This is a genomic window from Pedobacter sp. CG_S7, assembly GCF_040544395.1.
GTDB lineage: Bacteria > Bacteroidota > Bacteroidia > Sphingobacteriales > Sphingobacteriaceae > Pedobacter.
Map to the genome: position 1 here is coordinate 57672 of NZ_JBEONS010000007.1, position 57671 is coordinate 115342.

Here is a 57671-nt window from a genome sequence, read left to right on the forward strand (position 1 = left end):
TTCCCAAAGAGAATAAATTAGAGTTTAATGGCAACTTCTCTAAATTAGGAATGGAAATGGGGCCAACTATACTTACTATTATTAAAGATGGAGGAGCAGAAAATGCACTTTTATTGATCGACATCCCTATTGCACAAAAGCAAATTGCTACTAAAATGTCTAAAGAAGATATTGACAAACAAGCGGGTGGTATAAAATACAGTGATTTTAAGGCTACCGGTGAGAAACTAATGGTTTCTGGTTACAATACGGAGAAATACACTTATAAAGACGATAAAGGCAATGCTTACGAACTTTGGGCCACAAAAGATATTACATTGACACCAGGTGCAAGCAATTCAGAATTTAAGGATGTAAAGGGAACTCCCATTAAGTTTACTTTAAGTCAGAATAGTGTTAAAACCATTTTAACGATCAAAAGCATAACAGAAAAAAATGTAGGTCCTTTTACATTAGATGTGCCTAGTGGTTATGATTTATTAACCATGGCAGAATTAGAAGCCTTAAGAGGCGGAGGTTAGTTATAAATGTTAAAAAGTCTTTTATTTTTTATACGATTTTACCTGTTCTGGTTAATTTTCTTCGCTACCGACAGGGCTCTATTTTTGATTTTATATTACCAAAAATTAAATAACAGCCCTAATTCAACAATACTGGCTACCTTTCACAATGCCATTCCAATAGACTTGTCAATGCTGGGCTACCTTAGTGTAGCCCCATTGTTTTATTATCTTTTTTGGTTTTTTAGTGGCAGGGAAAGTGTTAATATCAAATGGCTGACAATATATAACACCATTTTAATTGTAGCCTTCAGTCTTATTTCTGCAATAAATTTTAACATCTACCGCGAATGGGGAACCAAGTTAAATGCAAAAGCCCTAGGTTTTGCTTTCACCTCTCCTGCTGAATCCCTGGCTTCTGGAGCTTCATCACCGCTGCTGCCAACAATTTTCATCCCTGCTTTTTTAATCATCACCAGTCTGCTGTTGCAAAGACTGCTCCTTCCAAAGAAGCTAAATTTTGTGCCTTTTCCACTTTGGGGCAAAATGATCATTGGCATTTTACTCATAGGCCTTAATTTCCTGTGCATCAGAGGTGGTATTGGCGTTTCAACAATGAATCAAAGTTCGGCCTATTTTTCGGAAGAATTGATTTTAAACCATGCCGCAGTAAATACAGAATGGAATTTATTTGAAAGTGCCCTTTCTTCAGGCAGTGCTAACAAAAACAAATATTTGTACTATAGCAAGGCACAGGCAGATGAAACAGTAAAAGACCTCTATGCCAAAGAAAAAGATACGACAGAGCAGATCCTCACTACCAAACGACCCAATGTAGTTTTAATTATCATGGAAAGCTTTACCGCTGATCTCACAAAGTCGATTGGTAATGCAGATGGTATTACGCCACAATTTGACAGTCTTGCCAAGAAGGGCGTATTGTTTAGTAAAATCTATTCTACGGGCAACAGAACTGATAAAGGTCTAATTGGCACGCTTGCGGGCTACCCTAGTCTTGCTGCTGGTAACCTGGTCAAATTCACAAATAAAATGCAAAAGCTTCCCGCCATTTCACAAGAATTTTTAAAAAATGGTTATGCTACATCATTTTATTACGGCGGCCAATCTGAATTTGACAATTACAAAGCCTTTATCCTCACCCATGGTTTCCAGAAGTTGATTGACAAAAGCAATTTTAAAGACAGTGAAATGAATTCTAAATGGGGAGCTTATGACGGGGTATTGTTTAACAGGCAATTATCAGAGCTTAATAAATTAAAACAACCCTTTTTCTCCTCCACCCTCACCCTAACCAACCATGAACCTTTTGAGGTTCCAGGCAATTATAAATTTGGTTCAGTAAGTAATGTAGAAAGTTTCAAAAGCACCGCATTTTATACCGACTCCTGCATCAATGATTTCCTGATCAGGGCAAAAAGTCAAGACTGGTATAAGAATACATTGTTTATTTTCATTGCCGATCATGGACATATTTTACCTAAATTGACCAATGAAGTCTACATGCCTGCACGTTACCATGTGCCTTTATTGTTTTATGGAGAGGTTATTAAACCGGAATACAGAGGCAAAGTATTTGACCGTATCGGCAGTCAGATTGACCTCGCCGCTACCCTTCTAACGCAATTAGATATGGATGCCAGCCAATACACCTGGAGTAAAAATATGTTAAACCCTTACACAAAGGCTTTTGCTTTTTTTAGTTGGGACAATGGTTTAGGTTTTATCACCGAGAAGCAAGCTGTCGCATTCGACAATACTGGAAAAAGAATATTGTATGAAGGTAATAAAGCAAATACCCAACAAACGGAAACCACCCTACAACAAGGTAAATCATACCTGCAAAAAGTATATCAACAATTTATAGAATTACAGCCATGAAATTAAAACACATTGCTTTTTTAGCCCTATTTCTCCTTAGTTTCAGCAGCCTAAAAGCACAAAATAAGGGTGCCATCAATTGGGCAAAAGATGGTCATGCCTACTATCAAATTACTGAAGGGGGCATTTTTTCTGTGACACTGCCTAAGCAAGAGCTAAAAATGATTATTTCGGCCATTGCAATGGACAGCAAAGGACTGAAAGCCAACGACATTAATTCTTTTCAGCTTTCTGAAGACGGTAATAAAGCATTACTTTTCACCAATAGTAAAAAGGTTTGGCGTTACCATACCCGTGGCGATTATTATGTATTTGATTTAACGACAAATAAGGTAAGCCAAGTTGGAAAAGACAAACCTGCTTCCTCCCTGATGTTCGCAAAGTTTTCTCCAGATGGAAATAAAGTCGCTTTTGTTAGTCAGCATAACATCTATGTAGAAGACCTGGCAACAAATACATCAAAAGCGCTGACAACAGATGGCACAGACCGTTTAATCAATGGTACTTTCGACTGGGTCTACGAGGAAGAGTTTGACTGCAGAGATGGCTTTAGGTGGAGTCCTGATGGACTAACCATTGCCTACTGGCAATTAGATGCCCGTAAGATTAAAAACTTTCTGATGATCAATAACACAGATTCGATTTATCCTTATACCATTCCAGTAGAATACCCAAAAGTGGGCCAAGATCCCTCTGCTTGTAAAATAGGCATTGTGAATATCAATACAGCAAAAACAACCTGGATGCCCATACCAGGAGATCAGGTTCAAAATTATATCCCCAGAATGGATTGGATACCAAACAGCAATTCCATATTATTACAACAACTTAACCGCGAACAAAATGTGAGTAACCTTTTTGTAGTTCAAACACAGACGGCAGAAGTAAAAAACATTCACAGTGAAACAGAAAAAGCATGGATAGATGCTGCTGAACCCTGGGAGTGGCTAAATAACAACAAGGCGTTTATTTGGCTTAGCGAAAAAGACGGTTGGAAGCATTATTACAGCATCAGTATTGATGGAAAAAAGCAAAGTTTAATTACTAAAGGCAATTACGATGTGATTAAAAGCAGCATGGTTGATGAAAAAAATAACACGATCTACTTTATTGCATCACCCGATAACGCTACTCAAAAATACCTTTATAAAACTAAATTAGATGGCAAAGGAAAGCTGGAAATGGTTACCCCTTCGGTTTTTCCGGGTACGCATAGTTATAACATTTCTCCTGATGGTTTATATGCTCTTCATAGCTATCAAAGTGCAAACATCAGACCATTAACGGAATGGATGAATATGAATACTGGAAACCCACTATCTATGGAAGGAAGCATTACCAACCAATTGGCCAAAGTAGCAATAGCAAAAAACAAGGTAGAGTTTTTCAAAATCAAGACAGAAGATGGTATAGAAATGGATGGATGGATGAAAAAACCGGACAATTTTGACCAGACTAAAAAATATCCTGTGTTGTTTTATGTTTATGGCGAACCGGCATCTCAAACCGTTACCGACACCTATGGTGTAGCGAATAACTATCTCTATACAGGTGATATGGCTAAGGATGGATATATTTATATTTCCTTAGAAAACAGAGGTGCTCCTGCACCAAAAGGTAGAGAATGGCGCAAAAGCATTTATAAAAACATTGGCAGACTCAACATCAGAGATCAGGCTATGGCGGCTAAAAAAATATTGGAATGGTCTTTTGTCGACAAAAACAGAATTGCCGTTTGGGGTTGGAGTGGTGGCGGTTCATCAACACTAAACCTTCTTTTCCAATACCCTGAAATTTATAAAACAGGTATTGCTGTTGCCGCAGTGGCAAACCAGCTTACCTACGATAATATTTATCAGGAACGGTATATGGGTTCTCCTTTAAAAACCAAGGAAGCATACCAGTTGGGGTCCCCAATTAATTATGCCCAAAACTTAAAAGGAAACTTACTATATGTACATGGTACCGGAGATGACAATGTACATTACCAAAACGCAGAAATGCTGATCAATGAGCTGGTTAAAAACAGGAAGGTTTTTCAATTGATGGCCTACCCTAACCGGACGCACAGCATTAATGAGGGCGATGGAACCAGCGAACACCTGGCCTTAACCTTCACTAAATTCTTAAAGGAAAATTGCCCTCCCGGAGGGCAATAAATAAAAAAAGCAGCCTTAAACGGCTGCTTTTTTATGCTATAATATTAACTCATCGGAACTTCCATCAACAGCACTTCTGCCCCTGCAGATGCCTTAATATTGATCTTATCCGTATCCCAAATACCAAAGCCATCTCTGTGCTCCAACGCCTGGTCGTTCACAGTTACATTTCCTTTAAGCACGAAGAAATATACCCCATTTCCTTTTAATTTCATTTCGTAATCAAGTTCTGTATCCTGATCAAATTTACCCAAATGAAACCATGCATTCTGATGAATCCAAACCCCTTCAGCTTTAGGATCAGGTGATAAAATCTGTAACAACTGATTTACCTTTCCTTTTTCTTCGATATTAACCTGGTCGTACCTTGGCGTTACATTTTGCTGATTGGGTATGATCCAAATCTGGAGAAATTTAACAGGTTTATTTTTATCTTTATTAAATTCTTTGTGTGTAATTCCGGTACCTGCACTCATCGCTTGTATTTCACCAGGTTTAATGACTGTCATATTTCCCATGCTGTCTTCATGTTGCAATTCACCTTCCAATGCAATAGAAATAATCTCCATATTTTGATGAGGATGTTCCCCAAATCCCATTCCACCAGACACTTGGTCATCATTCAAAACCCTCAATGCACCAAACTGTACTCTTTCTGGATTAAAATAATTAGCGAAACTAAAAGTATGGAAAGATTTTAGCCAGCCATGGTCTGCATGACCACGTGTTCCGGCTTTGTGTAAGATTGTTTGTGTCATCATATTTTATTTATACACAAAAATAAGACATCTATACTTGCGCCGCATTGACCTGTGTTAATTAAAATAGGCTTACGCGAACTTTTAGAAGGTATTTTATGTTTATAAAACAGGCGTAACAAAAAGGCAAAGGTCATTAACCGAATGTCAAGAAAAAAAATTTCGATTTAAGATTTTTAAGTTAAAATGAGCATAGAGAAAAGTAAAGGCTATAAAATGGTGATGAAATGGCTGAAATCAAATAAGAAAAAGCCTTTTCAATTTCAAAAAGATGCCTGGCAATATTATGCAGAAGGTTACAGCGGACTCGTAAATGCCCCTACTGGTTTTGGGAAAACCTATTCTTTATTCCTGGCGGCTGTTATAGAAGAACTGAATAACAAATCAATTACTGAAAAAGGTATTGAAAAGCAAGGCAGCAAGACTAAAACAGGTTTAAAATTATTATGGATTACACCCCTCCGTTCTCTTGCAAAAGATCTTGGCCGTGCCATGCGGGAAGTTTGTCTGGAACTGGAACTAGATTGGCAAATTGGCATTCGCAATGGCGATACCCCACCAAATGAAAAACTGAAGCAGAAAAAACAAATGCCTGAGGTAATGATCATTACACCGGAAAGTCTTCATTTATTATTGGCACAAAAAGGAAATTCCGCTAATTTCGATTATCTACAGGCTATCGTTGCCGATGAATGGCATGAGTTATTAGGCAGTAAGCGAGGCGTACAAACAGAGCTAGCCATCAGCAGAATTAAAGGGATTTTGAACGAAAGACATCCGGAAAGGCTTTTAAGAATATGGGGTATTTCTGCAACTATAGGTAATATGCAACAGGCAATGGATGTTTTAGTGCCCTATAAGGAACTTCTAAAAATAATCATCAAAGCAGATATAAAGAAGAAAATTGACATCAGGTCTATCCTGCCAGACCACATTGATATGTTGCCCTGGGCTGGTCATTTGGGGCATAAATTAGCCCATAAACTCTTGCCTATCATTCATAAAAGTAAAACCACTTTGATATTTACCAATACCAGGGGGCAGGCAGAACTATGGTATCAAAATCTACTTGGCCTGGATGAAAACCTTGCCGGTTTAATTGCTATCCACCATGGATCAATAGATTTCGAATTGCGCAACTGGATCGAAGACTCCTTACACTCCGGATTGTTAAAAGCCGTCATCAGCACTTCCTCTTTAGACTTAGGTGTTGACTTTAAACCTGTGGATACCGTAGTTCAAATAGGATCTCCAAAGGGTGTAGCCAGATTTTTACAACGTGCCGGACGCAGTGGCCACTCCCCTTTTGAAACTTCTCTGATCTATTTTCTGCCCACACATGCCTTAGAATTAGTAGAAGCAGCAGCAATAAAAGAAGCTGCAAAGAATCAGAATATAGAAAGTAGGGAGCCTGTGGTCATGGCTTTCGACACTTTGATACAATACCTAGTTACGCTAGCCGTAGGTGATGGTTTTAAGGAAGAAACCATTTATCAGGAAATAAAAAAAACCCATTGTTTCCAGGAAATATTGGCTGCAGAATGGCTTTGGATAATGCAATTTATATCTACTGGAGGCGATAGTTTAACAGCTTATTCAGAGTTTAGAAAGGTTGTAAATACTAATGGACTGTGGAAGGTGGAAAGTAAACAAATTGCCTTGCGCCACAGGCTGCATATTGGCACCATTGTGAGTGATGCCATGCTTAAAGTAAAATTCCTGACCGGCGGTTATATTGGGATGCTAGAAGAATCTTTCCTCGCAAAAATAAAACCCGGTAATAGCTTTACGCTTGCGGGTAAGATACTGGAATTTGTAATGTTGAAGGATATGACGGTATTAGTACGTAAAAGCAAACTGAAAAATGCCATTACCCCAAGTTGGTTAGGAGGCAGAATTTCTCTTTCAGCAAACCTTGGCAGTGTTTTAAGGGAGAAATACAACGATACCCTGAACCCTGAACAAGAAGATGAAGAATTAAGGCTCATCCGACCTTTATTTGAAAGACAAGCGGAGGTATCTCACGTACCTAAAAATGATGAATTTTTAATTGAACTGATCCATACACGCGATGGTTATCACCTTTTTGCTTATCCCTTTGAGGGAAGACTTGTACATGAAATTATGGCGGCGCTGATTGCTTACAGAATTGCCCGCAAAAACCCTATTAGTTTTTCTATTGCCATGAACGACTATGGCTTCGAACTGTTAAGCGAACAACCCATACCAATTAATGAAAAGGAGTTAAAGTTACTTTTTAGTCCTCAGAACCTTACAGATGATATTGTTGCCAGCATCAATGCCACAGAAATGGCTAAGCGCAAATTTAGAGATATTGCCTGCATTTCTGGCTTAGTATTTCAAGGCTATCCAGGTAAATACATCAAAAACAAACATTTACAATCCTCATCGGGTTTATTTTTTAATGTTTTTAGTGATTATGACAAACATAACTTATTATTGCGACAAGCTTTCGATGAAGCTTTTTATCAGCAAATAGAAGAACCACGACTAGCGGCAGCACTTAACCGGATACAATCCAGCAAAATTGTTATCATCAAAACAAACACCTATACCCCACTTTGTTTCCCAATTAAGGTAGACAGTTTGCGTGAAAATATGAGTACAGAAGAACTTGGGAAAAGGATACAAAGAATGACTGCCGAAGCAGAAAAAAAACCAAAAAAAAAGAATGACCATACAATTTAAAGGAGAAGAATTGTTATTATGTAAGGAAAGAGCAATCTATTGGGCGGCAAAAAAAATGCTGATCATCAGTGACCTTCATATTGGAAAAGCCGCCTTTTTCAGAAAACAGGGCATACCAGTGCCACTAAATATTAGCCAAACCGACCTTAAAAACCTAAACCTACTTTTGCAAACCTATCCTACTGATGTTCTTTTAATTACAGGAGATATGTTCCATAATTACATGAACCAGGAAGTGGAAGATTTCAGGCTTTGGCGAGCAGGCTATCCGCAATTAAGCATCCAACTGGTCAAAGGTAACCACGACGGCCTTAAAGCTATAGACTACCAGAATTTAAATATAGCGACCTTTGACAAGGAACTATTAAATGCCCCCTTTCGTTTCATCCATGATCAGCCAAAAGAAGCAGATCAATATTATAGTTTAACAGGACATATACACCCCGGTATAACCATTTTTGGCAAAGCAAGACAACAATTAAGGTTCCCTTGTTTTTACTTTGGAAAAAGCTACGCCATTTTACCTGCTTTCAGCCAATTTACCGGTATAAGCATGGTGAAACCACAACAAGGTGATCGGATTTTCGCCATTACTCCAGTAAGTGTGTTAGAAGTTTAAATATCCATTGTCTTCAATAACATTTCAACTACGGTTTGGTCTGTTTTAAAGGTAACATCATCAATTTTTAAATCCTTTAGCGGTATCCAACGGAAGGACTGTTTACTGTTTTCTTTAAAATCAAATACATCCGTTTGGAAGGTTAAATTTAAAGGATGCACCGCTCTTACAAAGTAATAAATACTGATCACCTGGCTGTCATTAAAAGAAGATTGTTCATAGAAATCGGTAGTATAAAAATGTGACAGCACTTCTATTTCAGCTTCACACTCTTCCATAAATTCTCTTATCAATGCTTCCCTTAGACCTTCACCAAGCTCCAGTCCACCACCAGGAAACTTACTGAAGTTCCGATTTTCTGCTTGTTCATCACTAATTAATAAACCTTTGTGCGGATCAATCAATAACCCATAAACCCTTACGTTAAAATAACTCATCACTCAAAATGTTTTTTGTTTTTTGTAGCATTCTCAATCGACCATACAATCTCTCCGTTAAAATCCTCCTGCCTAACCGGGCAGTCCTTCATCTTGCAATAATGGCAACACTCAGGCAAACAAGGATCTGCATGTATAAATAATTCTGTAGTTCTTCCTTTTTTATAGTTGATCAAAGCGTCAATTGCAGAGATTTGTTTGTGCACCTGATTGAGATCCAAATAGTAAGGAAAAGTAAAGTGACAATCAATATGCAAATCGGCCCCATATTGTTGTGCACGAAGGTTATGTACATCTATCCAGGAATCTTGTCTGTTATCCTGCAAAATTGCCACAATATCTTTCACCAGGTCGGTATTACTTTCATCCATTAAGCCGCCAATAGATTTTCTGGTCAGGCGGTAACCATTATAAACAATATAAAAACCGAGCGAAATAGAAATCACCCCATCTAACCAATAAATTTCAGTAAAGTAAATTAGCATTACCCCAATCACCAATCCGCCACTCGTGATGGCGTCCACTAATAAATGCTTCCCATCAGCCTCCAGCGTCATGGAATGATGTTTCTTACCTTCATTAATTAAAAAATACCCAATAAACAAATTTACTAGGCCGGTAGCTCCAATAATTAGGGCACCTTCAAAAAGCTGTTTAATAACCCCCGGATAAACCAAGTCATAAGTAGCTTTACCGATAATGATAATTCCAGCAATCCCGATAAGCACCCCTTCCACAAAGGCAGAAAAAAATTCAACCTTCCCATGGCCATAAGGATGATTTTCATCTTTAGGAAGCATGGTGAGGTAAATGCTATAAAACGCAAAGCTACTGGCTAATACATTGACAATACTTTCTGCTGCATCTGTAAGAATTGCGTTTGAATTGGTGATGAAAAATGCCGTGAATTTAGCCAGCATAAGGATAATGCTGACGGATAGGGAAATAATTATTGCTTTTTTCTTAGGATTCAAAGTTTATAAATTAGCGTACAAAAATAGGATTTCGTAGTTAAAGTCTATTAAAAAAGTGTTTTTTTTAGTTTAAAATTCCGTTAGGTTTATATATTTGCTAACTGACAAAGTTATATTTTGCTATTAGACCAATTATTATGACATTTTTATCCCAAAGAATCAATAACCTTTCAGAATCGCAGACCATTAAAATGGCCAAATTAGCTAGAGAACTATCCGCAAAAGGGGTAGATGTGATTAACCTTAGCTTCGGTGAACCAGACTTTTTTACGCCTCAACATGTTAAGGAAGCAGGTAAGCAAGCTATAGATGACAATTACTCTTACTATACCCCAGTATCGGGATATCCAGAATTAAGAAAAGCAATTGCAGAAAAGTTATTAAAGGAAAATGGACTTACCTATAATTTTGACCAGATTGTTGTTTCTACAGGAGCTAAGCAATCCTTAGCGAATGCTATATTGTGCCTGGTTAACCCTGGTGACGAGGTAATTGTGCCTACTCCTTATTGGGTTTCTTATTCAGAAATGATTAAACTTGCTGAAGGCGAAACAGTTTTCGTTGATGCTACTGTTGAACAGAATTTCAAAATTACTGCCGAACAATTAGAGGCAGCAATTACGCCGAAAACAAAGTTATTTATGTTCTCCTCCCCTTGTAACCCTACAGGTTCGGTTTACAGCAAAGAGGAACTGGCATCTTTAGCAGCGGTATTCGAAAAATACCCTAACATCTACATCTTATCAGATGAAATTTATGAGCACATTAACTTTGTAGGAGCACACACTTCTATCGCTTCTTTTGATGCCATTAAAGACCGTGTGGTTGTCATCAATGGCTTCTCTAAATCATACGCTATGACTGGCTGGAGAGTTGGTTACATGGCAGCAAATAAAGAAATTGCTAATGCCTGCGATAAATTACAAGGACAAATTACTTCGGGTACTTGTTCTATAGCGCAAAGAGCAGCTTTAAAAGCTTACCAGGATGGTTTAGATACTGTTTTAGAAATGGTAGCAGAATTTAAAAGTCGCAGGGACATTGTTTACAGTCTTTTAAAAGAGATTCCAGGCATTAAAGTTAACCTTCCTGATGGTGCATTTTACTTCTTCCCTGAGGTGAAATCCTTTTTCGGAAAAAGTGCAGACGGAAAGACGATCAACACTGCCGAAGACCTTTCTTTGTACTTGTTAGATGAAGCGCATGTTTCTACGGTAACAGGTGAGGCGTTTGGAAATGCAGAGTGTATCCGTATTTCTTATGCCGCAGCCGAAAATACTTTAAGAGATGCTGTTTTCAGGATCGCTAAAGCGTTAGCTAAATTGAACTAAAAGCTTATCAAGCTATATTAAAAAAACGAGGTTGCATCATTGTCAAAATGAGCAGCCTCGTTTTTTTATGTCTTTTTTTTTGGGTGGTTTTAAAGGTTTTCATTCCAGGTTAACTACTTTTCGATTCCGTATAGTATGTTAAAAGTCAAATTTAGATTGCCAGGTCGTTGGTAGGTCATTTGTAGGTCGTTGGTAGGTCCTTTGTAGGTCTAAATGACCTGCAAAGGACCTACCAAGGATAAGGGAAAGATAGGGCAATTGTTAAACTTTACCATTTATTCCTCTAACCTCTTTTAACTTCATAATCATCTGTTGTGCGTCAGTTTTTATCCAGTTGTCATATTCGTGGATTGCTTTTAACCTTAATTCCTCGGTTATATAACCCTCTTCAACTATTTGTTTTAAGTTGGCTACTTTCGACCATATTCCAATTCTTTCTACAAAATTATGATCTCCAATTTTATAAACTTCATCAGATTGATAACTTTCAATCGAATTGAAGCCCACTTCAGTTAAATAGCCGGCTAAATCATCAGCAATATGATTATTCATTCCTGCATCAGATCTCCATTTTAAAAAGGCAGCATAAAACACCTGCATGCTTTTTGGTGGTTCTGGTGTCCATTCTAATTTTTCATGATTATAATCAAGAATAGAAATTTGACCGCCTGGTTTCAACAAGGTTTTCATTTTTTTTAAGGCATCCTGTGGGTTGCTTAGCCATTGCAAAGTTCGGGCAGAAACAATCAAATCAAATTTAATATCCGATTGATAGTTGAAAATATCGCTATGAAGGAGTTCTAAATTGGGTGTCTGGCAATAACTTACCTTTCCGCTTGCAATAAACTTTTCAGTATTGTCTATACCGGTTACACGACCCTCAACACCAACGAGCTTTGCGATTCCATTTGATATCGCTCCAGTTCCGCACCCTACATCCAATACTTGTAATCCTTCCTTTAAAATTGGAATTAAGGTAGCGTAATCAACCTCAACACTACGGCTATCAAATGTTTTATTCGTGCTTTGATGATCACGATTAATTTTTTTATTAATTTTTTGATACATCTCTAAAAGTAAGCTTTAAATCAGTTTCTAAGACCTGATGGCTTCTACAGGGTCTAATCGTGAAGCTGCATATGCGGGCCAGAATCCTGATATAGCCCCAATTATTACAGAAATACTGATCCCGGTAATAACATTATTCATATCCAGGATAATTTTTACATCCATGGCATAGGTAAACACCAACGTAATCAGGTATACTAATAATAAGCCCAAAGCCCCACCAAGAATACATAAAGCAATAGCCTCAAACATAAATTGCAGGAGGATAAAATAATTCTTGGCTCCAAGAGATTTCTGGATTCCAATAATATTAGTCCGCTCCTTTACAGAAACAAACATAATATTAGCTATACCAAAACCACCAACTAATATAGAAAAGCCACCAATAACCCAGCCAGCGATGTTTACCATATTAAACATAACATCTAACTGGTTAGAAAGTAAGGTAGCCTTGTTTAAAGAAAAATCATCTTCAGCACCTGGTTTTAAGCGATGTATAGAACGCATTACACCTACCAATTCGCTTTCTACTTCTTCCAGGCTTACATTTTCATTACCTCTAACGGTAATTGAAGGACCATAATTTTCATTCTCTACGTCAAATAATCCTTTAGCAAGATTTAAAGGAATCAAAATATTCTTATCCTGCGACATACCCAGCATGTCTTCACCTTCCTTTTTAAACACCCCAACAACAGTTAACCTTCTGCCCATTACTTTGATCTGTTTTCCTGCCGCTGGCTCCTCATTAAATAGACCTTCGGCAATATCCGCACCCATTATCACCAATGGAGCACCAGATTTACCTTCGCTTTCAGTAAAATAACGGCCCTCCTTAAAATCAAGGTTCCAGGTTTTATTGAAATCTTGAGATCCGGCGTTTAAACTCACATTTTCTACGGAGTTACTCCTATATTTAACCGTTCGATTACTGGCAGATGCCTCAAAAGATATCCCTTTCACATTATCTAAACGTTCCTGTAAAGCTTCGAAATCCCTTATACTTGGCTCAGGTCTATTTACATATTTCCACCATGGAAAATTACCACCAAAAACCCATGGCCATTTCTGCACAAAGATGGTGTTAGAGCCAAGTTTATCCACGCTGGACTGGAGCTTATTTCTAAGGGTATCAACAGCTGAGAAAACAGAAATAATGGTAAAAATACCGATGGTGATGCCCAATAAAGAGAGCATAGTGCGCAGTTTATTCTGGCGCAACGCATCGGCTGCGAACCAAAAACTTTCGGCTATAAGTCTAAAGATCATCATAATTAGTGTTTAGACCAAAACTACTTAAAAAGGTTACAGATGAGATTGGTATTTTTAATAAAATTTATCTGTTCAGGCACAATTGAAGGACTTCAAATCATTATTTATTAATTAGGAAATTATTTCGTAAATTTGCAACTTTAATTATTACATCGAAAAACATGAAGTTATCTCAATTTAAATTTAATTTACCTGAATCATTAATTGCCAATACACCTTCAGACCAACGTGACGAATCCCGTCTAATGGTTTTACATAAGGACAGCGGCAAAATTGAGCATAAAATATTTAAAGATGTTTTAAGCTATTTTGATGATCAGGATGTAATGATCTTAAACAACACCAAGGTTTTTCCTGCCCGTTTGTATGGTAATAAAGAAAAAACAGGTGCCACAATTGAAGTGTTTTTACTACGCGAATTAAATAAAGAATTACGTTTATGGGATGTACTAGTAGATCCTGCACGTAAAATTCGTGTTGGAAATAAATTATATTTCGGAGATGATGACCTATTAGTAGCAGAGGTAGTTGACAATACGACTTCCAGAGGACGCACCATTCGCTTCTTATTTGATGGAACTGATGAAGAATTTAGAAAAAATATTGAAATATTAGGAGAAACACCACTTCCAAAATATATTAACCGTAAAGCTACTGCACAGGATAAAGAACGTTACCAAACCATTTTTGCAAAACATGAAGGGGCTGTTGCTGCTCCAACTGCCGGCTTACATTTTAGTAGGGAGTTAATGAAAAGATTAGAGCTTAAAGGAATTAATTTTGCTGAGATTACCTTACACATTGGCCTGGGCACTTTTAGATCGGTGGAAGTTGAAGATTTAACTAAGCACAAAATGGACTCTGAACAGTTTATTATTGAGGCTATAGATGCTGCCTTAGTAAACAAAGCTTTAGAAGAAAAAAGAAAAATTTGTGCTGTTGGAACTACCTCCATGCGCGCCATAGAATCTGCTGTTTCATCTGGAAGGTTATTAAAACCGGCAAACGATTGGACTAGCAAATTCATTTTCCCTCCTTATGAGTTTAGTATAGCTAATTCAATGATCACAAACTTTCACACACCAGAGTCTACTTTATTGATGATGGTTAGTGCCTTTGGTGGTTATGATTATGTTAGACATGCTTATGAAGTGGCCTTAAAAGAAAAATATCGCTTTTACAGTTATGGCGATGCGATGTTGATTATCTAATAACAGCAAATCATTAAAATAAATAGGAGATTTAACCTTGGTTAGATCTCCTATTTTTGTATCTATACTATTCCAATTTTAATAAGAGGTAAATTCATAGCTGATGAAATATTATGCAATTATAGTTGCCGGGGGTTCGGGTACCAGGATGCAAACCACACAGGCGAAACAGTTTTTACTGCTGGAAGGCTTGCCAATACTGATGCATACCCTAAAAGCATTTCACGATTGTATACTAATGCCACAAATATTGTTGGTTTTAAATATACACCAACACCAATATTGGGAAGAATTGTGTACAAAATATAATTTCACTGTCCCACATGAAGTCATTAAAGGTGGTCAGGAAAGGTTTCATTCTGTAAAGAATGCGTTAAAAATGATCAAAGGAAATGGGATTGTTGCTGTTCACGATGCCGTTAGGCCGCTAATTTCTGCTGCATTGATAGAAAAATCTTTCCATGCAGCTGCAGAGAAGGGGAATGCGGTAGCGGGTATTCATCCTACGGATTCGGTAAGGATAGCAGAGAACAGCAGCAATAGGACATTAAACAGAGACTTGGTATACTTGATACAAACACCTCAGACGTTTCAATCAGCGCAGTTAAAAAAGGCTTACCAACAACCTTTCCGCAATGAATATACAGACGACGCTTCGGTTGTGGGGCATGCAGGTTATGAGATCAACATCATTGAGGGGGAACGGGACAATTTAAAGATCACTTATCCGCTTGATTTAACATTTGCTTCAATACTAATGAAAAAGGGCTCCTGAAACCAAGAGCCCTTTATATTAAGCAGCGCGGTTAATTACTTTTAAGATGATCGCAATAACTGCAATGACCAATAAAATATGAATTAATCCACCTACGTTACCAAATCCTTGAAAGAAAAAGCCAATAATCCATAGTATTACCAATACCACGGCGACTAAATAAAGTAAATTTCCCATAATTTTAATTTCTGTTAAAAGTTGTTAATTAAATATTTGAATAAGCTTAAATCGCTTCCCTGACATTTCACAAACAATCTTCGTTCCAAAAATTAAAAGCCCCGTTGTGCGGGGCTTTTAATGGGTTAATTAATATTCGTCTTCATTAAAGAAGAAATCATCTTTTGTAGGATAATCTGGCCATATTTCTTCAATTGTTTCATATGGCTCGCCATCATCTTCAAGGGCTTGCAAATTCTCAATCACCTCAACAGGGGCGCCTGATCTTATGCCGTAATCAATTAATTCGTCTTTTGTTGCAGGCCATGGAGCGTCTTCCAAATGCGATGCGAGTTCTAATGTCCAATACATATCTTATACTATTAATTATTCTTTTTTATTTCCGCAAAAGTATATTAAAAAACTTGATGAAAACAAAATTATTTATAATTTATTAAATCCGGGGAATCCAGATATTTTCTTCTGTTTTAGCGTCCAAATTTAACATTCTTCCCAAAACAAATAAATAATCACTTAATCTGTTTAAATACACCGTCATTTTTTCGTCAACAAAACTTTCATCGGCCAAATGAAAGGTTAATCTTTCGGCTCTTCTGCAAATACATCGGGCCACATGACAGAAGGAAACGACTGTATTTCCACCTGGAAGGATGAAATGAGTCAGTTCTGGCAAAACCTCATTCATCCTATCCATTTCTTTTTCTAAGCGTTCAATATCTGCTTCATGGAGATCTGGGATTTTCATTCTGGATTTTTCAGGATCTGAGGCTAGTGCAGCACCAATGGTAAAAAGCCGATCCTGAATCTCTTTTAAAAACTCCTGGTGATGCGTTTTGATGTCTTGACAACGGATAAGTCCGATGTAGGAATTGAGCTCATCAACAGTACCGTAACACTCAATACGGAGATGGAATTTAGGTACGCGTGTTCCTCCAATAAGAGAGGTTAGGCCCTTATCACCTGTTTTGGTATAAATCTTCATTTCTTAAGCTTTTTTATGTTTAGCCAGTAGTTTCAAAGTCATCTCCTTTTTCCTGCAATACACTTATTGCGGGTGATACTGTTTTGATGTCAGTATTTAGAAAATCATTTTCAATTAAGCCATCCCTCATCCGCACAATACGATGCGCATGTTGAGCAATATCTTCCTCATGGGTAACTAATATAATGGTATTTCCTTTAGCGTGAATCTCTTCCAGCAATCCCATAATTTCGATGGATGTTTTAGTATCCAGGTTACCCGTTGGCTCATCGGCCAGAATTATCGAAGGATTATTAATTAAAGCTCGAGCCACAGCCACACGTTGTCGTTGACCCCCAGATAATTCATTCGGCTTATGGGTTATACGATTACCTAAACCCACATTTCCCAATGCTGTCTGTGCTCTTTTTTCCCGGTCTGCTTTGTTTACACCGGCATAGATCAATGGTAAAGCCACATTGTCTAGAGATGTTGACCTGGGTAAAAGATTAAACGTTTGGAATACAAAACCAATTTCTTTATTCCGTACTTCGGCAAGGTCATTGTCAGTCATGCGACTTACATCAATACCATTAAGAATATATTCTCCTTTGGTAGGTGTATCTAAACAGCCAAGAATATTCATCAAAGTTGACTTACCAGATCCGGATGGCCCCATTAAAGCCACAAATTCACCTTTGTTAATATGTAGGGTAACAGACTTTAAAGCATGAATCACTTCTGTTCCTATTACATATTTTCGGCCTATATCTTTAATTTGAATTAATGGTTCTTCCATTTCTTTTTATATTTAGACCCTAATGATGGGCATAATGTTACAGGGTGGTTATTTTTCTATGATTTTAGGAACCATAAAAAATGCTTCATTGTGTTTTGAGGCATTCATGAGGCCTTGTTCAATCGTTATCTCTTGTTTAACCACATCTTCCCGAAAAACATTTACATCAGGATTTAAGTAAACCAGCGGTTCTACACCCTCGGTATCCAGTTCATTCAACTGCTCCATAAAGGTAAGTATTTTGCTCATCTCTACGATCAGCTCGTCTACTTCTTCTTCCTTAACTGCTATATGGGCAAGATCGGCAACTTTATGTATGGTTTTTTTATCTATGTTCATTTTGTAACAAGTTTACTATTTATTAAATCAAACACCTTTTCCCTTAACAGATCAGTGTCTAACAGGGTCAGTTCATTTGTTAAAATCGGTTTGTGAATGTAAATATCGCAAATCCCCGGACTACTTCCATACTTATTGCCATCATCCCACATCTTTTTCCACACATCACACATAGAAACGGGTACCACGCTAACCTTTTTATCAATGGCCAAACGAAAGGGGCCATTTTTAAATGGTAAAAGTAATGGCGGATATCCCTCTCCTTCAATGCCTCCTTCGGGGAAAATGATAAGACTCCTACCCTCATCGAGGTTATTGCCAGCTTTTTTAAATGCTCGAAATGCAGCTATGCGATGGTTTCTATTAACGGGAATATCTATTGTGTTAAAAAAAAGTTTTAATACCGGGTTTTTCAATAACTCTGCCTTACCCATAAAATGAAACTTGCCTTTTGCCAGAATACAAAATATCATGATATCAAGGTTGGAACTGTGATTAGCGCAATAAATATAGGTCTGGTCCTTTGAAAGCGCAGCTTCGTAAGTCAACCTAAAAAAAATGCCGCTGAACATACTGCAACATAAACTATTTAGCCTGCGCAGCTTGTTTAACATACCATACCATTTTGGGCGACTGGCAGCAACGAAGTAAAAAGGATAAAAAAGCACAAAGAAAATGATGATTACAAAAATTACATAAGTCCGGTGTATGTGTCTTAATCGCTTAATCATTCCTTTCAAAAATACTAAAAAATGGGAGATGCATGTAAAATTACCATTCCAAATCATTTTTTTATTAATTTCGGCCTTATGAAAGAAACGGTTGTTAGTGGAATACGTCCAACAGGGAAATTGCATCTCGGAAATTATTTTGGTGCAGTTAGTAATTTTGTGAAAATGCAGCATGAATATAATTGCTACTTTTTTATTGCCGATCTTCATTCCCTTACCACCCACCCTACACCACACGATTTAAATAGTTACGTAAAACATGTGATGGTCGAATACCTGGCATGTGGTATTGACCCGGAGGCTGCAACCTTATATGTGCAATCGGATGTGCCTGAAGTTGCGGAACTTTATTTATATTTAAATATGAATGCTTACTTGGGTGAACTGGAACGAAGTGCTTCTTTCAAAGATAAAATCCGTTCACACCCCGACAATGTTAATGCAGGATTATTGACCTATCCAACTTTAATGGCTGCAGATATTTTGATACACCATGCTACTAAAGTACCTGTAGGTAAAGACCAGGAACAACATTTAGAAATGACACGTACCTTCGGAAGCCGTTTCAACAGACTATATAACAAAGATTATTTTTCGGAAGCTTACGCTTTCAGCTATTCTGATAAACTGGTGAAAGTTCCTGGTTTAGATGGAAAAGGAAAAATGGGTAAATCTGAAGGTGATGCCAATTGCATCTATTTATCGGATTCCCCAGCGATTATCCGTAAAAAAGTTTCTCGTGCAGTAACCGACGGCGGACCAACAGAAGAGCATCAGGCAAAACCAGAAGCTATTCAAAACCTTTTTGACCTGATGAAAATTGTTTCCAGTAAAGACACATTGGCGCATTTCGATGAGCTGTATAATAAAATGGCCATTCGTTATGGTGACTTCAAAAAACAACTGGCAGAAGACATGATCATTTCTAATGCACCTATTTTAGAACGCATAGAAGGGATATCAAGAGATACAGCATATTTGCGGAAAGTTGCCGCAAATGGCGCTGAAAAAGCAAGAGAAAGTGCTCAAAAAACAATAAAAGAAGTAAGGGAATTAATTGGTTTTAAACCATTTTAGAAGATGCATATAGCAATAGTTGGGAATATCGGCGCAGGAAAAACTACTTTAACTAGTCTGTTAGCGAAAAATTATGGTTGGGACCCTTTATACGAGTCAGTAGAAAACAACCCTTACTTGGAAGATTTTTATGGAGACATGAAAAGATGGAGTTTTAATTTACAAATTTATTTCTTAAATAGCCGCTTCCACCAAATCGTTGAAATTGAAAAACTTAAAAGAAATGTAATCCAGGACAGGACAATATATGAAGATGCACACATATTTGCCGAAAACCTTCATGATATGGGTTTAATGACCTCCAGAGATCACGAAAATTACCGGGCAATATTTGATAATATCACCTCTTTTATTAAACCTCCAGACTTGTTGGTCTACCTTAGGGCTTCTGTACCAACATTGGTTAACAATATCCAACGCCGTGGAAGAGAATATGAAGCAGGTATTCGCATCGATTACTTATCAAAGTTGAATGAAAAATACGAAGAATGGATAAAAGGCTACCAGCTAGGTAAATTATTGATTCTCGACAAAGACAAACTGGATTTCAGCAACAACCCTGAAGATTTGGGCACAATTATACAATCCATAGAAGCTGAAATTAACGGTCTTTTTTAAATGAAAACAATTGGCATTATTCCATCCAGATATGAATCAACCCGTTTTCCGGGTAAACCACTGATACAAATTGGTGGAAAAAGCATGATCAGAAGAGTTTATGAACAGGCATTAAAGTCTAAAGTGCTTGACGATGTAGTTGTAGCTACAGACGACCAGCGGATAGTAGATGAGGTTAAAAGCTTTGGTGGTAAGTTTGTATTAACAGCTAGTCATCACCAAAGTGGTACAGACCGTTGTGCAGAAGTAATTGCTAAACTGCCTCAATTTGACACCGTAATTAACATACAAGGTGATGAGCCTTTTATAGATCCTGAACAAATAGACCTCATTGCAAAGTGTTTTGAGGATAGCCATGTACAATTGGCAACACTTGTTAAAGCAATTTCTTCTAATGAAGAGCTTTTTAATAAAAACATTCCAAAAGTAATATTGAATACGCTAGGTGAAGCCATTTATTTTAGTCGCCAAACCATTCCATACCTTAGAAATGTAAATGAGAAAGACTGGTTGGGTGCATATCCTTTTTATAAGCATATTGGTATTTACGGCTACACCACCAAAACACTGTTAGCAATAACAAAACTTCAACCATCAGGTTTAGAGCTTGCAGAAAACCTGGAGCAATTGCGATGGCTTGAAAATGGATATAAAATTAAAACTAAAATAACTAAATTCGAAACGCTGGCCATTGATACGCCAGATGATTTAAAAAGGTTATTTTAAAATAGCCCTTTATTAGCGTCTATTTTTCAGCTATTGCCTATGAAATATATTATACTTAATTTAATTATACTGGCATTTTTTCTGTCTTCTTGCAACAACAAATCAGAAAAACAACTCATTAATTCAGGTGAACTGATCAAAACATCAACAGCGTTTTTTAGTGACTCTTTCAGGGCGGATACTTTTAAGGTTGTTTTAAAAGGAAAAGAGCCTAAAAAAATGCTGCTAACATTTAATATTATCACTGCTGAGGGGATAGAAATATATAAGAAAGTATTTAAAGCAAGAGATTTAATACACAATTACAAGGAAACAGTTGACCTTAGAAAGAAAAATAAACAGCAAAGTTTTATAACCGGGGAATTCGATTTCTTCCTGGACGAAGAGAACTTTTTATGGCCAGCCATTACATCAGATCAGAAACCTGATCAACATTCACCAGATAAATATTTTTTCAAGGAATTGCAGGACAGTCAATTGAATGGCTTTAAATATAGAATAAGTAAAGAAACCAAGGTTTATATTGCCTGGTCTGCAAAAGAACGACGAGTGAAAGTGTATTATTACTGTTGTTAAGTAAAAATTAAACTACTTGATTTACAGATATATAAATGAAAATATCACAATTGTTATGGAAATGTCAAAATATCTTCTTAACATTATAAAAGCAATCAGATAACATATAACGTAGTAAGTACTTAAACCTGCATATTCTAACCAAATATATATAAAAAGAGCGCCTGGAGTATTTCCAGGCCTTTTTTTTTAACTAAAAAGCAGGTTTAACCCTTTTGGTCTATGTGTTGGTTTTAAATGGGATGAGCATAGATATTGCGGTTTATACCAGAAAATCTGACGCAATTATACCGCGCTAAGCCTCAGAATAAATCATGTTAAAACTCTTACTTGTGTTTTAAAACCTTATAAATTTCAAAAAGACAAGGCGAGTATCCATTTAAATGCTAACTTTGTATCCCGTACAAAAAGGTTAAGATAAGCTGCAAAAAGGCGGTTCTTTCAAAAAAAACACAAACACATGACTAAGTATATTTTTGTTACGGGCGGTGTAACTTCCTCTTTAGGAAAGGGCATCATCTCCGCTTCATTGGCCAAACTTTTACAAGCAAGAGGCTACCGGGTAACTATTCAGAAATTCGACCCTTATATTAATATTGATCCGGGCACCCTGAATCCTTATGAACATGGTGAATGCTATGTAACCGAAGATGGGGCAGAAACCGATTTAGACTTAGGTCACTACGAGCGTTTCTTAAATGTACCAACCTCACAAGCAAATAACATCACCACTGGTCGTATTTACCAGAATGTAATCAATAAAGAACGCCAGGGTGAATATTTAGGGAAAACGGTGCAAGTTGTTCCACATATTACGGATGAGATTAAACGCAACATGCGCATCCTTGGTGATAGTGGTAAATATGACATCGTTATTACTGAACTTGGTGGTACTGTTGGTGACATTGAATCGTTACCATTTATTGAAGCTGTACGTCAGTTTAAATGGGAAGAGGGCGCTAACAATGCTATCGTAATACACCTTACCTTAATTCCTTTCTTAGCAGCTGCAGGTGAGTTAAAGACAAAACCTACTCAACATTCTGTAAAAACATTATTGGAATACGGTATACAACCAGACATCCTGGTTTGTCGTACGGAGCATCACCTCACCCTTGATATCCGCAAAAAAATAGCCTTGTTTTGCAATGTTAATATCAATGCAGTAATCGAATCTATCGATGCTTCCTCAATTTACAGCGTGCCTTTATTAATGATGAAGGAACAATTGGATAAGACGGTTTTAAGCAAACTTAAACTTCCTCAGAAAAATGAGCCCGACATGGAAAGCTGGAAAGATTTTTTAGGTCGCCTAAAAAATCCAACTGCAGAAGTGAAAATTGGATTGGTTGGAAAATATGTAGAACTTCCGGATGCTTATAAATCCATTAGCGAAGCATTTATCCATGCAGGCGCTAAAAACGAATGTAAAGTTAGATTAGAATTCATTCACTCCGAGGGTATTTACCCTGATAATGTAAAAGAAAAACTAAGTCATTTAGATGCCGTTTTGGTTGCTCCTGGATTTGGAAGCCGCGGAATAGAGGGGAAAATTGACACAATCAAATTTGCAAGAGAAATGGAATTACCTTTTTTTGGTATTTGCTTAGGAATGCAATGTGCGGTCATTGAATTTGGCAGAAACGTATTGGGTTTAAAAACAGCAAATACGACGGAAATTGATGAGCATACTGAATTTCCAGTTATTAATATGATGGAAGAGCAAAAACTGGTCACCAATAAAGGGGGTACCATGCGATTGGGTTCTTATCCATGCGACTTAAAAAAGGGAACAAAAGCTTTTTCAGCTTATGGAAAAAGCCATATTACCGAAAGACACAGACATCGTTACGAATTCAATAATGCTTATTTAAAGCAATATGAAGAAGCTGGAATGATTGCTTCTGGAGTCAATCCAGACAGTAATTTGGTGGAGATAATAGAACTAAAAAACCATGCATTTTTTGTTGGGGCACAATTTCATCCAGAATTAAAATCAACAGTTGCTAATCCTCACCCACTTTTTGTTAAATTTGTCGCCGCTGCGATGGAGTATGCGAAGAAAAAACAAACAAATAAGCGTTTAAACACTAATAATGGATAGAAATACATTTACAGGGCTGTTCCTGATCATGATCGTTTTAGCAGGTTCTTTTTACTTTTTTAAGCCAAGTGAAGCCGAATTAAAGAAAGAACAACAAAGGATCACCGCTGATTCAGCAAGAAAAGCCGGTGTTATGCCAGCAAATATTACCACACCGCTTCCCGCTGCTGCACCAGTGCTAGATTCTGTTGCCTTAAAAGGCCCTTTTGGATCCAACATCACCGGTACAGTTACAACTAGTATATTAGAGAATGAAAAGTTAAAATTAACTTTTACTAATAAAGGTGGTAAAATTCTATCTGTTGAAGTAAAGGATGAAAAAACTTACAAAGGTAAACCTGTAGTTTTATTTCAAGGAGAGCAGAATAAATTTGGACTTGACCTGAATATAGGTGGTAAAATTGTAAGTACTAATGAACTCTATTTTAGTACAGCAAAAACCAGTGCTACTTCAGTAACCATGCGCGCTACTTATGGTGCGGGTAAATACATTGAGTTTTTATATGATTTAAAACCCAATAGCAATAATATTGATTTCAACATTAACGTAAATGGTTTAAATCAGGTTATACAAAACAATAGCCTTTCACTTAACTGGGAAACTGAATTATTAGAACAGGAAAAGTCTATTAAAAATGAACAGCGCTATTCTGCACCATATTATAAATATGCTTTAGAAACGCCAGATCATTTGGGTGTAGATAAAGATCACAAAGAAGAACTTAAAGACGGTAAAATTGAGTGGATTGCATTTAAACAGCATTTTTTCTCTGGTGTTTTAATTCCTAAAGATGGTTTTGAAAAAGGAAATCTTGAAGTAAAAGTTAGTACTGAACCTGGAAAAGTTAAATGGTATGCTGCCAATATGCAGTTGAAATTTAACCAGCTGGCTTCACAAAGCTATGATATGCAGTTTTATTTTGGTAACAACAAGTTCGCTGAATTAAAAAAGCAAGGTCATGAAATAGAGAAATTGGTAGAAATGGGTTACTGGCCTTTAAAATACATCAATAGATTCGTGGTGCTTCCGGTCTTTAACTTTCTTGAAGGCTTTGGCTGGAACTATGGCCTGATCATTTTGGTGCTAACCATTCTGTTAAAGCTGGTTCTTTCGCCATTAACTTATAAATCATACATATCAATGGCTAAAATGAGAATTTTAAAGCCTGAGATGGATGAAATTAAAGCTAAAGTTGGTGATGATAACCCCACTTTGTTACAGCAGGAATACTTAAAACTGTATAAACAAGTGGGCGTTAATCCACTTGGAGGCTGTTTGCCTATGGTGCTTCAATTACCTATAGTGATGGCCTTCTTCTTTTTCTTCCCGAATTTATTTGAATTAAGAGGCCAGTCTTTCTTGTGGATGCATGACCTTTCAACTTATGATGATTTCATTAAATTTGGTTTCACCATTCCATTTATTGGTGATCACTTAAGTTTAATGTGTATCCTGATGACGATATCCACCCTGATTTATACCTATTACAACAATCAGATATCAGGTGCTACCGGACAAATGAAATACATTGGGTACATTATGCCAATCATTTTCTTAGGGGTACTGAATGATTATCCTGCAGGTTTGAATTACTACTACTTCCTTGCCAATATGCTTACTTTCGGTCAGCAATTCTTAATCAAGAGCATGGTTAACGATGAAAAAATTCATAATACCCTAAAGGAAAATAAAGTTAAACCAAAAGAAGAAAAGAAAAAATCTAAGTTTCAGACTCGTTTAGATGATTACATGCGTCAACAACAACAAACAAAAACTCAGGAAAAAAAGAAAAAATAGGATTTAAAATTAAAATAATCCAAGAAAAAGGTGTCCTTCAAAAAGGCGCCTTTTTTTAGTTTAAAATGCTTGGATTATTGTATTTTTAGCGATCAATCTTTATCCAAATAACATTTTAAACACAATATGAAAAGAAAGCTAACCTTCTATTTCCTTTTATTCGCGAGCCTGAGTTATGCACAAAAGAAACCACTGGATCACAGTGTTTATGATTCATGGCAAAGTATTGGTTCTAAAACTTTAACTAATAATGGACAATGGGCGGCATTTATTGTTTTACCGCAAGAAGGGGATGCAAAGCTTTACTTTAATAACCTATTAAATAACACCAAAAAAGAAGTTCCCAGAGCTGATCAGGTTAAATTTAGCACCACCTCTAAATATGCAGCCTTTTTAATTAATCCTTTATTTAAAGATACCCGCCTGGAAAAAATCAAAAAGAAAAAAGCAGATGAACTCACCAAAGATAGTTTAGGTATACTCAACTTCACAACTTTAAATCTAACAAAAGTAGCAAGGGTAAAGTCTTTTAAATTCCCAGAACAAGGGAATGATTTAATTGCCTACCTGTTAGAAAAACCGATTGATACTGCAAAAAAAGCAAGAACTGCTGTCGAAGATAAAAAAGGTATAGAAGAAGGTACAGAATTGGTTTACAAAAACCTGATCACCGGCATAGAACGAAAGTTTAAAGCAGTAACCGAATATGAATTCAGTAAAAATGGAAAACAACTCGCCATTGCTTGCTCAGGATCCAAAAAAGATAAAAATGCACCTTTTGGTGTCTATCTTTTCGACACAGAAAAAGGTGCCTTAAAAACCCTTGTTTCGAAAAAAGGAAATTACAAAAATCTGGTTTTTGATGAAGAAGGTGAGCACTTGGCTTTCTTAGGAGAAAGCAATGCCGAGAAAGAAGAAATTAAAGATTTTAATGTCTATTATAATTCACTAACCCTGGATACCGCCCAAGTGTTGGTTGAAAATGATTTTCCAGGAATGCCTTCAAAATGGGGCGTAAGCGGTGATGGAAAATTAATGTTCAATAAAGATGGCGACAAACTATATTTTGGTATTGCGCCTTTAAAGAAAGCTAAAGACACTACTTTAGTGGAATTAGAAAATGCCAAACTAGATATTTGGGGTTACAAGGATGATTATTTACAACCTATGCAATTGAAAAATGCTGAAAAAGAAGCGAAGAAAAGCTATTTAACAAGTATTGATATTTTCAATAGTGATCCAAAGATCATTCCCTTAACAGACCTTAAATTACCTGAAGCAAGCCTTATTAATGAAGGAAATTCAGCCTTTGTGCTGGCTAATACAGATTTAGGAAACAGAATTGCCTTTCAATGGACTGGATCTATTAACCGTGATTATTACCTGGTAGATGTCAAAAATGGGCAGAGAAAGAAAATTATAACAAGTTTAGATGGCAATGCGGTAGCCTCCCCTGCAGGCAAATATGTGCTTTATTATGATAAAAAGATTGCTTTATGGTCTACCTATACCATTGCAACAGGTAAAATTACCGTGTTAAATAAAGACCTTAATGTAAAATTTTCTGATGAGGACAATGATGTCCCTGCTGATCCGTCCTCTTACGGTTTAGCTACATGGACAGCGGACGATAAAGAGGTCTTCATTTACGACCGTTACGACATTTGGTCTTTTTCTCCTGAAGGAAAATCTACACCAAAAAACATAACTAATGGCTATGGAAGGCTAAAAAACATTACTTTCCGTTATAATAGTTTAGATCCTGAAGAGCGATTTCTACCTAAAAAAGGATCAATTATTTTAACCGCATTGAATAACAACACAAAGGAAAATGGTTTTTTTAAAAAAAATATAAACGATAGCAAAAACCCTGAAATGGTAATGATGGGACCTTTCAAATATTCTGTTTTAACCAAAGCTAAAGATGCGGAACGTTACCTCTACGATAAAGGAAATTATAGCCAGTCGCCAAATGTTTATGCAACGGTTGACTTAAAAACCGAACTAAAATTAAGTGCCACCAATCCTCAGCAGCAAAACTACAACTGGGGAACTGCAGAACTGGTTAAATGGACAACACCAAAGGGCTTTAAATCAGAAGGCATCCTTTATAAACCAGAAAACTTCGACCCTAACAAGAAATATCCAATGATTGTTTATTTCTATGAAAAGTTAACAGATGGGTTGTTTAATTACCAGGCACCTGCCCCTACGCCATCGCGGTTAAACATTTCTTATTTTGTGAGCAATGGCTACCTGGTATTTGCACCCGATATCAGCTATGAAATAGGTTATCCAGGTAAATCAGCGATGGAATATATTAATTCTGGCGTAGAATACCTCAAGAAAAATAGCTGGGTAAATGGTGCTAAGATTGGTTTACAAGGACAAAGCTGGGGTGGTTATCAGGTAGCGTACCTGATAACCCAAACTAACATTTATGCTGCTGCATGGGCAGGTGCCCCGGTTGCCAACATGACTTCCGCTTACGGAGGTATCCGTTGGGCTTCAGGTATGAACAGGCAGTTCCAATATGAAAAAACCCAAAGCAGAATTGGGGCCACTTTATGGGAAAAACCTGAATTGTATATAGAGAACTCCCCATTATTTTATTTACCTAATGTAAATACGCCCTTAGCCATTATGGCTAATGATGCAGATGGTGCTGTACCCTGGTATCAAGGTATTGAGTTATTTACAGGATTGAAACGCCTTGGGAAACCATCCTGGCTACTGAATTATAATAATGAAGCACACAACCTGGTTTTGCGTCAAAACAAAAAAGACATACAGATTAGAGAACAACAGTTTTTCGACTATTACCTTAAAGATACCAAAGCTCCGGTATGGATGGTTGGAGGAATACCTGCTGCAGAAAAAGGTAGAACCTGGGGTTTTGAACTAACCAATGAAAAACCATAAATGAAGGCCACAACCTACTTTGAAAACTATGAAGATTTTAAAGAAACAGCTTTTAACAGCCGCTTTTTAAAACACAAAACGCTGATTAACTTACTCCAAAAGCTCCCGGCAGACTTTGAGCAAGAACCAATTGGAAAATCATTTGAAGGCCGGGAACTTCATTTAATTAAATGGGGACAGGGCTCCATAAAAATCTTCTTGTGGAGCCAGATGCATGGTGATGAAGCCACAGGAACGATGGCCTTGTTTGACTTGTTCAATTTCCTGCAAAACCCTAAATTTCAGTCTATCAGTAGCTTACTGGCAACAAAATGCACCTTGTATTTCCTGCCTATGGTTAACCCGGATGGTGCAGAAAAATTTAGCCGGAGAAATGCACAACTGATTGATATCAACCGGGATTACCATCAAACTACAACACCAGAGGCAGCAATTTTAAAAAAAACCAGAGATACTATAAAACCACATTTTGGATTTAACCTGCATGACCAATCTACCTTATGGAGTGTTAAAAAAACCGGCAAGCCTGCCACCCTATCCTATTTGGCGCCTGCATTTGATGAAAACCTTAGTCTGAACGAAGTACGTAAAAATGCGATGTTGGTTATTGGAGACATGTATCATACGCTTAACCATTTCTTACCACATCAAATTGGCTTATTTGATGAGGAACACGAACCAAGGGCATTCGGCGATAACTTTCAAGCGGCAGGCACCTCAACTATTTTAATCGAAGCAGGTGGTTTGCATCAGGATGAAGAAAAACAGGAGATCAGAAAATACTTCTTTCTTTCCATATTAAGTGGTTTGCATTCCATCAGCACCGAGAAATATATCCTTCAGGATGTGCAGAATTACCTTTCCATCCCTAAAAACAACAAGGAAATCTTCCATATTTTGGTTAAAGATATATTATACCAAAATGCATCCTATAGCATGGGCATCAGCTATGAAGAAGAACCTGAAACAAATGGCTGTGCTACTCAAAAAAGTTATGTCATTACTGATATTGGCGACCTGAATCATTTAGGTGCTTATCATATTTATGAAGGCCATTTACTTGAAATTATGGGGGAAATTGAAATTAATAAGTTAGCAAATTTTACGCTTAAAAATGGCAATGAAATAATTTTGGCCTTTAAAAACGGAATTATACAATCAAAACTATAAATTAGCCCCTTAAAACTAAATTCAATTCATGGCATTAAGCAGAATCTGGTCCGCCTTTATTATAGTAGCAATCGTTGTAGCCAGCTTTAAATGCTTTTTTATGGGGCAATCAGAAATTTTCAACTGGATGATTATTGGAAAAGCCGGTGATGCAGGAAACCCACTGAAAGTTGATGGTGTGATAGAAACCTGCTGGACTGCAGTAAACATCTGTCTGAAATTAATAGGCATCATGGCACTTTTTATGGGTTTTATGAGCATTGCAGAAAGAGCAGGCGGTATCAGGTTGTTGTCTAAAATAATAGGGCCATTCTTTTCCAAACTATTCCCTGATATTCCAAAAGGCCATCCGGCAACGGGACACATGGTAATGAATTTTTCTGCGAATCTATTGGGTTTAGACAATGCAGCTACCCCATTTGGTTTAAAAGCAATGGAAAGTTTGCAGGAATTAAATCCAAATAAGGATACCGCATCGAATGCGCAAATCATGTTTCTTTGCTTGCATGCCTCTGGATTAACTTTGATACCTGTAAGCATTATTGCGATGAGGGCTTCTTTAAATTCAGCCAACCCAACGGATATATTTATTCCCTGCATGATTGCAACATTTGTAGCTACCATTGCAGCAATGCTTATCGTTTCTTTTAAACAAAAAATAAATGTCTTTCAGCCGGTTATATTGATTTGGGTGTTAGGAATTTCCTCCGTAATTGCCTTAATGGTTTTATACCTTACCAGTTTAAGCACCGGAGCTTTACAATCCTTTTCTGGAATCCTAAGTAATGGAATCCTCTTGCTCATTTTCTTCCTTATCATCTTAGGAGGTGTTTATAAAAATATTAATGTATTTGACGCTTTTATTGATGGCGCAAAAGGAGGTTTTGAAACAGCGATCAGGATTATTCCTTATTTGGTGGGGATGCTTATTGCAATAAGTCTTTTGCGTACCAGTGGCACTTTCGACATCGTAATTAACGGGTTGAAATATGTAAGCAATTATTTAGGTGCAGATTCCAGGTTCATTGATGGCATACCTACCGCATTAATTAAACCTTTAAGTGGTGGTGGTGCCAGAGGGATGATGATTGATACCATGACAACCCACGGTCCGGATTCATTTGCAGGACGTTTATCCAGCATTCTACAAGGCTCTTCTGATACAACCTTTTATGTGATTGCCGTATATTTTGGTGCCGTTAATGTTAAAAACACACGCTATACTGTCGGCGCAATGTTATTAGCTGATCTTGTGGGTATTATCACTGCTATTTTACTTTGTTATTTGTTTTTTGGATAAGTGATTTAAATTATCCGTTATTTATTACAACTCTTGCAAATTCCATAGGCTGTAGAATTAATTGTACTTGCTAAATATCCTTCAGGCATTTTTACGCTTGGAACCACAATATTTAAGCAATAAATTTTCTGACAGATGGTACAGTTGAAGTGAACATGCTCATCATGGTGAACTTCAGCAGTACAAGAGGGAGAACAAATTGCATAATTTGCTGTACCATTCCTATCTAATACCCTGTGTAAAATCCCTTTCTCCTCATAAATATTTAAAATACGGTATAAGGTAACCCGGTCAATTTCATTACCAAACCTTTTTTCCAGTTCTGGCTGAGATATAGCCGCATTGTCCATTGCAATTTCTTCTAAAACACGGACCCTTTGTTTGGTGTGCTTAAGATCATGTTCTTTTAATAGGTTAGCTGGATTTATTTTCATGATTTTTTAGAAAAATAATACTGTATTGCAACAAAGTAACATGCAAAGATAACAATAATCAAGCCTACAAACAATCGTGATGGTCAATAAGAAAAATTTCCCTAGGCTTCAGCATTCGCATCCTATAGCAGTTCATAGCGGTTTCACCTAATTGGGCTATTAATTTGTAGTTGGCAATAGCACCTACAGCAGCTCCAATTACAGGTAACAGTTGAGCCATTTTTGCAAGGTCTATATAGTCACGATATTCCTGCTGAAAAGTGCGCCAGTCATACTCATCGGCATTAGCAGGCAGTAGAATGCTGTAGTTTTCCCAGTTCTGTAATAAATCGTAAATCTCCTTTCGCCGATGCTGACTAGAGTAGGTTAGCTGGAAAATGTAAAGTATATATATCCTTTCTTTATAATCCTTTACATTGAAACCATATAAAGCTGCAATGTTAAAAAGCAATTTCATTTTAATACCAATAAGGATAGGGAAATCAGCAAACCCCATTAATATACCTCCTGCCCCAGTAACGGCACCTTCTATTGTCGCAGTTTTCTGGTAAAAGTTTATTTCTTGTTTAATATAACTTTCTTTTAACTGAAAGGAAGCATCGGCAGGGAGGTTTTTGGTGGCTGTATATTTAGCGCCGAAAAGTACTGCCTTAACCATTTTTTCGATAGTTACTGTAATAACTTTATGGATCTTTTCTGGTATAAAATTGTTGATCTTGTTCTGTATATTCTTCGCTATGCGGTTAGTAAGAGAGGATTTCTTTTGCATCTTTTGCTGCCAGTCATTTAGCAGTAAATAAGCTTTTTCTTCGTAGGCGGTCATACTCCTATATCACTTTAAATGGTAGATAGTATACTTGATGTGGAAAATAAAAAAACCGCCTTTAAACTTAATTAAAGACGGCTATCCGTACACCCAATAGGATTCGAACCTATGACCTACGGTTTAGAAAACCGTTGCTCTATCCAGCTGAGCTATGGATGCATTTCCTTTTTTCTTGGAGCGCCAAAGATACGAGTTAAGCCTCGTAAGATCAAATTAATATTTCGATTAATTGTTAAGGACTTGATTTTAAGGCTTAAAATCTATATTTAACCTCTTTGAAGGATTAGCATCGGCATAAGAAAGTATTAAATTCAGGATATAATCATTCGATGGATATGGCTGCAATGCAGATTTCAACAACTCCATATCGGTCACATCACTGTATTGCGAAACATATCCCATTCCATAAAATTGTCCTTTTTCTACCCAGAGACAACTTTGCTCTTCCTCAGTTCTTCCTTGATCGATTAATGCAAATGAGGGAAGTAAAGTTTCCAATTGCTTGATTGCATATTTAACCCTAACATTATATGCTGCTGCAGATTCAACACCAATACAAGCACCACTACAAGTACCAAGAGAATGACCAGTACAAGCTGCTCTTCTACTCTGAATAAAACAAAGCTTTTCGCAGAGGAGATGTTCTTTAATTAACATGCGTAATAACTGTTGACCATCTGCAAAACTATTGACACTAAAAAGCGATGGAACTAGTGCCTTGTATTTGTCGATAGCCAAACGCATATATCCTTGCTGATCAATAAAAGTAACCAATGCGTATTTTTGTTCAAAACGTTTCATAGCCCTGTTATTGGTTGGCCAGAGTCTTTTAATTTCTACTGCCTCCAAAATAAAAGCCATTAATTCAGTTCCGCAGATTTCAAAATCAATGTGATAAATACTTCTCAAAAAATCCTGGCGCTGTGGCCCCGAATTGTTGCCACTGAAATGAGAACAAACTCTTTTTTTGAGGTTCTTCGCTTTACCAATATAAATGACAGCACCTTTCTGGTCTTTAAAATAATAAACACCTGGTTTTTGAGGAAGCTTGTCGATGGAGGCTCGGGAAAGGTTTGGCGGTAAAGCCTGTTCTTTAGAACTCCGGTTCAAAGATTGATTGATATAATTTTCGCTATCCGCTAATAGCAATAAACCAAGCAATACAGCTGTTGCAGCTGCATCACCTCCAGCACGATGCCTGTTACTAATATTAATATTTAAAGTTGTACAAAGTTTTCCCAGGCTGTAAGAAGCAAACCCAGGAAATATCTTTCGGCTCAACCTTACTGTACATAGTTTTTTACACTGTAAATCATAACCAGCAATGGCTAAATGATGCTTAATAAAAGAATAATCAAAATTGACATTATGGGCAACAAATATTTTATCCTGAAGCAATTCGTAAATACGATCAGCAACAGCTTCAAATTTTGGCGCATCCTCCACCATTTCATTGCTGATCCCTGTTAAAGATTCAATATACGGAGGAATATATTGTTGAGGATTGATCAAGGTTTCAAAACAATCAATAACCTCAAGTCCATTATGTATTTGTATCGAAATCTCAGTTATACCATTCGCTGAGGCGAAGCCTCCGGTGGTTTCAATATCGACAACAGCAAATTGCATGAGAATCAGGGGTTAAATTTTCAACAAATATACTAATATGTTTAGTAAAATATTCGCTAATTTTTTGCAGTCGTTTCAATTTTTATGGGATTTGACAATATTTTGTGGATAGGACACTTGTCTGCAATCACTAGCAGCCGTGCTTTTTCTTCCTCAGTCAATTCCCCGATAAATTCAATATTCCTGGTAATTTTTGTGCTTTTCTCAATTTGTATTTCGTTTGCGAATGCCAATTCAATTTTAATACCATCCAGTTTGTATTTTTTTCTATCTGCATACATTCTCATGGTAATTGCGGTACAGCTTCCTAAACTCGCTAATAACAAGGCTCCCGGAGCCATACCTTCATCTGTTCCCCCCATTTCCGTAGGCTCATCAGCATAAATAAAATGTCCACCTGCATATACTTTTGTTTTGTAATTTGATTTATCAATTTCGGTAATTGCAGTAATTTGTAGTTCGCTCATGATTCAATTAGTTATTAATGTTTTAATATAATTTACTGATTTGTTTCCTCATCATTTTTTTGAGAAAGGCTCAATATAGGTTTATTAACATTTAAAATGTTAATAATTTGTTAATAATTTAGCAACAACATATTGTGGTTATCTAAACTATTTATGTTCAAATTTGTTAGGTAACCTAAAGCCAAATATATTTATGTTAAGTAATTATCTAAATTTCGATTTTGATGTTAAAGGCAAGAATGTCAAGGGATTTTGTATGAGAATTCAGGATGATTTTCATGAAACCTATGCTGTCATTGTGGAAGGTTGTCATTCTTTCTGTGTATGGCTGGATTCAAATTCCACGTGGAGAACATCTAAATACACAAATGTGGAACCTGGTGTATTAGAAAACATCCTAAGTAGACTAACAACCAACCAATCATCTTAACTAATCCCCTGCCATTGGCAAGAAAGTTGCATCATTTCAAATAAAAGGAAATAATTCAATTTTCTTGTTCCGCATTTTATTAATATTCGTTACAAACGTTAGTATTTAAGAGGAGCTTAAATACTAATAAAATTGATCCCTCCCCAGGTTTATCCTATCAAATAATACTATTTTCTGCTTACTTTCTATTTATAATCATAATTTGTTTTAAAATTCTGTAATATTAGGCTCTAAATTTAAAAACAAACATATGAATAGAAAATTTACTATTTTTTTTTCCTGTTTCTTTTTGTTTGCATTAACAACTTATGCCCAACAAATAATAAAAGGCACAGTAACAGATGCAAATGATGGAAAAGGAATTCCGGGCGTCAGCGTCTTTATCAAAGGAACAACACAAGGGGTTTCTACACAACCAAATGGTAGTTATTCCATAACTGTATCATCTACAGCCCGAACTTTAGAAGTTAAATATCTTGGGTACATTACACAGGAGGTGGTAATCAACAACCGTAGTACCATTAATATTGTCTTAAGTTCAAGCACAGAAACACTCTCTGAAGTAGTTGTTACGGCATTAGGCATCAAGAGAAGTGAAAAATCAATTGGTTATTCTACACAAAGTGTAAAAGGTGAAGACCTTACTTTAACTAAAGAGCAGAATGTAATTGGTTCCCTGGCCGGTAAAATATCCGGTGTGCAGGTTACAGGTTCTTCAGGCGCAAGTATGGGTGGTACACAGAAAATTAAAATCAGAAGTGTAAATTCCTTAACCGGCGGCGGCTCTCCATTAATGGTAGTAGACGGAACGCCGATTTCCCAGGCCAATTTTAGTGGTGGGTCTAATGGCGTAGATTATGGCAATATTTCTCAAGATATAAATCCTGATGATGTGGCCGACATCAGCGTACTTAAAGGTCCTGCTGCTTCTGCATTATACGGAATAAGAGGACAATATGGTGTTATTTTAATTACGACAAAAAAAGGTGCTAAAGGTGCTAAAAAAGCAACCGTTAGCTTAAGTTCTGCTTTCTCCATTGATAAAGTAAGCAACTTTATGCCACTCCAAAATATTTATGGTGTGGGTAATAATCAAAATTTTCTCACTTTAGCTAGTGGAGAAAAATATGTGAATGGAAATGATGAAAGCTGGGGCCCTAAAATGGATGGCACACCGGTAAGAATGTTCTATAGTTTCTATCCTCAGGATGTTGATTTTGGTAAAACAACTCCTTTTCTTCCTCAACCTAATAACATTAAAGATTATTTTGAAACTGGTCAGAACATCAATAACAGCATTTCTGTTTCTGGTGGTGGCGAAAACTCAAATTATCGTTTAAGCTATACCAATGCCTATATCAATGGCACCATGCCTAACACCTGGTTGAAACGTAATAACCTGAGCTTAAGCTCCTCTTTAGATGTTACCAGTAAAATAACAGTAGGAGCAAATGTTAACTATGCCAATAATGCGGGCCAAAGACCTACACAAGGTTACCAAGGTTCCTTTACTGGTGCTGTACAGTGGTTTCAACGTAATATTGACCTTAACAGGCTGAGAGATTATCGCTATGACGATGGAACCGTGTTGAACTGGAATGTCAATCCCAACACAACTACCGGTTTAATCACTAATAACAGACCTAGTGACTGGAATAACCCTTTCTTTGATGCTTATGAAGTATTAAATAATGACAATCGTGACCGCTTATTTGGTGATGTTAATGTTAGCTACCAGGTTTTGCCTGAATTAAAATTAAGTGGTTTTTTACGTTCAGATATGTACGCTCAGAACATTACTCATAAAGAAGCAGCTGGTGGTCGTTTGGTAGATAACTATTCAATTGGTAAATACCAGAACACAGATAATAACTACGAATTTTTAGGCCAATACACTAAAACATGGAATGACTTCTCTGCCAATATTAATGTGGGCGCCAATTTATACACCACTAGATTTACTCAAACTTACCAGTCTACGGTAGGTGGTCTATCAAGTCCGAATACTTATACAATGGCGGCTTCTATTGACAGGCCAACCAGTACTTCTCTTTTAAGACAAAAACAAGTAAGAAGTATGTATGCTATGGGATCATTTGGTTATAAGGATACTTATTTCCTCGATGCTTCCGTTCGTAATGATATTTCTTCTGCTTTACCTAAAGACAATAATTCTTACTGGTACCCTTCTGTATCTGGAAGTTTCCTTTTTAGTGAACTTATACAGTCAGAAATTTTATCTTATGGTAAATTAAGAGCAAGTTTTGCTATTGCAGGCTCTGATTTTGATGCTTATCAAATCATGCCTGCTTATGGTTTTGGCGCAGTTTACCCAAATGCGGCAGGCTCAATCAATACCATGGTAGTTCCTGATAACTTAAAAAACCCAGCATTAAAACCTTCTTTCGCTAATTCTTATGAAGCAGGTATTGACTTAAGGTTCTTTAAGAACCGTGTAGGTATGGAATTGACTTTCTATCAGCAAAAGAATAAAAACCAGGTTATTAATCTTTCTGTATCTGGTGCCAGTGGATTTGACAATACCGTTGTTAACGCTGGTTTAATTGAAAACAAAGGTATTGAGCTTTCCTTAAATGGCCGCCCGATACAATCCAAATTCTTTACTTGGGATGCGACGATAAATTTTGCCCATAATAAAAACGTTATTACAGAATTATATCCTGGAATAAATGTTTACCAGTTAGATGCCAATGTTTATTCCAGTCAGACCATTTTCCTAAACTCTACCGCAGGAAAATCTTTTGGTAATTTAGTTGGCCCAGGTTATAGGAGAGATGAAGCTACGGGAAAAGTCCTTTTAGGATCCGATAACATGCCTTTATTTGATACAGCCAAAGATTTCGGAAGCGTACTTCCAAAATTCACCGGAGGTTTCCGTAATAATTTCAAGATTTGGAAAATTGATATCGCTGCAATGATTGATTTCCAAAAAGGAGGACAATTCTTTAGCTGGAGTAAAATGCTTGCCGTTAAATCTGGTCAGGCTGCTGTAACTGCTGCGATTAATGAAAATGGTAAAAACATAAGAGAACCACTTGCCAACGGTGGTGGTATTAACGTGAACGGAATATCAGCTATAACTGGTCAGGAAGTTAACGCTTTTGTTGACGCCAGGACTTATTACCGAACTAATTTAGGTACGCGTATTTATGATGAGTGGCTTTATGATGCCTCTTATATTAAAATGCGTGAATTGAGTATAGGTTATTCCTTCGACAATAATGTTTTAAAGAAAACTCCTTTCAAATCTGTTAAAGTGGCTTTAATTGCCCGAAATCCATTTATGATCTGGCAAAAAGCACCTAAAGGTTTAGATCCTTCAGAACTTTCTTCTGGCAGTGCTGACATCAGTTGGATTGAAAAAGGTGAACTACAAACAGTACGCTCGTATGGTGTTAATTTAAATCTTTCATTTTAAAAATTACGATAATGATTAAAACATATAAATCTTTATACCTCTTTTTAGTTACTGTTGTGGTACTTAGTGGTTGTAAGAAATTTGATGAATCCATTAATACGGATCCAAATAACCCTACTAAAGCTTCAGGAACACAGTTAATTGCTAATGCACTACTTTCTTTACCTAATATCAGTTCCTCTCCTTACGGCGTTCATTACCCGCAATATTTGTCGAATACGTCTTTTACAGATAATTCAAGGTATGTAACGACCAACTTTAATTTTTACGGTTGGTATACTGGTCCATTAATGAACTTAGAAAATGTAATTACCAATTCAGCTCTTAATGCGAGCGAAGGGCCTATAGCTAATCAAATTGCAGTAGCTAAAATATTAAAAGCTTATTTTACATGGACGCTGACCGATCGTTGGGGTGATTTACCCTATTCTGAAGCCCTAAAGGGTAGTGCTAATTTTAATCCTAAATACGATTCGCAGCAGATCATTTACAATAGCCTATTCCTTTTATTGGATGAAGCAAATGCAGCAATAGTAAGTGGTAACATTAAAAATGATATCGTTTATGGTGGTGATGTTAATAAGTGGAAAAAACTAGGTAACACTATTCATTTGTTAATGGCTTTACGTCTATCTAAAGTAGATGAGGCCAAAGCTAAAGTGGAGTTTAATAAAGCTTTGGCAAATGGTATCATGACAGCCAATACAGATAACTTAGCTTATCCGCACCTTTCAGAACAAAACAATGAAAACTACTGGTATAATTCATTTACCCGTTTGGGTAGAAATTGGTTTGCGGTAAGTAAACCTATCGTGGATTTTATGAAACCAAAAAACGACCCTAGATTACCTGTATTTGCTAATAAAAATACTGCTGGCGAATATGTTGGTCTGGATTATGGTTTGCCAAGTTCTACAACAGTTATCATTAATAATTTCTCTCTTTTGGGCGATGCCATTCGTCAACAGAATTCTCCTGTGTATTTAGTTACTTATTCACAAGCTTTATTTGCAAAAGCTGAAGCTGCTAAAAGAGGATGGACGACCGATGCTGGTGATGTGACTGCCAAATTAAATTATGATTTAGCAATAGAACAATCTGTTCGTCAGTGGAATAAAAATGATGTTACTGGTTTGGCTGCTTATATGACTAATATTGATGTTCAATATAACCCTTTATTAGCCTTACAGCAAATAGGTAACCAACGATGGGTACACTTGTTTATGAATGGTTACGAAGGTTGGGCAGAATGGAGGAGAACAGGATACCCTGCATTAAGTCCACCCCCTTCAAATAACGGTATACAAATTCCTAGACGAGAAGGTTATCCAACTCAGGAGCGCTCAAATAATACAGCTAATTATAATGCAGCTGTAGCCTCATTTCCTTATACAAAAGTTGATGATTTAAATGCTAGAGTTTGGTGGGATAAACCGTAATCCTATTAAGAAATTTATAATAATAACAAAAGCCTGTCGCCATAATTATGGCGACAGGCTTTTGTTTAAAAAGGAAAAGTCAATAAACAGTTTTTACTTTTTCGTATGACTATGATCTAATGGCAGGTTAAAATAAAATCTGGATCCCTTACCCCAATCACTTTTCACCCATATTTCGCCTGTATGTCTTTTAACAATTTCTGCAGAAAGATAAAGACCAAGACCAAAACCTGACGTATTTAGCATTTGATCATTTTCTATTCTAAAGTAACGATTAAAAAGCTGCTCCTGATCCTGTGGTTTTATACCCAGACCTTCGTCTTCCACACTCAGTTGCATCATCCCATTTATTTCATTACAATGTATTTCAATTGCTTTATTACCAGGGGTATATTTAATTGCATTACTCAATAAATTATTTATCACCTGCCCTATTTTATCCCGGTCGGCATAAACAGTCAACACGGGACAAGGATAAACCTCAATAGTGTGACAGATATTTGTTAGTTTTATTTCCTCAACAATTTCATCAATTAAATCGCCAATTTCAAAAACAGCCTTATTCAATTGGATTTTTCCAGACTCAAAACTAGACAAGTTCAAAAAACCATTAATTAAAGAGGTCATTTTTTTAATTTGAGTACTCGCTTTATGTAAAGCATTGATAGTAAAGGTATCCTCTGTCTTCTTCGCTTTATTAACTAAAAGTTGTACGTAACCATGAATAGAAGTAAGTGGGGTTTTAAGCTCATGACTTACCATGGCTATAAAATCGTTCTTACGGATATTATCTAGTTTTTGCTCTGTAATATCGTAAATAAGCCCAGTAATATAATCAGGCTTGTCATTTTTATCGTAAGTCAGTGTTCCCGTTAGTGTTACCCATCGTGTTTTTTCATTATCAAATCTTTTCAGAGAATAATCTAAATCAAACCTTCCATCACGATTCAGAGAAGCTTCAATAACACCTGAGGCTACAGGATCTTGTTTACCAATCAATTGTTTGATTAATAATTCATAAGTCAGCTTCTTATCTCTATAAAAACCAAATATTTCATTGAAGCGCGGAGAAGTAATCATCTCATGGGTTTGTGCAGCAATAGACTAGGTTCCCATTCCCGCAGAACTTGTTGCCATACCGAGCATTCTATTACTTTTGTTAAGTTCCTGTTGTGTATTCTTTAATTCTGTAATGTCATTAAAAGTAATAATTGCACCATTGTTTAAATGATTTGCTTGCCGCACGTAAGGCATAGTCATAATTTGGTACCATTTACCATCATTAGTTTCAATTTCCTTGGTAATCACACTACCATCACTCAGTACTTTCTTTATATCCTCTGCTATAGTCTCAAATTTTATATTGGTGGTAATATTGCTGATGGGCCTGCCAATGTCGGTCTCTAACAGGTTGATCTGCTTTACTGCACCAGGTGAAAACTTCATTAATTTCAGGTCTTTATCTATAAATAACTGCCCATTAATATTGCTCCTGAAATAGTTATTGAGGTCATCATTAATTTCTAGCAATTCCTTGTTTTTTACCTGGTATTCGGAGTTAATGGTATGTAATTCTTCATTTACAGATTGCATTTCCTCGTTTGTGCTTTGCATTTCTTCATTGGCAGAAAGCAATTCTTCATTAAAAGACTGTACATTTTCATTAGAAGAAGACAGCTGTTCGTAGGCTGTATTTAGTTTTTCTTTTAACTCTTTTAATTCCTCTTCCAGGTTTGTAATGTACATATTCTGATATGTTTTTTCATCAAACACCTTATCAGACACTTGATCTTTACCTGTTAATTTATGATCAACAAAAGTGACTAGCAAGAATATTTGTTTTTCTCGCTTTAAAATCAAAGGCATAATGGTTAGGCAAACATTTAGTTTATTGTCCCCGTCTACTATTTTTATCCCTTTAACTGTTTCCTTTTTTTTATTTTTCAATACAGAACTACGCAAAGTATTAAAAGCGATTGCCAGTGGTTTTGGCAAAAGTTCTGGTAAATTTATTGTAAAATGCTTTTGAATAAGATATTTTGTATCTCCATAAGATTGAATTACATTCATATCTTCATCAATGCAGATGGCCAGGTATCCGAGTTCCTGTGCTAAACTTGTCTGTATGATTTCAAGCAAAGCAGGATGGAAATTTTTAGCGATCACTTTATGTGAAAAAGATGTAGGTTGTCTTTTTACATCAAGCAACTCAGGCAATGAAAATGCATCAAAGCTTATTGTCCTTTTCGATTCCAAATTTTTATAGATTTTATATTTTTTACTTACTACCTCCAAGTTTTTGATGATAGGCATTGGGTTTTCACTGGAACCTAAAAATAAATAGCCATCTTTTTTTAGTCCAAACAGAAACATATTGAATATCTTTTCCTGAAGAATTGGTGTCATGTAAATCAGCAAATTTCGACAGCTAATAAAATGCATGTTGCAATAGGGTGGATTTTTCAACAGGTCATGGTGCGCAAAGATGATCATTTTCCGTATTACCTGATTAATCTTATACATATCTCCTTCAATAGTGAAATATTTTTCCAGACGTTCCGGAGACACGCTTTTAACTACATCTTTAGTGTAAATCCCTTTAGATGCAATCCCTAATGCAATTTTATCAATATCAGTAGCAAATATCTTTACCGCAGTATTCTCGAAGTTTCCAGCTAACTGTTCGGCTAAAAGAATGGCTAATGAGTAAACTTCTTCACCTGTAGCACAACCAGCAATCCACATCTTAATTTCTTGTCCTGGTTTTAACTTTTGAAGAATTTCTGGTATAATATTTTTTTTAATAAACTCAAAAGGCTCTTTATCTCTAAAGAAAGAAGTCACACTGATCAGAAACTCTTTAATAAGCGCTTCAACTTCTATTGGGTTCGACTTTAAGAAATCAAGATAAGTAGCAAGTGTAATAAAATTATGAGAAGAAGCTCTGCGTTTTGTCCTTCTTATAATAGTGTTTTTTTTATAATCTGAAAAATCAAGTGTTGAACTTTCTTTAATCAAATGAATAATACCTGTAATATTATTGTCGTCGTTCTTATCAGCTAATATTTCTTCTCCATATTGTAACATAATCTTCAATTGCATGGGGCATTAATTCTGGTTCAAGAACAAAATCTACTAATCCTGTTGCAATTGCACTGGCTGGCATACTACTAAAATTAGTATTTTGCGGATCACGCACAATCACCATCCCCCCTGCTTCTTTTAAAGCCTTTATTCCTTCTGTACCGTCAGATCCCATTCCGGAAAGTATAATTCCAATTGCGTTTTTCCCTACATCTGCAGCAAGGGATTTAAAAAAGGTATTAATGGTAAGATGCGGAACTTCTGAACTATCCTTGTTTTTCAAAAAAAGTTTGCCTTCATGAATGGTCATGAATTTATCGTTCGGTATCAGGTATACCTCATTGCATGCCACCTCCATTCCATCTTTAGCATTATTCACAACAAGTTTACTATGTTTACTTATTAACTCACTCATCCTGCTTTTAAAATTGGGCGATAAATGTTGAATAATAATGTAAGAAACGCCGTCTAATGGGGTATGGTCAAAAAAGGCATTGATCTCCTCCATACTTCCTGCCGAGGCGCCAATTGCGATGATGTGATGTGGATGTGCTGATGACATTTTATAAATATTTATAGTATGCTAATGTTGCTCTTCAAAAATTCTAAGATAAAACGACATCAACACTTTTCTTGTTTCGAACTATTGCATCGAAAAAAAACATAATAATTAAGGTCTATTATATTAATGATTACTCAATTAAATAAACAAAAAAATCAACAGGTAAATTTTATTAAAGATATGGATTCCCATTCATATTATTAAAAAATTTGAACCGGGTATAAATATTTAGAGGTGTTTTCTAATCAAGATCCTTAAAAAACACTATAATTCAGTTTTACCAGTTTACCAGGAATAAAAATCCAAAAATTATTATTGTTTATCAATACATAAATCGTAATATTGCAATGTATCATAAAACAAATAAAGTGAAATAAAACCTGAAGTTAGCTTCAGCCCCCCATTAAAAAACAAATTACATATATATGAAAAAAATTTTAGTATTATGCACAGGAAATAGTTGCCGCAGTCAGCTTGCAGAAGGATACTTACGCTATTTTGCAGGTAACCGTGCAGAAATTTACAGCGCGGGTATAGAAACTCATGGTGTCAACCCAAGAGCTATTGAAACCATGAAAGAGGATGGCATTGACATATCGGCCCACACCTCTAACAATATCAATGAATACCTTGACATCGATTTCGATTTTGTAATTACTGTTTGCGACAATGCAAAAGAAAGCTGCCCATATTTTCCTACTAATGCTAAAAAATTCCATTACAACTTTCCCGATCCTGCAAAAGCAACAGGAACCGAAGAGGAAATAAAAGAACAATTCAGGACTGTAAGAAAAATGATCAGAGCTTATTCTGAAAAATTTATACAGGAAAACCTTTAATAAAAACACTTCCACTTTGAAAAAAAAAATATGTCAACAACAAATTGTGCTCCTGCTGCCGAAAGAAGAAAATTAAGCTTTCTAGACCGGTTTCTTACCTTATGGATTTTTCTTGCGATGGGCATTGGAGTCGCAATTGGGTATTTCTTTCCTTCTTCTTCTAATTTTATCAATTTCTTTTCTAGCGGTACTACAAATATCCCTTTGGCCATAGGTTTAATACTGATGATGTATCCTCCTCTTGCAAAAGTGAAATATGAAAATATGGGCGAAGTATTTAAAGATACCAAAGTTTTGACCGTTTCTCTTGTCTTAAACTGGGTAATCGGTCCTCTTTTAATGTTTTTTCTGGCCATCACATTTCTAAGAGACTATCCGGAGTATATGGTTGGATTAATTTTGATTGGCTTGGCTAGATGCATTGCAATGGTGGTAGTCTGGAATGAGCTTGCAGAAGGTAACCGGGAATATGCCGCAGGACTCATTGCGTTGAACAGCATTTTCCAAGTTTTATTATATAGTGTTTTTGCCTATGTATTTATTACCGTTCTTCCACCATATTTTGGATTAAAAGGCCTGGAAGTAAATATTACCATAGCCGAAATAGCTAAAAGTGTAGGCATCTACCTCGGTATACCTTTTGCAATGGGCATAATTAGTCGTTATACCCTCATTGGCCTGAAAGGTGAAGATTGGTTTCAAAATAAATTTGTGCCATTCATCTCACCTATCACCCTACTAGCATTGCTATTTACCATTTTAGTGATGTTTAGCTTAAAAGGTGAACTTATTGTACAGATTCCTATGGACGTAGTGCGCATTGCTATCCCCTTAATAATCTACTTCTCTATCATGTTTGTCATCAGTTTTTTTGCTGGCCGATATTTTGGTGCTGATTACTCAAAAAGTACTTCCATAGCCTTCACAGCCACAGGAAACAATTTTGAACTGGCTATAGCAGTAGCAATTGGTCTATTTGGCATTAACTCACGGCAGGCTTTTGCGGGTGTTATTGGCCCTTTAGTCGAAGTACCCGCTTTAATTGCATTGGTAAACCTTGCTTTTTGGTTTAGAAAGAAGTACTATAAGCCTAATGCATAGCATTCTTGTTACCCCATAAATTAAAATTATTTGTAAATTTATATTAATTTACACCAATAATTTAATAGATACTTATGGCAAATCATATAATGTATAAAACACTTTTTTTAGGCATTTTCTTTCTTACAGTTATTACTGCCTGTAATAACAGTGATAGCGTTTCGACAACTCAAAACCCTGCCGACAGCAGTACTGGTCCTTCTGTAGAAACAAAAAAACCTAATAGTGATTACAAACCGGCCACGCCTGGACAAACCCGCGCTCCTGGTGCAACAACTAAAACCCCTTTTTCTGTTACGGTAATAAGTAGTGATTTAAAACAACCCTGGGGCATTTGCACTTTACCAGATGGACGTTTACTGATTACTGAAAAGTCAGGTAACATGCGCATTTTAAAAGCAGATGGAACAGCTGATAAAACAATAACCGGTTTACCGGCAGTGGTAAATGACGGACAAGGTGGCTTACTCGACGTCACCATTGATCCACAATTTGCAACAAATGGAATGATTTACTGGACTTTTTCACAAAAAACCCCCACAGGAAATGTATTGGCTGTTGCTAAAGGCAAATTATCTGCCGACGAAAGTAAGGTAGAAAACGCCGTTGTCATTTACCAAGCCACTCCTGCCTACGATGGTACGCTTCATTATGGCTCACGGATTTTGTTCGATACAAAAGGCAATCTTTTTGTTAGTGCCGGCGAACGTTCATCGAAAGAAACCCGTGTAAAAGCACAAGATTTATCAGCTTCTCTAGGAAAAATCCTTCACCTTACTACAGACGGAAAAGCAGTGCCCAATGGCCCTTTTGCCAATACGGGAAATGCAAAACCTGAAATTTATGCTTATGGTTTTCGCAACCCTCAGGGTTTAGCATTTAACCCTGAAACCGGCGATTTATGGGAAGCTGAATTCGGCCCTCGCGGGGGTGATGAAATCAATATCATCCGCCCTGGAAAAAATTATGGCTGGCCTATAATAACTTATGGTATCGAATACAATGGTGAAAAAGTTGGCGATAGCATACAACAAAAAGAAGGTATGGAACAACCAATATACTTTTGGGATCCCAGCATTTCGCCTTCAGCCATTACTTTTTACAATAGCAATGTCATACCTGAATGGAAAGGCAACTTATTTGTGGCCAGCCTTGGTGGTACACATATTGCCAGGCTTGTGATCAGTAATGACAAGGTAGTAGCCGAAGAACGGCTATTAAAAGATCTTGGCGAACGTTTCCGTGCATTAGCAGTCGGTAATAATGGTATCATATATACCGTAACAGACGGTGGTAAGCTATATAGTATCGCTAAGAAATAATTTAACATCATTTAAATCCATACCTTTGGCGTTTCCAAAATTACGTCATGAACAATACTTCTGTTGAAAAAAACTTGGCAAATAAAACGGTATTCCCGATTTTATTTGCCATTAGTTTTTCCCACCTATTAAATGATACCATACAATCACTCATTCCGGCTATTTATCCGGTAATCAAACATACTTTTAGCCTTTCTTTTTCGCAGATTGGCCTAATCACCTTAGTTTTTCAACTCTCTTCTTCTTTGTTACAGCCCTTTGTAGGCTTATACACCGATAAAAAACCTCAGCCTTATTCTTTAGCTCTTGGAATGAGTTTTACACTAACGGGCTTAGTACTCCTCTCTTTATCGGCAAATTACCACATGATGCTGCTGTCGGTAGCATTAGTGGGTCTTGGCTCCTCGATTTTCCATCCTGAAGCTTCCCGAATCGCTCATTCAGCATCTGGTGGTAAAAGAGGCCTGGCACAATCAATTTTTCAACTGGGTGGTAATGCCGGCAGTTCTTTAGGTCCGTTGCTTGCCGCATGGATTATTGTTCCCTATGGCCAGTTTAGTGTAATCTGGTTTTCAACAATTGCTTTACTCGCCATAATTATCTTAACTTTTGTAGGCAACTGGTATAAGGGAATGGTAGGTGTCATCAAAAAAAACAGTCATTCTATTACAGCCATATCTCCTTTCTCCAAAAGAAAGGTTGTTTTCTCTGTAAGCATTTTGTTGGTGCTGATTTTTTCTAAGTATTTTTACATGGCCAGTCTCACAAGTTATTTTACTTTTTACATGATAGATAAGTTTCATGTTTCCGTTCAAAGCTCGCAGTTTTACTTATTTGTATTTTTATTTTCAGTAGCTGCCGGAACGTTAATTGGTGGTCCGGTTGGTGATCGCTTTGGTAGAAAATATGTAATCTGGTTTTCTATACTTGGTACCGCGCCTTTTGCCTTATTACTTCCACACGCAAATCTTTTCTGGACAACCGTTTTGATTGTCCCTATTGGCGTAATTTTAGCATCTGCATTCTCTGCAATCCTTGTTTATGCTCAGGAGCTAATACCAGGTAAAGTGGGTTTAGTAGCGGGCTTATTTTTTGGGTTTGCCTTTGGAATGGGTGGTATAGGTTCGGCAATTATGGGCAAACTGGCTGATGAAACCAGCATATCACATGTGTTCTTTCTCTGCTCCTTCTTACCATTGATAGGCTTGTTAACAGGCCTCCTTCCAAACATTGAAGGTGACAGAAAGAAAATAAAATCTAATAAATAATGGTAGCTTTAAAGCAGGAGAAGCTACATCACTTATAAAAACAATTTCATTTTGATAAAAATCCTTGTTTTCACTGCTTTTAATCAAGCTCAACAACAAAAACTAAAATCAGGCATACCTATCGGAACACAGTTGATTTTCAACACTGATTTATCAACAGAGGAGTTACCTACGGCATTTGATACTGCTGAAATTATTTTGGGTAACCCTCCCGCAAACCTATTTAATGCAGCTCCTTCACAACTTAAATTCTGGCAAATCGATTCTGCAGGTTTTGATCAATACCAGGAGCTTAATTTAGCAATACCTGTGGCCAATATGGGTGCGTATTTTGCCCTGGGTTGTGCAGAGACAATAGTTGGTGGCATCTTATGTTTTTACCGGCAGCTACATCAGCTGGTGCGGCTGCAGACAGAAAAAAAATGGGAAGGAAAAGAAATTAGAACCCGACTGCAAGGGCTGACCCATAAAAAGGTGCTTATTCTGGGTACAGGCGCAATTGGTCTGGCGGTAAAGAAATTACTTATTGGATTTGATTGCCAGATCAGCACTACAGCAAGGAAAAATCCATTAGCAGACCTACATAATTTCAAAGAAATACTGGCTGTTTTACCTGATATTGATGTAGTAATCAATACCCTGCCCGGAACTGCCACAAACTATGTCTCAGCTAATTTTTTTGAGGCAATGAAACCTGGAAGTCTCTATTCAAATGTTGGAAGGGGAAATACCACGGTAGAAAAAGCCCTACTGAGCGCACTTGAAACAGGGAAAATTGCAGGCGCTGTTTTGGATGTAACTGCGACTGAACCGCTGCCAAAAAACAACAAACTATGGCGTATGGAAAATGTTATTTTGACCCAACATACTGGTGGTGGCGACGGAAATGAGGCAGAAGCGAAATTAAAACAATTAATCTCCAATGTAAATAACTTTATTAAAGGGAAACCTATCAATAACCTGATCAATTTAGCTGAAGGCTATTAAGCAAATCTTATTCCTATAAATAGCCTATTGACTTTACGTCACTATTGCCATATAGCATAAGGGGCACAGGTGCGGACTTTACAGGGACCTCGTAGCGATTATCCGCAACGAGGTCCCTACCAGCTCCCTATGAGGTCCGATGATAGTACGAACCTCAATAAAGCTAAACTTTAACTTATCCCATTTTGAGTTTCTTCTCAATATCATTCACGTAAGTTCTAAACTTTTTATCAGTTTGAATAAGATCTTCTACAGTCTGACAAGCATAAATAACAGTAGAGTGATCTCTGCCGCCAAAAAATGCACCAATTGTTTTTAAGGAAGACCTTGTCATTGCTTTAGACAGGTACATTGATATCTGACGTGCTTGCACCACTTCTCTTTTTCGGGTTGATGCTTTTAACAAATCCATCGGGACTTCAAAATATTCACATACCAGTTTTTGGATAATATCCATGGAAACTTCCTTATTGGTATTCTTGATGAAATTCTTCATCATCGCTTTCGCCAAAGACAAATCGATTTCCTTTTTATTTAAAGTAGATTGAGCCAATAAAGAAACCATGGCACCTTCAAGTTCCCTAATATTGTTGTTGATGTTGTGCGCCACATATTCCACCACTTCTTCTGGAAGGTCAATTCCATCAACATACATTTTCTTTTTTAGAATAGCGATCCTGGTTTGCAAATCAGGCAGAGTTAAATCTGCAGAAAGCCCCCATTTAAAACGACTCAACAAACGTTCTTCTAAGCCAGATAAATCTTTTGGCGCTTTATCTGAAGTAATGATAATTTGTTTACCAGATTGGTGCAGGTGATTAAAAACATGGAAGAAAATATCCTGGGTTTTCTCTTTTCCAGCAAAGTTATGCACATCATCCATAATGATCACATCCATAGCCTGGTAAAAGTTTACAAAATCATTGATGGTATTATTCTTTAATGATTCTACAAACTGTTGACAGAATTTTTCACAAGAAACATAAATCACCAGTTTATCTGGAAGTGTTTGTCTGATTTGGTTACCAATGGCTTGAGCAAGGTGGGTTTTGCCCATACCCGACGGGCCATAGATCATTAAAGGATTAAAAGAAGTTTCACCAGGCTTTGCCGCAACAGCATGTCCGGCTGAACGTGCTAAACGATTACTGTCTCCTTCTACATAGTTCTCGAAGGTATAGTTTGGGTTCAACTGTGGGTCCACCTGTATCTTTTTCAAGCCAGGAATCACAAATGGATTTTTAATATCGCGGTTAATGTTAACCGGCACAGGCATACTCTGTTTGCGGTTATCAGAACCATTACCGCTTGAAGGCATTTTAGTGGTATAAGGCAAAACACCGTTCGAACTTTGGTCAACTACAATGTTGTATTCCAATCTTCCTTCATCACCTAATTGCAACTTAACTGTTCGTCGAAGTAGGCTTACATAATGTTCTTCTAACCACTCATAAAAGAATAAACTTGGTACCTGTATGGTCAAAACTTTATCCTCCAATTTAAGCGGCGTTATCGGCTCGAACCAGGTTTTGAAACTCTGGGCCGGGATATTATCCTTAATAATTTGAAGACAGTTATTCCATACTTGTATACAAGTGTTATTCATAGTTATGCTTTAATTTTATTGATTTATTACCCCGATACAACAAGCAACTCTTATTGTTGGGGCTGCGAAGATCACAAATTTTACTAACATTGAGTAAGAATATTTTGTATTTTTTCTAACTAATTCATTAGCATAATCATACGATCATCTTTACAGAATTAATTGTGGATAAGTGTTTGAACCTGTAATTTTTTTGGGAAAGAGTTAATAAAAATCATCGTAATAAAAAAGTAGGCATGAAATTTATTATACATCGGTATGATCAAAATAAATTACTATAAAAGAAGAAAAATAAGCGCGGTGTTGCTCCTGGTGACTGCACTGTTCGCCTTGCAGTCCTGTAAGAAAAGCCGCTCAGATATTGGACAGGTTTTCTTTAAAGAAACCAACAATAAGGTTTTTAAGAAGGTAGAAAGCGATGCCTTCATTGCTATCTTCAAAAAAACACTGGAAGAAAAAAAAGCAAGCTTAAAAAACCCGAAATTTATTACCGCTTTTTATGAAAAAAACGACTTTGACCCAGTATTGGTTACACAACATTTACCACAGAATGAATTAAAAACTTTGGCCGGTTACTTGTCCAAAGCAGGCAGTCACGGTCTGGAACCAAATCTATTTGACGCAAAAAACTTATCAGATTTACTTATAAAAGTATATGATAAAAATGCAATAAAAACTGTAGAAGATGCTTATAAAATTATTGCCGAGCTAGAGCTGTTAACAGCAAATTCTTTGATCGATTATAGTAATGCCTTAAAATTCGGAGTGATTAGCCCGAAGAAAATTTACGCAAGTTATTACACAGAAACGAAACGTCCCGACAGTACATCTATGATGGAAGCATTGGAAGTAAACAACCTTAAAAACTACTTGGATAGCATACAACCAAAAGACGCAAATTACCTTGCTTTACAAAAAGGATTAGCTGATGGCATTTCTGCACCCGGACTTTCGGCTGAAGAAACTTTACGCATTTTACAAGTGAACCTGGAACGATTAAGGTGGAAAAACAAAAAAGAAAACAAGAGATATGTGATTGTTAACATTCCTGATTACAGATTAGATGTTATAGATAATGGAAAATCTGTTTTAAATATGAAAGTTTGTGTTGGCGAAGGTAGGGAATTAAAAAGCACAGACCAGCTGAAAGAATATGATGAAAGCGACTTAAAGAAAGACCGTCCGTTTTCTAGGGAAACACCTCAGCTGGGCAGTATGATTCATAGTGTACAAGTCAATCCGATATGGAATATACCCGAAAGCATTGCAACAAATGAAATTTCTAAACACGCTGCAGCCGACAGGTACTACCTTTCCAATAACAATATTGATGTATTTAAAGACGGAAAAATTATTGAAGACACAGAATTGATTGATTGGACGGATCCTGCTGCAGGCAAAAAATATCTATTTAAACAACGTTCTGGAAATGATAATTCTTTAGGAAAAATCAAATTCCTCTTTAACAATGACAATTCTGTTTACCTGCATGACACCCCTTCAAAAGCGGCTTTTAATCAAAAAATGAGAGCAATTAGTCATGGTTGTGTGCGTGTTGAAAACCCTTTAGGGCTTGCCGAAGCACTTTTTGGTGAGGGGAAGAAATTCGAACAAATTAAAGCAGGTATGGCACAAACAGAGAACCAGGTAGCAAGAGATGTAGCACTTCCAGTGCAAATACCGATTTACTTAACTTACCTCACCTGCTGGGCAGCAGAAGATGGCTCATTACAAGCTAGAAAAGATGTCTATGGTTTGGATGTAGTGCTCTACTCCTACCTGCAAAAATTAACAGCAGGCTAGGAATAATCCTGCCTGCTGTTACAAACATTTAGAAAACCTTAGATGCTCGATGCAGTGTCTAAGGTTTTTTCGATTTCATATAAATTACTAGCAAGCTGCGCTGCCAGACTTTCATTAAGATACTTCGAGGAATAACCCTCATCACTCACATTAATAAAAAGTACTGTTTTACCACCTATAGCATCAATCACAGTATTTGCTAACTCGGGGGCTACTGCAGGACAACCCTGACTACGGCCAAGCCTGCCCAGCGCATTAATAGTACCTTGACTAACATAAGATGCACCATGAATTACGATAGCTCTTTTACGGGCATTAGAATTGAATCCTTCATCCATGCCATCCAGTCGCAATGACCTGCCATGCTGCCCGGTATAAATCTCTCCGGTTACATAAAACCCCATACTGCTTTGGTAAGAGTTATTAACATTAGAAAAATGGGTGGCTTTATCTGCACCACTGTGCTGCCCGTGGGCAACCCAAGTATTTAAAAGTAATTCTTTTTTAGCGAGGTCAATGATCCACAAACGCTTTTTGGTACTGTTCTGGTCAAAATCTGCGATGCTTAAAATAGATTTATCATCTGCTATTTTTCCAGAAATTTTAAGGTTATAAAAGCCTGTCACAGCTTTCTCAAATACTTCTTTAGCTAAGCCATATTGCCCTAACTGCGCAATGGTATAAATATGGTTGATATAGGCGTTGTACTGCAGGTCAGAAGTTGCTGAGGGGCTTAATTTGCCTACAATCGGTAACGCTTTACTGGTTGAATTCCAGCTCATGGAAGTAAGTGCAAATACGATTACAAAGATTCCGGCTAGACCTAAAACGTATTTTCTCATATTTCTCAGGGTTAGTTGGTAGGGTGAATAAAAAAACAATTTTGTTTAACGTTTTAACTAAACAATTATACAAAGATACAAAAAAGAATTAAGTCACCAACTCAAGCTTAATTTTACTCACATTTTAACAACGTTTTCACCGGCTTTATTATTATAAAAATAAAAAGGGTATGCATAAAAAAAGGCCCACAAAAAGCAGACCTTCAATTTAATTCAGACAAAGATTACTTTGCACTATTTTTTTTCTCAGTTACTTCTGCACGGATATCCTGAGCCAATGTTTTTAAATCTTGCATTGCTTTACGCACTCTTGTACCTGCCGCACCGTTACCTGAGTTATAAAATTTTTCTGCATCTGCCTCAACTCCGGCAATAAGTTCTTTTAATTTTGAAAATTTTTCCATGTGATTCTGTAAATAATAAAGTAATTATTGGTTTAAAGATAATAAATATTGGTTTTTAAACAAATGAATAACGTTTTTACATTGATTTCATTATACATCCGTTTGCCTTTAAAAACAATAAAATGCCAGTTTTGTTTAATACTTATTAGACAAATTTATTAAAAAGGCAAAAAAGAAAATCAACCTGTTTAAGACAAAACACCTGATAATGAACTAAATGAGTCATATTACTCCTAAATAATTGAAACGAGGTCTATCCTCGTAAAAGTTAAAACCTTTTGGGGAAGACAAGCTTGTTTTTAAAAATTAATAGCTAAAAAAAAGACGTAAAAGGAGCAAATTAGAAGCAAAATAGCATTGCTACAAAACTAAATCAGCCTATAGAAGTCAAAATTGACCCTTGTTTTCCAACGGTTAAAGCATGTTTTACCCCACACTTTAAGGCAAAATTACTTTTTTGATGGCCCACCGGAAAATCAAAACAGACTGGGTATTTATACATTGTCACTTTTTCTAACACAATTTCTTCAATAGTCTTACCGAATTCTTCTCCTTCATTTTCAGGTTTAATTTTAAAACCACCAATAATTAAGCCCTTCAGTTTTGTGAGTTTACCACTGCGTTTCAAATTCCAGAACATGCGGTCAATACCATATAAATATTCGCCAGTATCTTCTAAAAACAAGATTTTTCCATTGGTATTGATGTCCGAATTACTACCAGCAAGGTTTTCAATGATACTTAAATTACCACCTATTAAAACGCCCTGCACTTCACCCATTCTATTGAATTCATTAAATGGGGATTTATACCTCAGATCTTGGCCAGCAAGTGCCTGCCGAATAGATAAAATCGTTTCAATCTGTATAGGATCGGCGAGAGCCCATTCGGACGGGAAACTATTACACATTTTAGAATGAATAGATGCGATTTTGAAATTGCTGTTCAGGTGGCAATGCAACAGGGTGATGTCACTAAAACCAATGATCCATTTTGGATGGGACACAAAATGTTTAAAATCCAGAAGATCGATTATACTTACCGCGCCATAGCCACCCCTGGCACACATAATAGCCTTCACCTCCTTATCGTCCATCATTAGTTGCAGATCAGCAGCTCTTTCTGCTACCGTTCCACCAAAAGTAAAATCTTTGGCACCTACCGTTTGCCCTATCTTGACCTGGAAACCCCAGCTTTCCATTAGTTTGACGGAGGGTAAAATCTCTTCCATGGTAATAAAACCCGCAGGACAAGTAATACCTATTGTATCACCCTTTTTAAGATAAGGTGGTATTTTAGGATGGCGACTGCTCTCTAGGGCATTTGCTGGTGCAGCAGTTGCCCATAAATTTAAGCTTGGTATAGAGGCTCCTGCCAATGCAAGAGAAGAAAGGAAAAGTTTGCGGTTCATAGAAAAATTTTTTATCTAAATTTCTTTCAATAATTCCTCGTCATCCAGCTTATCCTCCTCATCAGATTTAATTCTCTTCAATTCAAAATCCGTTGGTATGTCTACTATGAGGGGCACCTTTTCAACAGTTACAAAACTCAAATCTAAACCAAAACCTTTCTCCTCTGGCACACTAAAGTTTTTAAGAATTTGATAATAAAACATAGTACACCTTTCAATAAATTTAAGGCTGTAAGAGGTTGACATGATTTTCTCTAATACTACAAACCTGAAATCACCAGCAATTTTATGCTCATGAAGGGAAGAATACCTGCTGGTAATATCAACTTCCTTGTTTTTAACCATGTCTTCTACAACTTTTCTAAAAAGTACATTGATTCTTTGTTCTACCCTGAAACCTAACCTAAAATCTACCCTTATTAATTTACCTTTAATCAGGTTATTCACTTTATATTCCATGGTATAAGGCTCATCAGTTACATCTACGTGGATTAGCCAATAAACATCAGCCCTTTTAGGGAGCTTTTGAATGATAGAGTACATGATAGAAGACTCAATTTCGGAATTAAAGTTAGCGCTCGTTAAATAAACTAACTGTGAAGCATATTTGGGAATAGAAGTATCCTCAGAAATCTTCTCAATAATGGGATAATACTTTTCAACATCATCAAAACGAAGGTAACGGTTTCTGATCCTGCGCCCATTGTACCAGGCATACATGATGGAAAATAAAGACATGCCCAATAGTACGGTGAACCAACCACCATGAAAAATCTTTGCTACATTTCCAATTAAAAAAGTTAATTCTATTACCCCATAAATTAGTAAAAATATAACGATCAAATACATTGGCACCCTTTTGCGCATTAAAAATACAGCAACTAAAATGGTGGTCATCAGCATTGCTACAGTTATTGACAAACCATAAGCAGCCTCCATATTGGTAGATTTTTTAAAGATAAGGACTACAATGATACAGCCGATACATAAAAGCCAGTTCATAGAAGGCACATAAAGCTGTCCTTTTTGGTTACTTGGATAATTAATTTTAACTTTTGGCCAAAGATTTAACCGAACTGCTTCAGCAATTAAAGTAAAGGAGCCAGAAATTAAAGCCTGACTAGCAATGGCAGCAGCAACAGTGGCAATGGAAATACCATAAATCAGGAACCAGTCTGGCATTAAATGATAAAAAGGATTTATCTCACCAAGGTGCGTACCCTGCATTTTCCATAGCCATACCCCCTGCCCCATATAACTCAGTATCAAACAAGTTTTAACATAAATCCAACTGATGCGAATATTTGACCGTCCGCAATGGCCTAAATCAGAATATAACGCTTCAGCCCCTGTGGTACATAAAAAAACCGCACCAATAATAAGAAAAGCCTCAGGATTTGTGCTCAGGATTACATAAGCATAATAAGGATTAATAGCTTTTAAAATCTCCGGAAACTGAAAAACATAAACTAGTCCTAATGCGGCAATCATGGTAAACCAAATCCACATGACGGGACCGAAAGCCTTTCCGACCAGAGAAGTGCCGAATTGTTGCAATACAAACAGAAAAACGATAATAGCCAATACAATAGGAACAGTAGGCAAATCCTGATAGATAATTTGCAGACCTTCAATTGCAGATGAAACCGTTACTGCGGGGGTCATAATTCCATCTGCCAACAAAGCAGCGCCACCAATCATAGCCGGTATAATCAACCATTTTGCCCTGCGCTTGACTAACGAATAAAGAGAGAAAATTCCTCCCTCCCCTTTATTATCAGCTTGTAAGGTAATGATTACATATTTTATAGTTGTTTGAAGTGTTAGCGTCCAGAATATACAGGACAGGCCGCCAAGAATAAGTTCAGGTGTGATTAACCTTTCGCCAATAATAGCTTTAAATACATAGAGTGGTGAAGTACCAATATCGCCGTAAATAATTCCAAGACTAATTAACACACCTGCTGCCGACAGCTTATTGGTATCTTTATGATTTGACATGAGTCTGAATTTTCAAGTGGCCAAAGGTATAAAATAGAAAAGTCATTTTTCTAAAAATTTACCTAGGCTAACTTAAATCGAAATTCGAGTCTAAATAATTTTGGAATAACCTAAAAATAACCCTGATAATGAATGACTTATATTAATTAGTTAATATTATTAATTAATGTTAATTTTGAAACAAATCAATTTATATAATTTTGGCAAAAATCAATAAGAATTCTCACAAAGTACTTTACAGAAAGTATTCATCGAATCTTAAATACATTATGATGGTGCTCACGGTACTGATCGTAACCTATTTTTTACCAAAAAAACCGAGGTTTAGGTACGAATTCGAAAAAGGTAAAGTTTGGTTAAATAAAGACCTGGTATCACCATTTAGCTTTGCTATTTTAAAAACTACTCCGCAAGTCCTAACCGATAAAAAAGATGCCTTAGAGAACATTTTACCTATTTACAAGTATAACCCGGAAATGTTTAGTGCCATTGAGGATGCTTATTTAAATGAATTTGATGTAAAATGGAAGACTAATGGTTTTCCAGAGAATGAGCGACAGAAATACAAGACGGCTTCTTATAAAATCCTTGCCAGTATTTATTCGAAAGGAATTATATCTTTAACTACTAAACACCAAAAAAACAGGAAGAACTATGACGTTTCTTTGCTGAATAATAACGTTTCTAAAACCATTAATACACAGGATCTTTTAACCATTCAAACTGCTTTAGATTATTTTAAAAATAATTTTAAAATTAAGAACGAA

The 57671-nt window shown here is 36.6% G+C and carries 49 protein-coding genes and 1 tRNA gene (2 of these 50 cut by a window edge); 26 read left to right on the plus strand and 24 right to left on the minus strand.

Annotated elements, in window-relative coordinates:
• The 3 genes in view from AAKU52_RS06200 to AAKU52_RS06210 are tightly spaced (at most 6 nt apart) and all read left to right on the plus strand, a layout consistent with a single transcriptional unit that may run on beyond the window.
• On the plus strand, positions 1-521 hold the 3' portion of the coding sequence (locus tag AAKU52_RS06200; protein WP_354331359.1) for a hypothetical protein. Its footprint begins 157 nt before the window's first position; the window shows 521 of its 678 coding nt (coding positions 158-678); the start codon falls outside the window, past its left edge; the stop codon is at positions 519-521.
• A gap of 6 nt (positions 522-527) precedes the next feature.
• Positions 528-2399, plus strand: a complete 1872-nt coding sequence (locus AAKU52_RS06205; RefSeq protein ID WP_354331361.1) for an LTA synthase family protein — start codon at positions 528-530, stop codon at positions 2397-2399.
• On the plus strand, positions 2396-4558 hold the full coding sequence (locus AAKU52_RS06210) for a S9 family peptidase (protein ID WP_354331363.1): 2163 nt from the start codon (positions 2396-2398) through the stop codon (positions 4556-4558). The genes AAKU52_RS06205 and AAKU52_RS06210 overlap by 4 nt, the downstream gene beginning before the upstream one ends.
• A gap of 44 nt (positions 4559-4602) precedes the next feature.
• Here AAKU52_RS06210 and AAKU52_RS06215 read toward each other — a convergent pair whose 3' ends face one another.
• Positions 4603-5319: a pirin family protein gene (locus AAKU52_RS06215; RefSeq protein WP_354331365.1), complete on the minus strand. Its 717-nt coding sequence runs from the start codon at positions 5317-5319 to the stop codon at positions 4603-4605.
• A 183-nt stretch (positions 5320-5502) separates the two neighbouring features.
• Between AAKU52_RS06215 and AAKU52_RS06220 the strand changes: the two genes are divergently transcribed.
• Together AAKU52_RS06220 and pdeM are read left to right on the plus strand one after the other, a co-directional pair.
• Positions 5503-8025, plus strand: coding sequence for a ligase-associated DNA damage response DEXH box helicase (locus AAKU52_RS06220; protein WP_354331367.1), 2523 nt, complete (start codon positions 5503-5505; stop codon positions 8023-8025).
• Positions 8009-8644, plus strand: a complete 636-nt coding sequence (gene pdeM, locus AAKU52_RS06225; RefSeq protein WP_354331369.1) for a ligase-associated DNA damage response endonuclease PdeM — start codon at positions 8009-8011, stop codon at positions 8642-8644. The genes AAKU52_RS06220 and pdeM overlap by 17 nt, the downstream gene beginning before the upstream one ends.
• On the opposite strand, the gene AAKU52_RS06230 is transcribed toward pdeM, so the two are convergent.
• Complete coding sequence (locus tag AAKU52_RS06230) at positions 8641-9081, minus strand: NUDIX domain-containing protein (RefSeq protein ID WP_354331371.1); 441 nt, start codon at positions 9079-9081, stop codon at positions 8641-8643. The two genes, pdeM and AAKU52_RS06230, sit on opposite strands and share 4 nt — an antisense overlap.
• Positions 9081-10055, minus strand: a complete 975-nt coding sequence (locus tag AAKU52_RS06235) for a cation diffusion facilitator family transporter (RefSeq protein WP_354331373.1) — start codon at positions 10053-10055, stop codon at positions 9081-9083. The genes AAKU52_RS06230 and AAKU52_RS06235 overlap by 1 nt, the downstream gene beginning before the upstream one ends.
• Positions 10056-10192: 137 nt before the next feature.
• Here AAKU52_RS06235 and AAKU52_RS06240 point away from each other — a divergent pair, with 137 nt between their 5' ends.
• Positions 10193-11386, plus strand: a complete 1194-nt coding sequence (locus AAKU52_RS06240) for a pyridoxal phosphate-dependent aminotransferase (RefSeq protein ID WP_354331375.1) — start codon at positions 10193-10195, stop codon at positions 11384-11386.
• A gap of 261 nt (positions 11387-11647) precedes the next feature.
• Here AAKU52_RS06240 and AAKU52_RS06245 read toward each other — a convergent pair whose 3' ends face one another.
• Together AAKU52_RS06245 and AAKU52_RS06250 are read right to left on the minus strand one after the other, a co-directional pair.
• Positions 11648-12454 carry a methyltransferase domain-containing protein gene (locus AAKU52_RS06245; protein ID WP_354331377.1) on the minus strand — a complete coding sequence of 269 codons (807 nt, stop codon included), beginning with the start codon at positions 12452-12454 and terminating at the stop codon, positions 11648-11650.
• Positions 12455-12481: 27 nt separating this feature from the next.
• Entirely contained in the window at positions 12482-13726 is a 1245-nt protein-coding gene (locus AAKU52_RS06250; protein WP_354331379.1) for an ABC transporter permease, read from the minus strand.
• A gap of 161 nt (positions 13727-13887) precedes the next feature.
• On the opposite strand from AAKU52_RS06250, the gene queA reads away from it, so the two are divergent.
• Both queA and AAKU52_RS06260 read left to right on the plus strand, forming a co-directional pair.
• Positions 13888-14937, plus strand: a complete 1050-nt coding sequence (gene queA / locus AAKU52_RS06255) for a tRNA preQ1(34) S-adenosylmethionine ribosyltransferase-isomerase QueA (protein WP_354331381.1) — start codon at positions 13888-13890, stop codon at positions 14935-14937.
• Between the two features lie 103 nt (positions 14938-15040).
• Positions 15041-15712: a 2-C-methyl-D-erythritol 4-phosphate cytidylyltransferase gene (locus AAKU52_RS06260; protein WP_354331383.1), complete on the plus strand. Its 672-nt coding sequence runs from the start codon at positions 15041-15043 to the stop codon at positions 15710-15712.
• Between the two features lie 18 nt (positions 15713-15730).
• Here the strand turns inward: AAKU52_RS06260 and AAKU52_RS06265 are convergent, their stop codons facing one another.
• From AAKU52_RS06265 to AAKU52_RS06290, 6 genes are all read right to left on the minus strand, one after another.
• Positions 15731-15889 carry a lmo0937 family membrane protein gene (locus AAKU52_RS06265; RefSeq protein ID WP_354331385.1) on the minus strand — a complete coding sequence of 53 codons (159 nt, stop codon included), beginning with the start codon at positions 15887-15889 and terminating at the stop codon, positions 15731-15733.
• 129 nt (positions 15890-16018) lie between these two features.
• Positions 16019-16240 (minus strand): DUF2795 domain-containing protein, encoded by a 222-nt coding sequence (locus AAKU52_RS06270; RefSeq protein ID WP_008240955.1) that lies wholly within the window; start codon positions 16238-16240, stop codon positions 16019-16021.
• 82 nt (positions 16241-16322) lie between these two features.
• The gene (locus AAKU52_RS06275) at positions 16323-16871 is read right to left on the minus strand and encodes a cob(I)yrinic acid a,c-diamide adenosyltransferase (RefSeq protein ID WP_354331387.1); all 549 of its coding nucleotides are present in this window, start codon (positions 16869-16871) and stop codon (positions 16323-16325) included.
• A 19-nt stretch (positions 16872-16890) separates the two neighbouring features.
• Entirely contained in the window at positions 16891-17649 is a 759-nt protein-coding gene (locus AAKU52_RS06280; RefSeq protein ID WP_354331389.1) for an ABC transporter ATP-binding protein, read from the minus strand.
• 48 nt (positions 17650-17697) lie between these two features.
• Positions 17698-17988, minus strand: coding sequence for an Asp-tRNA(Asn)/Glu-tRNA(Gln) amidotransferase subunit GatC (gene gatC / locus AAKU52_RS06285; protein ID WP_354331391.1), 291 nt, complete (start codon positions 17986-17988; stop codon positions 17698-17700).
• Positions 17985-18719 (minus strand): lysophospholipid acyltransferase family protein, encoded by a 735-nt coding sequence (locus AAKU52_RS06290; protein WP_354331393.1) that lies wholly within the window; start codon positions 18717-18719, stop codon positions 17985-17987. The genes gatC and AAKU52_RS06290 overlap by 4 nt, the downstream gene beginning before the upstream one ends.
• Before the next feature lie 78 nt (positions 18720-18797).
• Between AAKU52_RS06290 and trpS the strand changes: the two genes are divergently transcribed.
• The 9 genes from trpS (at position 18798) to AAKU52_RS06335 (ending at position 31010) form a co-directional block, all read left to right on the plus strand.
• Positions 18798-19796, plus strand: a complete 999-nt coding sequence (trpS, locus tag AAKU52_RS06295; protein WP_354331395.1) for a tryptophan--tRNA ligase — start codon at positions 18798-18800, stop codon at positions 19794-19796.
• 3 nt (positions 19797-19799) lie between these two features.
• Positions 19800-20414 (plus strand): deoxynucleoside kinase, encoded by a 615-nt coding sequence (locus tag AAKU52_RS06300; RefSeq protein ID WP_354331397.1) that lies wholly within the window; start codon positions 19800-19802, stop codon positions 20412-20414.
• Positions 20415-21140: a 3-deoxy-manno-octulosonate cytidylyltransferase gene (kdsB, locus tag AAKU52_RS06305; protein ID WP_354331399.1), complete on the plus strand. Its 726-nt coding sequence runs from the start codon at positions 20415-20417 to the stop codon at positions 21138-21140.
• Positions 21141-21179: 39 nt separating this feature from the next.
• Positions 21180-21716 (plus strand): hypothetical protein, encoded by a 537-nt coding sequence (locus tag AAKU52_RS06310; protein WP_354331401.1) that lies wholly within the window; start codon positions 21180-21182, stop codon positions 21714-21716.
• A 460-nt stretch (positions 21717-22176) separates the two neighbouring features.
• Entirely contained in the window at positions 22177-23820 is a 1644-nt protein-coding gene (gene pyrG / locus AAKU52_RS06315; protein WP_354331404.1) for a CTP synthase, read from the plus strand.
• Positions 23813-25618: a membrane protein insertase YidC gene (gene yidC / locus AAKU52_RS06320; RefSeq protein WP_354331406.1), complete on the plus strand. Its 1806-nt coding sequence runs from the start codon at positions 23813-23815 to the stop codon at positions 25616-25618. Before pyrG ends, yidC begins: the two co-directional genes overlap by 8 nt.
• A gap of 126 nt (positions 25619-25744) precedes the next feature.
• Positions 25745-28540 (plus strand): S9 family peptidase, encoded by a 2796-nt coding sequence (locus tag AAKU52_RS06325; RefSeq protein WP_354331408.1) that lies wholly within the window; start codon positions 25745-25747, stop codon positions 28538-28540.
• On the plus strand, positions 28541-29710 hold the full coding sequence (locus AAKU52_RS06330) for a M14 family zinc carboxypeptidase (RefSeq protein ID WP_354331410.1): 1170 nt from the start codon (positions 28541-28543) through the stop codon (positions 29708-29710). It abuts the gene before it with no gap.
• 28 nt (positions 29711-29738) lie between these two features.
• Positions 29739-31010, plus strand: a complete 1272-nt coding sequence (locus AAKU52_RS06335) for a spore maturation protein (protein WP_354331412.1) — start codon at positions 29739-29741, stop codon at positions 31008-31010.
• A 17-nt stretch (positions 31011-31027) separates the two neighbouring features.
• Here AAKU52_RS06335 and AAKU52_RS06340 read toward each other — a convergent pair whose 3' ends face one another.
• From AAKU52_RS06340 to AAKU52_RS06360, 5 genes are all read right to left on the minus strand, one after another.
• The gene (locus AAKU52_RS06340; RefSeq protein ID WP_354331413.1) at positions 31028-31444 is read right to left on the minus strand and encodes a Fur family transcriptional regulator; all 417 of its coding nucleotides are present in this window, start codon (positions 31442-31444) and stop codon (positions 31028-31030) included.
• 64 nt (positions 31445-31508) lie between these two features.
• Positions 31509-32267, minus strand: coding sequence for an EcsC family protein (locus AAKU52_RS06345; RefSeq protein ID WP_354331415.1), 759 nt, complete (start codon positions 32265-32267; stop codon positions 31509-31511).
• 88 nt (positions 32268-32355) lie between these two features.
• Positions 32356-32429: transfer RNA gene (locus AAKU52_RS06350), tRNA-Arg, on the minus strand.
• Positions 32430-32516: 87 nt separating this feature from the next.
• Entirely contained in the window at positions 32517-33899 is a 1383-nt protein-coding gene (locus tag AAKU52_RS06355) for an exonuclease domain-containing protein (protein WP_354331417.1), read from the minus strand.
• Positions 33900-33955: 56 nt separating this feature from the next.
• Positions 33956-34366 (minus strand): OsmC family protein, encoded by a 411-nt coding sequence (locus tag AAKU52_RS06360; protein ID WP_354331419.1) that lies wholly within the window; start codon positions 34364-34366, stop codon positions 33956-33958.
• Positions 34367-35046: 680 nt separating this feature from the next.
• On the opposite strand from AAKU52_RS06360, the gene AAKU52_RS06365 reads away from it, so the two are divergent.
• Together AAKU52_RS06365 and AAKU52_RS06370 are read left to right on the plus strand one after the other, a co-directional pair.
• Complete coding sequence (locus AAKU52_RS06365) at positions 35047-38235, plus strand: SusC/RagA family TonB-linked outer membrane protein (protein ID WP_354331422.1); 3189 nt, start codon at positions 35047-35049, stop codon at positions 38233-38235.
• Between the two features lie 11 nt (positions 38236-38246).
• Entirely contained in the window at positions 38247-39674 is a 1428-nt protein-coding gene (locus tag AAKU52_RS06370; RefSeq protein ID WP_354331424.1) for a SusD/RagB family nutrient-binding outer membrane lipoprotein, read from the plus strand.
• 93 nt (positions 39675-39767) lie between these two features.
• Here the strand turns inward: AAKU52_RS06370 and AAKU52_RS06375 are convergent, their stop codons facing one another.
• From AAKU52_RS06375 to AAKU52_RS06385, 3 genes are read right to left on the minus strand one after another with little or no spacing between them, the layout of a single operon-like run.
• Positions 39768-40754, minus strand: a complete 987-nt coding sequence (locus tag AAKU52_RS06375) for a PAS domain-containing sensor histidine kinase (RefSeq protein WP_354331426.1) — start codon at positions 40752-40754, stop codon at positions 39768-39770.
• A gap of 24 nt (positions 40755-40778) precedes the next feature.
• Entirely contained in the window at positions 40779-42761 is a 1983-nt protein-coding gene (locus AAKU52_RS06380) for a CheR family methyltransferase (protein ID WP_354331428.1), read from the minus strand.
• Positions 42730-43320: a chemotaxis protein CheB gene (locus AAKU52_RS06385; RefSeq protein ID WP_354331430.1), complete on the minus strand. Its 591-nt coding sequence runs from the start codon at positions 43318-43320 to the stop codon at positions 42730-42732. Before AAKU52_RS06385 ends, AAKU52_RS06380 begins: the two co-directional genes overlap by 32 nt.
• 425 nt (positions 43321-43745) lie before the next feature.
• Here AAKU52_RS06385 and AAKU52_RS06390 point away from each other — a divergent pair, with 425 nt between their 5' ends.
• The 5 genes from AAKU52_RS06390 (at position 43746) to AAKU52_RS06410 (ending at position 48837) form a co-directional block, all read left to right on the plus strand.
• Complete coding sequence (locus tag AAKU52_RS06390; protein WP_354331432.1) at positions 43746-44159, plus strand: arsenate reductase ArsC; 414 nt, start codon at positions 43746-43748, stop codon at positions 44157-44159.
• A gap of 30 nt (positions 44160-44189) precedes the next feature.
• Complete coding sequence (arsB, locus tag AAKU52_RS06395; RefSeq protein WP_354331434.1) at positions 44190-45260, plus strand: ACR3 family arsenite efflux transporter; 1071 nt, start codon at positions 44190-44192, stop codon at positions 45258-45260.
• Positions 45261-45334: 74 nt separating this feature from the next.
• On the plus strand, positions 45335-46582 hold the full coding sequence (locus AAKU52_RS06400) for a PQQ-dependent sugar dehydrogenase (RefSeq protein WP_354331436.1): 1248 nt from the start codon (positions 45335-45337) through the stop codon (positions 46580-46582).
• Positions 46583-46629: 47 nt separating this feature from the next.
• Entirely contained in the window at positions 46630-47850 is a 1221-nt protein-coding gene (locus AAKU52_RS06405; protein ID WP_354331437.1) for an MFS transporter, read from the plus strand.
• A gap of 51 nt (positions 47851-47901) precedes the next feature.
• Complete coding sequence (locus AAKU52_RS06410) at positions 47902-48837, plus strand: D-2-hydroxyacid dehydrogenase (RefSeq protein ID WP_354331439.1); 936 nt, start codon at positions 47902-47904, stop codon at positions 48835-48837.
• A 175-nt stretch (positions 48838-49012) separates the two neighbouring features.
• On the opposite strand, the gene dnaA is transcribed toward AAKU52_RS06410, so the two are convergent.
• Positions 49013-50443 (minus strand): chromosomal replication initiator protein DnaA, encoded by a 1431-nt coding sequence (gene dnaA / locus AAKU52_RS06415; protein ID WP_354331441.1) that lies wholly within the window; start codon positions 50441-50443, stop codon positions 49013-49015.
• A 258-nt stretch (positions 50444-50701) separates the two neighbouring features.
• On the opposite strand from dnaA, the gene AAKU52_RS06420 reads away from it, so the two are divergent.
• Positions 50702-52246 (plus strand): L,D-transpeptidase family protein, encoded by a 1545-nt coding sequence (locus AAKU52_RS06420; RefSeq protein ID WP_354331444.1) that lies wholly within the window; start codon positions 50702-50704, stop codon positions 52244-52246.
• Between the two features lie 38 nt (positions 52247-52284).
• Here the strand turns inward: AAKU52_RS06420 and AAKU52_RS06425 are convergent, their stop codons facing one another.
• The 4 genes from AAKU52_RS06425 to AAKU52_RS06440 form a co-directional block, all read right to left on the minus strand.
• A complete protein-coding gene (locus tag AAKU52_RS06425) occupies positions 52285-53088 on the minus strand; it encodes a murein L,D-transpeptidase catalytic domain family protein (RefSeq protein ID WP_354331446.1) in 804 nt (267 codons plus the stop codon).
• 224 nt (positions 53089-53312) lie between these two features.
• Positions 53313-53492 (minus strand): BF3379 family histone-like protein, encoded by a 180-nt coding sequence (locus AAKU52_RS06430; RefSeq protein ID WP_354331448.1) that lies wholly within the window; start codon positions 53490-53492, stop codon positions 53313-53315.
• 373 nt (positions 53493-53865) lie between these two features.
• Entirely contained in the window at positions 53866-54903 is a 1038-nt protein-coding gene (locus AAKU52_RS06435; RefSeq protein WP_354331450.1) for a S66 peptidase family protein, read from the minus strand.
• Between the two features lie 15 nt (positions 54904-54918).
• Positions 54919-56904 carry a KUP/HAK/KT family potassium transporter gene (locus AAKU52_RS06440; RefSeq protein WP_354331452.1) on the minus strand — a complete coding sequence of 662 codons (1986 nt, stop codon included), beginning with the start codon at positions 56902-56904 and terminating at the stop codon, positions 54919-54921.
• A 272-nt stretch (positions 56905-57176) separates the two neighbouring features.
• On the opposite strand from AAKU52_RS06440, the gene AAKU52_RS06445 reads away from it, so the two are divergent.
• Positions 57177-57671, plus strand: the start of a protein-coding gene (locus AAKU52_RS06445; RefSeq protein WP_354331466.1) for an HD family phosphohydrolase. It continues 1512 nt past the right edge of the window; the window shows 495 of its 2007 coding nt (coding positions 1-495); it begins with the start codon at positions 57177-57179; its stop codon lies off the right edge, out of view.

Excerpts from the sequence above, each read along its gene's own strand:
- AAKU52_RS06240 (WP_354331375.1), top strand. The coding sequence starts at position 10,193 with ATGACATTTTTATCCCAAAGAATCAATAACCTTTCAGAATCGCAGACC.
- AAKU52_RS06245 (WP_354331377.1), bottom strand. The coding sequence starts at position 12,454 with ATGTATCAAAAAATTAATAAAAAAATTAATCGTGATCATCAAAGCACG.
- AAKU52_RS06435 (WP_354331450.1), bottom strand. The coding sequence starts at position 54,903 with ATGAACCGCAAACTTTTCCTTTCTTCTCTTGCATTGGCAGGAGCCTCT.
- AAKU52_RS06355 (WP_354331417.1), bottom strand. The coding sequence starts at position 33,899 with ATGCAATTTGCTGTTGTCGATATTGAAACCACCGGAGGCTTCGCCTCA.
- AAKU52_RS06370 (WP_354331424.1), top strand. The coding sequence starts at position 38,247 with ATGATTAAAACATATAAATCTTTATACCTCTTTTTAGTTACTGTTGTG.
- AAKU52_RS06325 (WP_354331408.1), top strand. The coding sequence starts at position 25,745 with ATGAAAAGAAAGCTAACCTTCTATTTCCTTTTATTCGCGAGCCTGAGT.
- AAKU52_RS06280 (WP_354331389.1), bottom strand. The coding sequence starts at position 17,649 with ATGGAAGAACCATTAATTCAAATTAAAGATATAGGCCGAAAATATGTA.
- pyrG (WP_354331404.1), top strand. The coding sequence starts at position 22,177 with ATGACTAAGTATATTTTTGTTACGGGCGGTGTAACTTCCTCTTTAGGA.
- AAKU52_RS06290 (WP_354331393.1), bottom strand. The coding sequence starts at position 18,719 with ATGATTAAGCGATTAAGACACATACACCGGACTTATGTAATTTTTGTA.
- AAKU52_RS06430 (WP_354331448.1), bottom strand. The coding sequence starts at position 53,492 with ATGGAAAAATTTTCAAAATTAAAAGAACTTATTGCCGGAGTTGAGGCA.
- AAKU52_RS06270 (WP_008240955.1), bottom strand. The coding sequence starts at position 16,240 with ATGTATTGGACATTAGAACTCGCATCGCATTTGGAAGACGCTCCATGG.
- AAKU52_RS06205 (WP_354331361.1), top strand. The coding sequence starts at position 528 with ATGTTAAAAAGTCTTTTATTTTTTATACGATTTTACCTGTTCTGGTTA.
- AAKU52_RS06335 (WP_354331412.1), top strand. The coding sequence starts at position 29,739 with ATGGCATTAAGCAGAATCTGGTCCGCCTTTATTATAGTAGCAATCGTT.
- AAKU52_RS06345 (WP_354331415.1), bottom strand. The coding sequence starts at position 32,267 with ATGACCGCCTACGAAGAAAAAGCTTATTTACTGCTAAATGACTGGCAG.
- AAKU52_RS06420 (WP_354331444.1), top strand. The coding sequence starts at position 50,702 with ATGATCAAAATAAATTACTATAAAAGAAGAAAAATAAGCGCGGTGTTG.
- AAKU52_RS06265 (WP_354331385.1), bottom strand. The coding sequence starts at position 15,889 with ATGGGAAATTTACTTTATTTAGTCGCCGTGGTATTGGTAATACTATGG.
- AAKU52_RS06250 (WP_354331379.1), bottom strand. The coding sequence starts at position 13,726 with ATGATGATCTTTAGACTTATAGCCGAAAGTTTTTGGTTCGCAGCCGAT.
- pdeM (WP_354331369.1), top strand. The coding sequence starts at position 8,009 with ATGACCATACAATTTAAAGGAGAAGAATTGTTATTATGTAAGGAAAGA.
- AAKU52_RS06300 (WP_354331397.1), top strand. The coding sequence starts at position 19,800 with ATGCATATAGCAATAGTTGGGAATATCGGCGCAGGAAAAACTACTTTA.
- gatC (WP_354331391.1), bottom strand. The coding sequence starts at position 17,988 with ATGAACATAGATAAAAAAACCATACATAAAGTTGCCGATCTTGCCCAT.
- AAKU52_RS06375 (WP_354331426.1), bottom strand. The coding sequence starts at position 40,754 with ATGATTACTTCTCCGCGCTTCAATGAAATATTTGGTTTTTATAGAGAT.
- dnaA (WP_354331441.1), bottom strand. The coding sequence starts at position 50,443 with ATGAATAACACTTGTATACAAGTATGGAATAACTGTCTTCAAATTATT.
- AAKU52_RS06215 (WP_354331365.1), bottom strand. The coding sequence starts at position 5,319 with ATGATGACACAAACAATCTTACACAAAGCCGGAACACGTGGTCATGCA.
- AAKU52_RS06260 (WP_354331383.1), top strand. The coding sequence starts at position 15,041 with ATGAAATATTATGCAATTATAGTTGCCGGGGGTTCGGGTACCAGGATG.
- AAKU52_RS06425 (WP_354331446.1), bottom strand. The coding sequence starts at position 53,088 with ATGAGAAAATACGTTTTAGGTCTAGCCGGAATCTTTGTAATCGTATTT.
- AAKU52_RS06230 (WP_354331371.1), bottom strand. The coding sequence starts at position 9,081 with ATGAGTTATTTTAACGTAAGGGTTTATGGGTTATTGATTGATCCGCAC.
- AAKU52_RS06330 (WP_354331410.1), top strand. The coding sequence starts at position 28,541 with ATGAAGGCCACAACCTACTTTGAAAACTATGAAGATTTTAAAGAAACA.
- AAKU52_RS06220 (WP_354331367.1), top strand. The coding sequence starts at position 5,503 with ATGAGCATAGAGAAAAGTAAAGGCTATAAAATGGTGATGAAATGGCTG.
- AAKU52_RS06310 (WP_354331401.1), top strand. The coding sequence starts at position 21,180 with ATGAAATATATTATACTTAATTTAATTATACTGGCATTTTTTCTGTCT.
- AAKU52_RS06360 (WP_354331419.1), bottom strand. The coding sequence starts at position 34,366 with ATGAGCGAACTACAAATTACTGCAATTACCGAAATTGATAAATCAAAT.
- trpS (WP_354331395.1), top strand. The coding sequence starts at position 18,798 with ATGAAAGAAACGGTTGTTAGTGGAATACGTCCAACAGGGAAATTGCAT.
- queA (WP_354331381.1), top strand. The coding sequence starts at position 13,888 with ATGAAGTTATCTCAATTTAAATTTAATTTACCTGAATCATTAATTGCC.
- AAKU52_RS06385 (WP_354331430.1), bottom strand. The coding sequence starts at position 43,320 with ATGTCATCAGCACATCCACATCACATCATCGCAATTGGCGCCTCGGCA.
- AAKU52_RS06400 (WP_354331436.1), top strand. The coding sequence starts at position 45,335 with ATGGCAAATCATATAATGTATAAAACACTTTTTTTAGGCATTTTCTTT.
- AAKU52_RS06275 (WP_354331387.1), bottom strand. The coding sequence starts at position 16,871 with ATGAAGATTTATACCAAAACAGGTGATAAGGGCCTAACCTCTCTTATT.
- AAKU52_RS06440 (WP_354331452.1), bottom strand. The coding sequence starts at position 56,904 with ATGTCAAATCATAAAGATACCAATAAGCTGTCGGCAGCAGGTGTGTTA.
- AAKU52_RS06380 (WP_354331428.1), bottom strand. The coding sequence starts at position 42,761 with ATGTTACAATATGGAGAAGAAATATTAGCTGATAAGAACGACGACAAT.
- AAKU52_RS06210 (WP_354331363.1), top strand. The coding sequence starts at position 2,396 with ATGAAATTAAAACACATTGCTTTTTTAGCCCTATTTCTCCTTAGTTTC.
- AAKU52_RS06390 (WP_354331432.1), top strand. The coding sequence starts at position 43,746 with ATGAAAAAAATTTTAGTATTATGCACAGGAAATAGTTGCCGCAGTCAG.
- arsB (WP_354331434.1), top strand. The coding sequence starts at position 44,190 with ATGTCAACAACAAATTGTGCTCCTGCTGCCGAAAGAAGAAAATTAAGC.
- AAKU52_RS06340 (WP_354331413.1), bottom strand. The coding sequence starts at position 31,444 with ATGAAAATAAATCCAGCTAACCTATTAAAAGAACATGATCTTAAGCAC.
- yidC (WP_354331406.1), top strand. The coding sequence starts at position 23,813 with ATGGATAGAAATACATTTACAGGGCTGTTCCTGATCATGATCGTTTTA.
- AAKU52_RS06405 (WP_354331437.1), top strand. The coding sequence starts at position 46,630 with ATGAACAATACTTCTGTTGAAAAAAACTTGGCAAATAAAACGGTATTC.
- AAKU52_RS06365 (WP_354331422.1), top strand. The coding sequence starts at position 35,047 with ATGAATAGAAAATTTACTATTTTTTTTTCCTGTTTCTTTTTGTTTGCA.
- kdsB (WP_354331399.1), top strand. The coding sequence starts at position 20,415 with ATGAAAACAATTGGCATTATTCCATCCAGATATGAATCAACCCGTTTT.